The following is a 57,671-nucleotide window of genomic DNA, read 5'->3' on the forward strand; positions in this document are numbered from 1 at the left end:
GCCGCGAACGGGCGCGAGGCGCTGGAACGTGTCCAGGCCCATCCCCCCGACCTGATGATCCTGGACCTGGGCCTGCCCGACATGAACGGCAAAGAGGTGCTGGAACGGCTGCGCCTGCGCTTCGACCTGCCGGTGATCGTGCTGTCCGCCCATGACCAGGAGATGGAAAAGATCATGGCGCTGGACCTGGGCGCCGACGATTTCGTGGCCAAGCCCTTCGGCATCGGCGAATTGCTGGCCCGGCTGCGCGCCAGCCTGCGCCCCCGCCGCGCCACCCGCGCCCAGGTGATCCGGCAGGACGGGCTGGTGATCGACCTGGACGCGCATCAGGTCAGCCGCGACGGCGAGGCGCTGCGCCTGACGCCGAAGGAATTCGATCTTCTGGCCGCGCTGGCCGCCAATGCCGGGCGGGTGATGACGCATCGCAAGCTGCTGGGCCTGGTCTGGGGGCCGGCCCATGTCGATGACGTGCCCTATCTGCGGGTCTTCATCGGCCAGTTGCGCCAAAAGCTGGAACGCGACCCGGCAAGGCCCGCCCTGATCCTGACCGAGCCCGGCGTCGGCTATCGCTGGGGCCATAACTGAAGGGAAAGCCGAAATGCCGCATCATCTTCTGCCCGCCCATGCCCATCGCCGGATGCCCTGGAAGAACGGCAAGGGCGAGACCGTGCAGATCGCCGCCTGGCCCGAGGGCGCGGGCCTTGACGGCTTCGACTGGCGTATCAGCATGGCGGGCGTGACCGAGGATGGCGATTTCTCGATCTTTCCGGGCATCGACCGCTCGCTTGCCGTGCTGACGGGGCAGGGGATCGAGTTGCGGGTCCAGGGCATGGGCCTGCACCGGCTGACCTCGGACGGCCCGGCGCTGGCCTTTCCGGCGGACCGGCCCTGCCTTGCGCGGCTGGCGGACGGGCCGATCACCGATCTGAACCTGATGACCCGGCGCGGCCGGTTCCGCCACCGGCTGGTGCGCGCGGGCGAGGGGCTGGGCTTTGTCCCCGACTGGCTGCTGCTTCTGGCCACGCGGCCCGCGCGGCTGCATGTCGCGGGCGCGGTGCTGGATCTGGGGCCGCTGGACGCGGTGATCTGCGACGGTCCCGAGGCGGCGCTGGATCCGGGCGTGGTGCCCGGCGCCTGGCTTGCCGGGATCGCCGCCGCCTAGTTCTGCCGGTTGCTCAGGATCATGCCGCGCCCGGCGAAGATGCCGCCGACGCATTCCATCTCGAAGCGGGCGGTGTCTCGGCCGCGGATCTCTTCCAGCACCTCGTCGATCTCCTCGGGGCTGTCGCCCAGTTGTTCCAGCGCCTCGCGGCCGATGGCGAAGGCGCTTTCCAGCACCTCGCGCATCTGGAAGTCGGCCCCGGCCTTGACCAGTTCCAGCGCATGCTCGCGGTCGAAGGCGCGGGCCAGCACGGGCACCAGGGGAAACTCGGCCTTGGCCATCTGCACGATGTGGCTGGTCGCGTGCTTGTCGCCGGGAACGGCGATGATCAGGCTGGCATGTTCGGCGCCCGCCGCATGCAGCACGTCCAGCCGCGCGCCGTCGCCATACCAGACCTTGAAGCCGAACTCGTCGGCGTCGCGGATGGTCTGCGGGTCCAGCTCGATGATCGAAAGCGAATGCCCGCGCGCGATCAGCGGCTGGCTGATGATCTGGCCCATGCGGCCGAAGCCGATCATCAGCACGCGTGCGCGCAGGTCATGCGCCGGCTCGACCCCTTCCAGCGAGATCCGGGGCTGGGGCGTCAGGCGGTCGTGAAGGATGATCATCAAAGGCGTCAGCACCATCGAGACGATGACGATGGCGGTCAGGGTGGCGTTCTCGCTTGGCTCAAGAATGCCCGCCTGCGTCGCCGCCGCGTAAAGCACGAAGGCGAACTCTCCGCCCTGCGCCATCAGCGTGGCGCGTTCCAGCGCCTCGGCGGGCGTGGCGCGGAAAAGCCGGGCGACCAGATAGATCACCGCCATCTTCAAAAGTATATAGGCGGGCACGCAGATCGCGATCAGGCCCCAGTTCAGGGCGATGATCTGAAGGTCCAGCGCCATGCCGACCCCCAGGAAGAAAAGGCCCAGAAGCAGGCCCCGAAACGGTTCGATATCGGCTTCGAGCTGGTGGCGGAAGCTGGATTCCGACAGCAGGACGCCGGCCAGGAAGGCGCCCATCGCCATCGACAGCCCGCCCCATTGCATCAGCAGCGCCGCGCCCAGCACCACAAGCAGCGCGGCCGCCGTCATCACCTCGCGGCCGCCGAAGCGCGCCAGCAGGCGAAACATCGGGTTCAGCAGATAGCGCCCGGCCAGGACCAGCGCCAGGATGCAGCCCAGCCCGATCCCGATGGCGGCAAGCCGCTGCGCCGGGGTCACCTCGGATTCGCCGGGTGCCAGGAAGGCCACCAGCGCCAGCAGCGGCACGATGGCCAGATCCTCGAACAGAAGGATCGCGACGATGCGCCGCCCCTTGGGCAGCGAGATCGCGTTCCGCTCGGACAGCATCTGCATCACGATCGCGGTCGAGGTCAGCACGAAGCCCGTCCCCGCGATCAGGCTGGGCGCCAGCGCAAAGCCAAGCGCCATGCCCACCAGCATCAGCACGGCCATCGCCAGCGCCACCTGGATCAGTCCCAGGCCGAAGATCTCGCCCCGCATGGCCCAAAGCCGCGAGGGCTGCATTTCCAGCCCGATGATGAACAGGAACAGCACCACCCCAAGCTCGGCCACGCCGATCACGGATTGGGGGTCGTGAAACAGCCCCAGCCCATAGGGACCGATGGCCAGCCCCGCCGCCAGATAGCCCAGCACCGAACCAAGCCCAAGCTTGCGAAACAGCGGCACCGCGATCACGGCGGCGGCCAAAAGGACGACGACGGGGCCGATATTGGCGCCGTGATGGCCCGCCTCGGCGGCGTGACTGGCGGCTTCGGTGACGGCCATGCGGTGCTCCTTGCGCTGTCGGTCCCAGCTTAGCGCGGCCGGCGCGCAAGGAAAGCCCGATGCGGCGTGTGCGTCCTAGCGCCAGCCGAGCGCCGGGGCCACATGGGTCAGGATGCTCTCCAGCACATGCACGTTGTAATCGACGCCCAACTGGTTCGGCACCGTCAGCAGCAGGGTGTCGGCCTCGGCGATGGCCTCGTCGCCGCGCAGATCCTCGATCAGCCTGTCCGGCTCGGCGGCATAGCCGCGCCCGAAGATCGAGCGGGTGCTGTCGATCACGCCGATCTGGTCCTCTTCCTTGCCGCCGCGCCCGAAATACATCCGGTCCATGTCGTTCAGCAGCGGAAAGATCGAGCGGCTGACCGAGACGCGGGGCGCGCGCTCATGGCCGACCTCGGCCCAGGTCTCGCGGAAGGCGCGGATCTGCTCGGCCTGCTGGACATGGAAGGGCTTGCCGCTTTCATCCGTCTTCAGCGTCGAGCTTTGCAGGTTCATGCCCAGCGTCGCCGCCCATTGCGCGGTCGCGTTCGACGAGGCGCCCCACCAGATGCGGTTCCTCAGGCCCGGCGAATGCGGCTCAAGGCGCAGCAGGCCCGGCGGGTTCGGGAACATCGGGCGAGGGTTCGGCTGGGCGAAGCCATGGCCCTGAATGATGTTCAGGAACACCTCGGCATGGCGGCGGGCCATGTCGGCCTCGGTCTCGCCCTCGGCGGGCTGATAGCCGAAATGGCGCCAGCCGTCGATCACCTGCTCGGGCGAGCCGCGCGAGATGCCCAGTTGCAGCCGGCCGCCCGCGATCAGGTCGGCAGCGCCGGCATCCTCGGCCATGTAAAGCGGGTTTTCATAGCGCATGTCGATGACGCCGGTGCCGATCTCGATGCGGCTGGTGCGCGCGCCCACCGCCGCCAGCAGCGGAAACGGAGAGCCGAGCTGCCGGGCGAAATGGTGGACGCGGAAATAGGCGCCGTCCAGGCCAAGCTGTTCGGCGGCGACGGCCAGGTCGATGGATTGCAGCAGCGTTTCGCCGGCCGTGCGGGTCTGTGAGCCACGGTCCGAGGACCAATGGCCAAAGGAAAGAAAGCCAATCGTTTTCATGTTATTCCTTGGGGTTGTGCCCGGCTTCCGGGTGGTGCCGGCCTTGCCATGGCGGGTTCTTCAATGTGCCCGCCACATGGTCGACAAAGCGGCGCAGCTTGGCGGGCATGGGGGTGACGGGGGGCCAGACGGCCACGATGGGCAGCCGCCGGGACGGAAATTCGGTCAGCAGCCGCACCAGCCGGCCATCGGCCAGGGCGGGCGCGACGATGAAGTGCGGCAGCATCGCGATGCCCAGGCCATGGACCGCCATGTCGCGGATGGCCTCGCCATTGTTCAGCGACAGCCGCCCGTGAACGGGGGCCGAGATCCAGCGGTCGCGGTCCTGGAACTGCCATGCCTGGCTGTTCTGGACATGGCTGTAGCCGATGATCTGATGATCGCGCAGCGCGGCGGGGCTTTGCGGGTGGCCGTGCCGGGCAAGGTAATCGGGGCTGGCGCAGGTGATGCCTTCATCCTCGCACAGCTTGCGCTGCATCAGCGCCTTGTCGCGCAGCTTGCCGATGCGGATGCCGACATCGTAACCTTCGCGCGCCAGGTCGCGGGTGCGGTCGTCATAATCCACGTCGATCTCAAGCTCGGGATGCGCGACGGCGAAGCTGGCGATGATCGGGCCAAGGTGCAGCACGCCGAACGTCATCGGCGCCGAGATCGACAGCCTGCCGCGCAGGGGCGCGATCCCGTCCTTGTCCCAGGCGGCGGATTCCGCTGCGGCGACAAGCTCGGCCAGGGCGGGGCGCAGGCGCTCGGCCAGGCGCAGGGCCGCCTCGGTGGGCGTGATGCGCCCGGCATTGCGGCGAAACAGCGCCGCGCCCAGCGTGGTCTCAAGATCGGCGATACGCTTGCTGATCACGGATTTCGACAGGTTCAGCCGGGCCGCCGCAGCGGTCACGGCGCCAAGCTCCATCACGGTCAGAAAGGTTTCCAGGTGGGTCAGGTCATAGCGCATGCGAATGAAGATAGGCGTGCCGGGGTCGCCGCGCAAATGCCGGATCGTTCGATAGGCAAGAACACCATGTTTGCATTTGGCCCTTGGCAGAAGGGGGAGCAGGCCGTTTACTGGCGGCGACGAAAGGACGCGGGACCATGCAACTTACCGGACTTCACCACCTGACCGCGATCACCGCCCAGGCGCGCGAGAACAAGCAGTTCTATACCGGCACCATGGGGCTGCGTCTGGTCAAGAAAAGCGTGAACCAGGACGATACCCGCGCCTATCACCTGTTCTATGCCGACGCGTTGGCGACGCCCGGCACCGATCTTAGCTTTTTCGGCTGGCCGGCGGCACGGGAACGGCGGGGAACGAACTCGATCAGTTGCGCGGGGCTGCGCATCGGGCCAAACAGCTTCGACTATTGGGCGGCGCGGCTTTCCGGCCTGGGCCTGGATGTCGGCAATGTCGATGAGCTGGACGGCCGTGTCAGCCTGGCCTTCGAGGATGCCGAGGGCATGCGCTTTCGCATGGTCGAGGATTCCGATGAGGCGCCCGCCCATCCCTGGGAACATTCCCCCGTCCCGGCCGAGCATCAGATCCACGGTCTGGGTCCGGTCACACTTTCGGTGCCCCATCTGGGTCCGACCGAGCAGATGCTGACCGAGGTGATGAACATGCGCAAGGTCCGCGACTATCGCAGCCCCGACCACAATCAGGTCCATGTCTATGAGATGGGCGAGGGCGGGCCGGGGGCCGAGGTGCATGTCACCGTCCAGCCCGGCCTGTCGGTCGTGCGGCAGGGCGCGGGCGGCATCCATCATGTCGCCTTCCGCGTGCCCGACCGGCCCGCGATCCAGTCCTGGATGCGGCGCCTGACCCAGATGCGCGTGCGCAATTCGGGAGAGGTGGACCGACATTATTTCCGCTCGCTGTATTTCCGCGAGCCGGGCGGTTGCCTGTTCGAGATCGCGACCGACGATCCCGGCTTCGCCGTGGACGAGGATGTCGACAAACTGGGCCGGATCCTGTCCCTGCCCCCCGCCCTGGAAGGCGCTCGGGCCGAGATCGAGGCGCGGCTGAAGCCACTGGACTGACGCGCCCCGCCCCGTCCCGCCCCGCAGGCGTCTCCCCGGACGGCTCTGGTTCTAGCCGGCGGCCAGAGAGGGATGGTGCAGCGCCTCGATCTCGGCCGCGACCAGCTTTTGCAGGCGCCAGAGGTTGCGGTCGTGGATGCCGAAACCCTCAAGATGGCTGACGGTGTTGAACAGGTATTCCGCGCAAGAGCCGACCGGGCCGCAGGCGCGGGCCAGGATATGCGCGACCTCGTTCAGCGGCAGGCGGCTGAGGATGCGCGGCCCGGTGGGACCGGCCCAGAAGACCAGCACACGTCGCGGCCCGTCCTGGGTATGGACCTTGATCCAGCGCATCATGCGCCGGCTTTCGCGAAAATGGATCTCGCGCCGGATCATGCGGCTGATCTGATCCAGCCGGTCCTCGTCTCGGATGCGATAGATCACCCCGTCGCAGCGCCCGCCGCGTTCCAGCGCCAGCATCAGGCCCAACTGTTCGGGCGAGCCGCGCCAGCGGTGCATCTTGAGGCAGAATGAGCGGTGCCAGCCATAGGCGCTTGCCCGGCAATGGTCCAGGGCGTCGAAATCCGGCTTCCAGATCAGCGAGCCATAGGCAAAGACCCAAAGCGGGCCGTCGCCGCATTCCTCGGCATATTGGCGGGCGATGGCCTGGATTTCCTGCTGGGACATTTCGGTCCAGCCTGGCTCTGGGCCAAGATCCGGCTCGGGGCGCAGGGTCAGGGCCACATGGTCGGGCGTCAGCGACATCTGCCGAAGCGGCAGGCGGGCGGCGGAGGTCATGGCGGTCATTCGTCATTCCGGTCGTATGGGCCGTGCGCGAAGGGTGGCGACCCGGTTTGCCCAAGGGAACGCCAGGAACGGGCCGGGTTCAACCCCTTTCCCAAGGTGAAAAGCCGCGATCACCGCGCTGCCGCGAATTTGACCAGTCGGCGCTTGCCTGCGGCCAGGCCGCCGGGCAGGCTTGGCTGGAAGCCAGCCAGGAAACCGCATGCCCGATTCAAGACCCGCGACGCTGACCAACCCGGCGCTGGCCGTGGGCCTGAACGGCCTAAATGACTGGAGCACGGCCCAGCCCTTTCTGGACCATTTCAAGATGGCCAGGCCGTGGAGCGGGCGGCGGGGCGAGGATTTCGGCGTGGTGCCCTTTGCCGAATTGCAGGCGCGGGGCGCGGTGGATGCGCGGGGTTGGCTGCTGGCCGTGCCGGGCGATGTCGATGCCGTCAGCACCGTCCTGCTGACCGAGATCGACCCCCGCGCCGAGGATCTGGCGCGGCGCTACCGCATGACCTGGGCGGGGCAGGGCAGGATCCAGCTTCTGGGCGCCGAGATCGTCGAGCAGGGCCCGAACCGCATCCTGTTCGACTTTGCCCCCGATTTCGGCCGTTTTGCCGAGATCCGCGTGACCGAGGTGACGGACGGCCCGATCCGGGACATCCGGGTGGTCCAGTTGGACAATCTGGCGCGGCACAAGGCGGGGCATGTGTTCCGGCTGGAATGGCTGGACGCGATCCGCAACTATCGCCTGCTGCGCTTCATGGATTGGATGGGCACCAACGGCTCGGCCCAGGCGGTATGGTCGGATCGCCCGCGCGTCGAGGATGCCTTCTATGGCTGGCGCGGCGCTCCGGTCGAATTGATGGTGGATCTGGCCAATGAGATCGGCGCGGATGCCTGGTTCAACGTTCCGCATCTGGCGGATGAGGACTGGATCGCCCGCTTTGCCGCTTATGTGCGCGACCATCTGCGCCCCGGACTGCAAGCCTGGTTCGAATATTCCAACGAGATGTGGAACATGCAGTTCCCGCAGACCCAATGGGCGATCGAGCAGGCCCGCGCGCTGTGGCCCGGTCAGGGCGACGGGTTCATGCAGTTCTATGCCGGCCGCGCGGTCGCCATGGCGCGCGCGCTGGACCGGGTCTTCGCTTCCCGGCCCGGCGATCTGGTCAAGGTCCTGTCCAGCCAGACCCATTGGCTGGGCCTTGAGGGGGCGGTGCTGGACGCGTCCGACTGGCGGGCCGCGAACCCGCTTCTGCCCGCGCCGCCGGCCTTTTTCGATGCCTGGGCGGTCTCGGGCTATTTCGACGGCGGGCTGGACCTGCCCGAGAACGTGGCGCGGGTGCGGGCGCTTGCGGCGGAACTGGACCCGTTGCGGCTTCGCGGGCGGCTGCGCGATCAGGTGCTGCAAGGCGGCTGGCCGGAAAGCGGCCGCACCATCGCCAATCTGCGCCAGACCTGGGATTATCACGCCCAGGTCGCGCGCCGGCACGGGCTGCGGCTGGTCATGTATGAGGGCGGCACCCATATCGTCCCGCCCGCCGAGGTCCAGACCGATCCCGCCCTGTCCGCCCTGTGGGAGCGGTTCAACTATTCCGCCGAGATGGGGCAGATCTATGCCTCGGCCCTGGACGAATGGCGCGCGGCGGGCGGAGAGGGCTTCAACCTTTTCGTGGAATGCGCCAGCGTGGGGAATTACGGCTATTGGGGCCTTCAGCGTCATCTGGGCGACGAAAACCCACGCTGGGCCGCCGTCGATGCCTGGGCCAGCCGGCATGAGGGCATGGACGCGCGCGCGGAAGGGGTTTTCGTGGGACCGGCGGATCTGCGGGATGGGAAGGAAGCGGGGCCATAGCCGCGCCCCGGATTGGCCGACCGGGCAAGGGCGTCGCGCCCCTGCCCGGTCTGGTCGTCGTCAGGAAAAAACAACCGTTTAACCGAACACTGATCAACTGCCTTTCGACGTGCTCCTTATGCGCCTTTTCGCCCATAAGGTGAATATGTCCTTTTGGATACTATCCAATCAGCCAGGTCGGGACCTGCTTGCGCGCCGATTGCCGGGGCGCGGCCCCTGGCAGGAAGGCGCGCGCCCTGCCAAAGCGGACAATCGCTGCAAATCCCTGTTGCGAGGGACCCTTGCCCCGGCCTATCTGAACATCCATGAGACAGCCAGACGCCAGCCATCCTCTTCGCATCGGCACACGCGGTTCGCCGCTTGCGCTTGTCCAGGCATTCCAGACCCGCGACTGGCTGCGCCAGGCGCATGGCTTGCCGATGGAGGCGTTCGAGATCGTGGTGATCAAGACCACCGCCGACCGGGTGCAGAACAAGCTGCTGAAAGAGATCGGCGGCAAGGGTCTTTTCACCAAGGAGATCGAAGAGGCGCTGCTGGCCGACCGGATCGACATCGCCGTGCATTGCGTCAAGGACATGGCGGTGGCCGAGCCCGAGGGGCTGGTCTCGGACGTGTTCCTGCCGCGCGAGGATCCGCGTGACGTTCTGGTTGCGCCCAGGTTCCGCCGGCTTGAGGATCTGCCGGCGGGCGGCACCGTCGGCACGTCCAGCATGCGGCGCGGGGCGCAGTCGCTGCGCGCGCGCCCGGATCTGCGGTTGGTCAATTTCCGCGGCAATGTGCAGTCGCGGCTGTCCAAGCTGGAACAGGGGCTGGCGGACTGCACCTTCCTGGCGCTGGCGGGCCTGAACCGGCTGGAGATGCGCGATCACGGCTGGCGCGTCATCGAGCCCGAAGAGATGCTGCCCGCCATCGGTCAGGGCGCGCTGGCGATTCAGCGCCGGGCCGGGGATCGCTGGCTGCTGGACCTGCTGGCCCCCCTGCACGATCCCATCTGCGAGCGCGAGATGGCCTGCGAGCGGAAATTCCTGGCCACGCTGGAAGGTTCTTGCCAGACCCCCATCGCGGGCCTTGCCCGGCTGGCCGGGGACGAGATCTGGTTCCGGGGCGAGATCCTGCGCCCGAACGGCTCGGAATGCCTGACGGTCGAGGGGCGCTGCCCCGCAGGCCAGGCCGAGGCGCTGGGGGCCGCGATGGCGCGCGACCTTCTGGGCCGCGCGGCGCCGGATTTCTTCGAATGGAAGCGGCCCTGCGGCTGATCCCCGCGCGTGGCCTGCCGCCTGGTCAGGCCGGGCGGCGGCGAAGCAGGTTCAGCACCTTGCGGAAGCGGTTGACCTGCGGGGCATATGCCGCCTGGATCGCGGCGGCGCGGCTGGTGCGCCCCTCAAGCGGCCAGGGCCATTCGTAATAGGGGTCCGAAACGCCCCAGCCCTTGCCATAGCGGATCTTCAGGAATTCCTCGGGCTTGGCCGGGGCCGGATAGACATGGCCGTAAAGCGAGACCGTGCCCGTGGGCACCAGCACCGATTCCGCGACCGGGTGATATTGCGGATAACGCAGCATCACATGCAGCTTGCCCTTTTCCTGCCAGGACGGGAACAGGTCCAGCGTGCCGTTCTTGCCCCGGACGTGGAAATTGACGATCCGGTCGCCTAGATCGCTGACATAGCCCATGGCTTCAAGCGCATCGCTAAGCTGCTTGCGCTTGGCCAGCATCTCCTCGCGTGAGCGTGAGCCGTCGAAGTAAAGGATGTCGATGTCGTCGTCATGCGGGATGAAACCGCCATCGCGCACCGCGCCCAGCAGGCTGCCATAGCAGAGCATCGGCGTGACCCCGCATTTCAGCAGCGCGGGAAAGATGTCGTCCAGGGCCAGCAGGAAACGCTCGCGTTCGCGGATCAGCTTGGGTTCCTGGAAGGTGTGCTTGCAGGCGACGATGTTCACCTCGCGGCCCAGCCGGGCCGTGGCAAGGGCGTTGGCCTCGGCCACCACGCTTTCCAGCCGCTCGGGCGAAGACATGATCAGCGACAGCGGCTCAAGATCGGAGGTCTTGACCACCAGCCGCTTGCCGCCCAGGGCCAGCAGAAGCTGGGCCGAGACGGTGCGGTCGAACGCGGTCATCTCGGTGCTTTTCTGCAAGACCGGCAGCAGGTAAAGCAGGTGGCGGGGCGCCGCGTCGCATTCCCCGGCCCGGATGCGGTCCAGCAGGCGTTCGCGCAGCAGGGCGACGACGCGGCCGCGCTCGGCTGCGTCCATGCGCTTCGGCGGGGCGATGCCGCAGGCGTCGCAAAGGCCCTTGAACACGTCCAGAAGATCGCGCGGATCGTTGTTGCGCTGGCTTAGGATGATGCGGCCATTGGCGTAGGCGGTGACGCAGATATTGCGGCCGACGCGGCCGAAATGCTTGCCCCGGCTGGCCAGCCGCAGTTTCGAAAGCCGCACCCCCGGTTTCAGCACCAGAGTCAGCGTCGGACGGGCTTCGCGCCCCGACAGGATCGGCTTGCCGGTCAGCACCAGATCCTTGAGATCCTGTCCCTTGTGCCGGTCGTTCAGGCTGCTGGCCCGGACATCGGCCACCACCTGGCGCAGCGGAAGCTCTTTGCCGCCCATGCCGACCAGACGCAGGTTCGGAAAGACGAATTCCTGCTCGGATCCGGCATCCAGGTGAATGACCAGCCGCCCGACGGCGCCGTTCAACTCATAGACCTGATGCAGCGCGGGATGTTCGCCGAATGCGCCATGGCCGGGCAGGGCCAGATGGGCGGCGTCAAGCCAGTCTCGGTTCATCATGTCCCGTCCTTGCGCCATCAAGCTCATGCGATCAGGCTCATTCGGCGGCATCGGCCAGGCGGGTGCGGATCACCGTGCTGGAGATTCCCGGCGTCCGCGCCAGGTAGACCACTTCGCAAAACTCGTTCAATTCGTCGAACTTGCCCGCCCAGTCGTCGCCCATGCAGAACACGTCGGCCTGAAACAGCCGCACGTCCTGGGATTTCTGCGCCCAGGTGTTTTCGGGAATGACCAGATCGACATAGCGCAGGGCTTCCAGATCCTGCTTGCGTTCCTCGAAGCTGAAATAGGCTTGCTTGCCCTTGATCGCGTTGAATTCGTCGGTCGAAAGCGCGACGATCAGGTAGTCCCCCAAGGCGCGCGCCCGGCGCAAAAGCCGGATATGCCCGTGATGGAGCGTGTCGAAAGTTCCATAGGTAATGACGCGACGCAATGTCCTGGTCCCCTTGGCTGGCCCCTTGGAGTGTGAAGAAATCATGACACTCATGTTTCTTACTACCGGGGCGCGACGGGGCTTGTCCAGAAGGCTCGGGCGGAGGTGGCGAGGCATGCGGATGCGAAAAAACCGGCGCTCGGCTGGCGGGCGCCGGTTTTTCCCCGAAGTCCTGGGCTGGCGGCGTCAGATCTTGTCGCCCAGCTTGCCCTTGATGGTGCCCGCGATATCCTGCGCGGTGCCCTTGGCCTTCTGCATCTTGCCCTCGGCTTCCAGGCCGGGATTGTCCGTGGCCTTGCCGACGGCCTCCTTCACCGCCCCGGCGGTCTTGTTGCCGGCGGCTTTGATCTTGTCGGTGATTTCACCCATTTGTCGTCCTCCGTGACAGGTCGCTTGGATGGGAGGGGAACGCCCCGGATGTGCCGGGGTTTCCGGGGATCACGCGGACGTGCTTTCCCTTAAGCGTCGTGGCCCATGATCGAAGGCGTGTTATCCGCCGATTTCTCGCGCGCGCCCGATCCCGCATCGACGCTGACCACCACGGAAAGGCCAGGCTCCAGATATTCGGCCATCTCCTGGCCGGGGTCGATGCTGATCCGAACGGGCAGGCGCTGCGCGACCTTGGTGAAGTTTCCCGTGGCGTTCGACGAGGAAAGCAGGCTGAATTCCGAGGCCGTCGCCGGCGAGAATGCCTCGACCCGGCCGGTAAAGCTGCGGTGCTGCATCGCGTCCACGGTGAAGGTGGCGCGGTCGCCGACGCGGATGCCGTGAAGCTGGGTCTCCTTGAAGTTGGCGATTACCCAGACATCGCGCTCGACATGGCTGACAAGCGCGGTGCCGGCCGTCACATATTGGCCGACGCGGACGCCCAGTTGCCCCAGCCGTCCATCCGAGGGGGCATGGATCACCGTGTTCGACAGGTCGATCTGCGCCAGTTCCACCGCCGCGCGGGCCGAGGCGATGCTGGCGCGCTTGGCGGCAAGCCCGACCTCGGCGCCGTTGACGTTCTCGCGCGCGACCGCGATGGCGCTTTCGGCCTGGGTCGCTGCGGCCTCGGCCTGGCGCAGCGCCAGCTCGGTCTGGTCGGCCGAGCTTTGGGCCGTCACGCCGCGCGACTGCAACTCGCTGGCGCGGTTCCAGTTGGATTTCGCGGTGTCGCGCGCGGCCTCGGCCGAGCGGAGCGCGGCTTCGGTCGATTGCAGACTGGCCCTGGCGGAATGCACGCTTTGCTCTTGGATCTGCAAGGCGGCCTCGGCGCCTTCCAGCGCGGCCTGGGCCTGGGCGAGCTTCTGGCGATATTGCCGGTCGTCGATGCGGGCGATGATCTGGTCCTGGGTCACATGCTCGAAATCCTGGACCTCGACCGCCGAGATATAGCCCGAAAGCTGCGGCGCCAGCGTGGTCACGCGACCGCGGATATAGGCGTTCTCGGTCTCGGGAAGGCTTGGCTGGAACGGTGGCAGATGCCAGGCGAACAGCACGATCAGAAGACCGGCGATGCCCGCCAGCACGGCGATCAGCGTGGGAATGAGGTGGGATTTGGTCATGGTTGAGGCTCGGACAAGGGGGCGGTTTTCGGCGTGAACCAGCGCGCGGCCATCCAGTCGCGCAAAAGGTGCAGCAGCAAGGCGGCAAGGGCGGCGACCGCGACCAGGAAGGTTGCGAAATAGGCGTCGTTATAGGCCAGCACATAGGCTTGGTTCGAAGCCTCCTGCGCGATCATCGACATGGCCTGCAACTTGCGCTGCGCGGGATCGGCGATCTGCGAGGCGAGCGTCGCCGCGCGCAGGGTGATTTCCTGCGTCACCAGCGGGCTGAAGGTGGTAAGCTCTTCGCGCAGCACTTGCAGATGCAATGCCTGGCGGTGGTTGATCAGGGTCGAGAAGATCCCCGAGCCCAAGGCGCCCCCCAGGCTTTGTGTCGACAGGAACACGATGATGAAGCTGAGAAGATAGCTTGGCCCCCGCGCCAGGGCCGACAAAAGCCCGCGCAGCATGGCGGGCGCCATGAAGAATGATCCGGCAAAGGCGATCATCGCCTGGCTCAGCATCATCTGCTGGGGCCGGGTGTCGATGGTCGAATGGCTGTCCATCCAGGCCCCCGCCGCGATCAGCACCAGCGCGATGATGTGAAAATGCGGCACGCGCGTGGGCTTCATGAAGGGGATCAGCGCCAGCGCGCCCAGCACCGTCGCGGCCGAGATCACCGCGAAAAGCGGCACCAGCTGGTTCTGGGTGATGTTCAGGATCTGGAACATGCGCGGCGCGCCCGCGCTTTGCTCGGACAGGACCAGGCGGAACAGCAGCAGCGTGATCGTCAGATGCGCCATGGCCGGGCTGGCCAGCCAGCGGATGTCCAGAAGCGGCGTCTTGCGATGCAGCTCGATCACCACCACCAGCGTCAGCGCCAGGATGGAACCGGCCAGCACCCAGCCCAACCATGCTTCTTCGGTCCACCAGCGGATCGGACCCATGACGAAGGCGACGGTCAGCCCGCCGAAGCCCAGGAAGACCAGCAGCCAACTGATCAGGTCCATCGTCTGGATGGCCGGCACGCGCGGAGGCGAGCGCAGAGGCAGCAGATAGACCAGCCCCAGCGACACGGCGGCCAGCCCCAGCGTCATCAGGTGCAGTCCGTCCCAGCCCTGGTCCCCCATCAGCGCGGGCGAGATCACCCGCGCCAGCAGCGGCCCCAGCGAGACCATGCCCAGCACCACCGGCAGGCCCAGCCGCATCTTCCATTGCGGGGGCAGGGGTTCGAGCATGTAAAGGAAGGCCAGCGTCGAGAGCGGCGCCGAGGCCATGCCGGCGCAGAACTGCACCAGGATGGCCGAGCGCAGGTCCAGGATGGCGAAGGACAGGATCGCGACCGCCAGATAGATGACGATGGCGACCTCGGCAAAGCGGCGCAGCCCGAACTGGGCGCGGATCTTCATCAAGAGCAGCGGCAGCGAGGCGCGCGGCACCATGAAGGCCGCCATCAGCCAACTGGCCTGGGTCTGCGTCGCGCCGATGTCTCCGGCGATCTGGGGGATGTTGGTGCTGACGAAGCCCTGCGCCAGCCCCTGGGTCAGTGAGATGATCAGCGAGGCCGAGATATAGCCCAAGGCGCGCGACAGGCTCATCGGCTCGAAAGGGGGGGGCGCGGCGGGTGCCGGGGCAGGGGCCGCGTCGGTGCCGGGCTGGTTCATGGCGTGCGCATCCTTTCGGCGTTCAGCGTCATCTGCGCCAGAACGCGCCGGGCGGTGGCAAGATCCTCGGGCGCGACATCGGCGACCAGCGCGGTCTCGACCTCGCCGCGAAAGCGCAGCAGGGGGGCGATCCGGGCGATGTCGGTCAGGAAGACGGCATGTTTGCGCGCGTCGCCCGGCAATGGGTGGCGTTGGGCCAGGCCCTGGGCCTCAAGCGCGTCCAGCAGGCGTTTCAGGGTCGGCGTCTCGATCTGCATCGCGGCGGCCAGTTCCGACTGGCTGGCGCCGGGATTGCGGTTGATCGAGGTCAGCAGCCTGGCCCGCGCGAAGGTCAGCCCGACCCGCTTTGCCCGGACATCGAAGCTTGCGCGGATGGCACGGGTCAACGCCAGCAATTCGTCGAAAAGAGTCGTGGGCTGATTCGTCATGAGACAGGGTGAGCCATTAATGAACTTCGTTAGCAAGCTAACAAAAATACCCGGAAAGATCAAGCATACCCCAGGGTCGCAGCGATGCGCCTGGCGCATCGCTGGATTGCGCGGCGTCAATAGTCGCGCTCATAGAACAGTCCCAGCGAACTGTCCCCCTCGCTGTCGACCGAGCCGCGTGCGGTCAGGGCCTTGGACACATCAAGGTTCAGGTTCAGTTCGGTCTTGCCGGCATTGTCGACCTGGACATCCGTATAGACGTTCTCGGACAGGTATTTCCCCGCCCGGACCGAGACATTGCCCTGATCGTCCGTGGTCAGGTCCAGATCGTCAAGGCCGGTCGAGGCGCGCAGCCGCCCGATGATCCCGTCGCCGCCGTGCCCGGCCAGCGTCGCCACCGCGTTTGCCAGCTGGGCGGCCTGAAGCGCCGAGATATTGTCCAGCCCGCGCCCGAACAGAAGCTGGGACAGCACTTCCTCTTCGGGCATTTCGGGCGAGGATTCGAAGGTGATGTCCGGGTCGCGGGCCTCGCCGTCGATGATGATGCGGGTGGTGGTGCTGTCCTGTTCGGTCTGGGCGACCAGCCGTATCACCGGGATCAGGCTGCCCTGCAACTCGACCAGCCCCTCGGTCAGATCGAAGCGTTTGCCCAGCAGATCGACCCGGCCCCGGATCAGTTCGAAATTCCCGACCGGAATCGGCTGGCGTGCGGTGCCTGTCAGGCGGATCTCGCCGCCGAATTCGGCATCGACGCCGCGCCCGCGCAGATAGACCTCATCGGGGGCCGAGATGGTCAGGTCAAAGCGGGGCGGGTTGTCTCCGGGAGTCGCCGGGGGCGAGGTCATGCCGGCGGCGGTTGCATCGGCGCTAGGGAATTCCAGAAGTCCGGCCTTGGCCCGCGTCTGCCGCTGCGGCGGGCGCTCGGAAAGGTGCTTGATGTCTGGGATGGCCTTGGCACCCCCCAGGCCGGTCGAGGGGATGCGTAGTTCCGTATGGCCCAGATTGATCCGGCCCGCGACCAGCGGCCCGCCGATCTGGGGGCCGGTTACGGTGATCGTCCCGTTGGCGCGCGTCTCGTAAAGGTTCGGATCGCGCAGCACCACGTCGATCAGGCGCACGGTCAGGTCCAGCGGCCGGTTTCCGGTCAGGGTGATGGGGCCGTTCACGGTGACGCGGCCGCCATTCTCGACCGTGCCGTCGATGTTCACGCCAAGGTGGGGACCGTCGAATTCGACAGTGGCGTCCAGCGCGCCGATGGCCAGGCCAAAGCGCGGCTCGGCCAGACGGCCGCGCGACAGGTTCAGCCTGCCGCTCAGCGCGTCCAGCCCCGGCGCGCCGTTCATGCGCAGGTCGAAGCTTAGCGGTCCCTCGATCGAGCGGGTGCGCAGGAAGGGGTTGGCGGCGGCGGCGTTCGAACTGCCCTCGACCCGCAGGTCCATCCGCTCCATTCCCGTCGCGACATTGCCGGTGATCCGCGCCTGGGTATCGCCGGGCGCGGTGGCGGTCAGGTTCATGTCATAGACCTGGCCGGTATTGTGGATGCGTCCCCGCACCTGCGCCGGACCCGAGAAGCCCGGCACCAGCGCCGCCAGATCGTTCAGCCGCGCGTCCAGGTTCAGCCCCTCGGTCGGGCTGCCGTCGCCCGAGATGCGGAAGTTGCCGTTTCCGGCCTGCAAGCGGCTGACCGTCAGGCTGCCATCGGCGCGCTGGGTCGCGGCCAGATCCACGGCGGTATCGCCCGCCAGGATCGCGTCGGCCTTGGGGTTGCCGATGGCCAGGCCGCGGGCATTGCCCTTGGCGGTGATGCCGCGCCCGCCGCCCGGCTGGTCGGCGACCTGCGCATCGGCTTGCAGCGCGCCGCGAAAGCCCCGGCCCAGAAAGCGCAGGTCGTCGGCGCGCAGGGTGGCGCGAAGATCGGTCGCACCCTGGCCCAGCTTGCCCTGCGCATCCAGGTTCAGGCGCGGATTCTCGATCCGCGCGGTCTGGATGGTGAAGACGCCCTCTCGTTCCAGCCCCTGCACGGCCAGCCGGGTGGCCCCGGCCAGCGCGCCGTCGATCTGGGCCTGGCCGAAATTCAGATCCTGGCCGGTGCCGGTCACGTCCAGCACCCGCGCGCCCGAGCCGTCGTCCTTGAAGCTGCCCCGCGCGTCCAGCGCACCGCGCCAGCCCCGGCCGAAGCTGGCCAGCGAGGCGATCCGCACCTGCCCGGCCATGTCCGTGGCCGTGCCGATCCGGCCCTGCGCGGTCGCCTGCATCTGCTGGTTGTCCAGGTTGAAGCTTTCGATGGTGAACTCGCCCGCCTCTTCGTGCGCCAGCAGCTTCAGGTTCGTGATCCCGGTCAGCGCGCCGTCCACGTCCTGCTGGCCCAGCCGCAGATCGGTCCCGCGCCCGGTCAGTTCCAACCGCCGGGTGGCGCCGCGCTTGCTGGCCGCGCCTTGCAGGGTGACGCCGCCCGACATGCCCCGGCCCAGGACCGAAAGGTCCGGCATCGAGACCGAGAGCCGCCCGTCCAGCGCCTCGATCGAGAAGGTCCCCGCCCCCTCGGCATCCAGTTGCGGGTTCTTCAGGTCAAAGGTCTGCAATTCATAGGTGCCGTTCTTTTCCAGCAACGAGATGATCAGGTCGGTCCGGCCCTTGAAGGCGCCGTCGATCTCGGGGCGGTCCAGCACCAGGTTGTCGGCCTGGCCGTTCAGCGATAGTTGCCGCGCGCCCTTGGGTCCGGTCAGCTTGGCCTCGGTCTGGACCGCGCCGGAATAGCGCGGATCGGCGACGGACAGGTCGGGCATGGAAATCTGGGCGGTCAGGTCGCTGCTGGCGGTGCTGATGAAGCCCTGCGCCTGCGCCGTCAGATTCCGGGCATTGACCTGAAGCCTGCGCACCTGGATGCCGCGGGTGTCGCGCCGCGCGCCAAGGTCGATGGTCGAGGCGCCCGCCAGCATGCGGTCTGCATGCGCTTCGCCCACGCGGATGTCGGTGCCCTTGATCTGGGTGTCCAGATCGAAGCCCTTGCTCAGCAGGGTATAGCTGCCCTTGATCGCGGCCTCGGCGCTGCCGCCAAGCTCGCGTCCCGCCAGGGCCGAGAAATTGGCCAGGTGGCGGTGCTGGGCGTTCACGTCTCCGGTCAGGGTGATGCCGCTGCTAAGGCCCGAGACGGCCATCTCGCCCTGCACGCCATAGCCGTCGCCATTGATGTTCATGCCCCAGAACTTCAGCGCGTTGCCGGGGGTGAAGGCGAAGTTCAGGCCGCCGTTCAGGATCTGGCCCAGGGCCTTGGCCTGGCCGGGATCGGCGGGCTTCAGGTCGTCCATGCCGAAGGCGACCCAGCCGCGCACCTCTTGCAGCGCCTGATCCGGGGTCAGCACCACGCGTCCGCGCCCGTCCAGCCGCAGCTCGGACATGCTGAGCCGGGGGTGTTCGATGTCGCCGACCCGGCCCGTCAGTTCCCAGCCCGAGCCCTGGCTGATGTCATAGACCAGCCGCAGGCTGCCCGAGGTCACCGTCAGCGGCTGATCGCCGAAGGGCAGCGCCACGGGAAGCTGCGTCGCGCCCGCGTCCGAGCCCAGAAGCAGCGTCAGGTTCGCGCTTTCCGGCGCCCCCTTGGCGGTGGTCGCGACCGAGCCGGAAAGGTCCAGGCCGCCGGTCACGACCTTCAGTTCCGGCACCAGCAGCCTGCCGTCGGCGCCGCGCCAGCCATCGGCGCGGATATAGGACTTGCCCGCGAAGAATTGCTGGTTGCGCGGCGAGGTCAGGCTGGAGATGTCGCCGTCCAGGGCCGCGCGGAAGGCGGTGCCCTGCGCGCCGTCCCGTGCCTCGGCCTTGACCGAGACGGTGCCGGTCACGCGCGGCTCGTCATCGGTGGCAAGCTTGATATTCGCCGTGTAATCCGAAAGCGGCCCGGTGCCGTTGATCTGCGCCTGGATCGCGGGGCGGCCGTTCATCTTGACGATATTGGTGAACAGCCCGTTCCGATCCTCGTCCAGCGTCAGGTTCAGCGCCAGCACGCGGGTCTCGTTGGAAAAGCTCGTGTCAAGCTGGAAGGCGCCGCGCGGCCCGTCGACCCGGTTGATGACCAGCTTGGTCGCGCCCTCGCCGTTGGCGAGGTTCATCGCGCCCTCGACGGCCAGCACCGCCTCCTGGCCCAGCACGGGCTGGCCCAGTTCGACCCGGCCGACCGAGATCTTGTCGATATTGACCGAGACCGGCAGTTGCGGCAGCGAGAATTCCCGCGCCTCGGGCTGGGGCAGGGCGGGATCGCCGCCGCCTCCGGGAAGGCGGGGCAGGACGACCTTTTCGGCCGAAAGCTCGTCGATCTGGACGCGGCGGGACAGAAGCGCGCTGCGGCTCCAGCTCATGGCGCCGTTCTCAAGGGTGATCCAGACGCCCTGATCGTCGGCGATGGTCATCCGGGTGAAGGTCGCGCGCGAGGATAGCGCGCCCTGAAAGCCGTCGATGGTGACCTGCCGGCCCGCGCCGGACAGCTTTTCCTGCAAGAGCCGGGTGATGAAACCCTTGTCGTCGGGGGCCTCGCGGGCGATGTCGACGATGCTTGCCTCTTGCGCCTGGGCCGGGTCGGGGGTCGCGACAGGAGCCAGGATGGGCAGCATCGCCGCAAGCCAGGCGGCGGCCAGAAGTCGGGTGATCAGCTTTTGCGGTATCATCAGAATGCCTGCCCCAGTCCGATATAGACCTGAATACCGGAATCGTCGTCATCGCCCCCGCCCACCGGCGCGGCGATGTCGAAGCGCAAGGGGCCGATCGGCGTCGCGTAGCGGATGCCCGCGCCCGCGCCGGCCTGCCAGCCGTTGCCACCCGAAAAGGCGCTGTCCTCCCAGACGCGGCCGGCATCGGCGAAAAGCGCCAGGCCGATCTTTTCGCGGACCTGGATGCGGGTCTCGGCGGTCAGGGTGACGATGGACATGCCGCCGGTCTTGACGGTCCCGTCCGACCCCTCGATCACCTCGACGCCCAGGGATTGATAGGAGTGCCCGCGCACCGTGCCGCCGCCGCCGGACCAGAAAAGATAGTCGCGGGGCGTCTTTTCGATTTCGGCCCCCAGGACGGTGCCCATCCGGGCGCGGCCCGCCAGCGTGAAGCGGTCGTCAGTGCCGAAACTGTAATAGCCGCGCCCTTCGGCGATGGCCTGGGCGCCGTTGTCGGTCTCGTCCTGCAAGCCCAGGAAGGGGGTCAGGCTGCCGTAAATCCAGTAGCCGTGCTTGGCGTCGGTCTGGTTGTCGCGCTTGTCCCAGGTGACCGAGGCGGGCAGGGCGAGCAGCCGGAAATTGGTGCGCCCGGAATCGTCATCGACCCTTAGCGCGCGGTATTGCAGCCCGATATCGGCGGTAAGCTGGTCGTTGGGGATATAGGTGAAGCCGATCCCGACGGTGCCGGATTTCAGGTCGTAATCCTCTTCCTGCTCGCTTTCCGCCTCGGCCAGGACATAGCCCGTGGTGTCGGCGTTCAGCGTGGCCGGGCGGTCGATGCGCGCACTCAGGTTATAGTCGCGCCCGGTATCGCCCCCGATATCCGAGACACCCGCATCCAGCCGCAGCCTTTCGCCTCCGCGAAGCAGGTTGCGGTTGATCCAGTAGCCGGAAAGGGAAAGCCCCTCGCTGGTCGAATATTCGACGCCCGCCCCCAGGCGGCGCAGCTTCTGTTCGGCGACCAGCAGGTCCACGTCCAGGGTGTTGTCGGGGTTGAGGTAATCCGCCTCGGTCAGCGTGATCGCCGAAAACACGCCCGAGCGGCGCAACCGCTTGCGCACATCCTCCAGCTTCTCGGGATCGAAGGTCTGGCCGGTGGGAAAGCCCGCGATCTTGTGCAGCCGCCGCGGGTCCATGCGTTTTTCGCCGCGAATGGTCAATTCGCCGAAGCGGACCGAGGGGCCGGGGCGGATGGCGATGCGGCTGTCGATGGTGTTGGCGGCGTGATCGGCCACGATCTGGGTGCCGGCGACATCGGCCTTGGCGTGGCCGACATGGCGCCAGCCGTCAACGGCCGAGGTGGCGGCGGTCTTCATGTCGCCGGTGCGCGCGATCTCGCCCTTGCGGTAGTCCTTGGGCAGGTCGGTTCCCGGCGCGACCGGCGCCACCTCGGCGCGGCTGTAGCGGAAGCGCGGTCCCGGATCGACGGTGACCGTGACGTTCTTGATCAGTTTCGGCGCGTCCAGCGGTGCGATGCTGGCCGCCTCGACCCCGTCCAGGGTGATGTTGATGAGGACGGTGTAATAGCCCTCGTCGTAAAGCACGCCCAGGATACGGGCGTAATCGCTGCGCGCCGCGGCCAGAAGATCCTGCCCGGTCACGCGCCCCTCGTCCTGTGCGCTGACCAGAAGCGAGGTGTCGCGGATGGGCGACAGCAGATCGTCCTGATCCCGCGAGATGTGGAAATCCAGGTTGATGGGCGAGGTCTCGTTGCCCTTGCGCCCGCCGAACAGCCCCGAGAAAGGCGACGAGGCCGAAGAACCCGATCCCGACCCGCCCGAACCGGAGGAACCCGACCCAGAGGATTGCGCCAGCACCATGCCCGTCCCGGTTCCCAGCATGATCGCGACGGCGGTGCCCGCCTTCAAGAGTCGTTTCATCTTGGCCGCCCTGCTCTTGGCTTGTTTTGCCCAGTCTTGCAGGCATCCGCCCTGAAATCCAGCACTTGCCGGGAAAAGCCCGGCGGTTGGTCAGCCGATGGCGGCCAGACAGCCATGCAAGGCGGCCATGTCGTCGCGGATCACGCCGACCGGAACGGATTGCGGGATCTGTCCCATCAGCGGGTCCGAGTGATAGGCCGCCCGAAAGATTTCAAGGCGCTGGGTCACGCTGCGCGCCACGCTTCCGGCCAGGAACATGCCATCCTTGGGCATGAATCGCAGCGCCAGTTCGCGGCAGATCAGGCCAAAGAGGCGTGCATAGAGGTCACAGCTTGCCACCGCCTCGGGCTCGCCTGCCTCGGCGGCCTGGACCACGGTTTCGGCGCGTGCGGGGGGGGTGCCGGTCCGCAGCGCATGCAGGTTGGCAAGGCCGCGCCCGGCGAAAAGCTCCTCGACCGAATCAAGCTGGGCGGCCTTCTCGCCCAGGATCTGGGCCAGGGGCGCGGCGATCGAGACCGGCAGGCGGGTATGGCCTTCCTCGGCTTCCAGGCAGGCGATGCCGCCGCCCGGCAGCACCTTGACCGCGCAGACATTGAAGCCGGTCCCGGCATTGACCACCAGGCGCTGGCCGTTGCTGCCCTCGGGCAGGGGCTGGCCCAGGACGAAGCCCGCCGCATCCCCGCTAAGCGCCGGGGTGGCATAGCCAAGCGCGATCAGGTCGTTGATCAGCCGTGCCCGCCCCGCGCCGGTCAGCGCCAGAAGCCGGTCCTCGCTGAAATCCCAGTCGCGGTTCGTCAGCCGCGCCCGCCCCTGCGAGACGGGACCGGCGACCGCGACGCAGACCGCCTCGATCTTCGGCGTGCCCTCGCGTTCTAGAAACAGCCTGATCACCTCGTCGAAGCTTGCGTGATCGTCCCCTCGGAACCGGGTGATGCTGCCGGTATAGATCCCATCGGTCCTGGCCAAGGCCAGCCGTGCGTTGGTGCCCCCGACATCCGCCAGCAAGATTGCCACGCTTTGCCCCTCCTCATCTGGTGCAGCCCTCATGTCGCGCGGCAGGTTATGATACCGCTCGCAATCGCGCCAGCCGTGAATCTTACAGGAACGCCCTGGCCGGGGGTGCCGCGATTTGCGCCCCGGCCCGGCAAGTGCTAAGCCCCGGCCAAAATCAGACATGCCGAGGCCATCATGGACCATATCATCAAGGACATCGCGCTGGCCGATTACGGCCGCAAGGAACTGGACATCGCCGAGACCGAGATGCCCGGCCTGATGGCGCTGCGCGCCGAATATGGCGAAGCGAAGCCCCTGAAGGGCGCGCGCATCGCGGGATCGCTGCACATGACCGTGCAGACCGCCGCCCTGATCGAGACGCTGACGGCGCTGGGGGCCGAGGTCCGCTGGGCCTCGTGCAACATCTTCTCGACCCAGGACCATGCGGCGGCGGCGATCGCCAAGGCCGGCATCCCGGTCTTTGCCATCAAGGGCGAGACGCTGCCGGAATACTGGTCCTATACGGACCGCATCTTCCAGTTCGCGGAAGGCACCGCGAACATGATCCTGGACGATGGCGGCGACGCGACCATGTATGTCCTTCTGGGCGCGCGCGTCGAGGCGGGCGAAACCGACCTGATTGGGGTGCCCACCAGCGAAGAGGAAGAGGCGCTTTTCGCCCAGATCCGCATGCGACTGGCGGCCTCGCCCGGCTGGTTCACGGCGCAGCGTGACGCGATCAAGGGCGTGTCCGAGGAAACCACCACGGGCGTCCATCGCCTTTACGATCTGCACAAGAAGGGGCTGCTGCCCTTTCCGGCGATCAACGTGAACGACAGCGTCACCAAGTCGAAATTCGACAACAAATACGGCTGCAAGGAATCGCTGGTGGACGGCATCCGCCGCGCCACCGACGTGATGATGGCAGGCAAGGTCGCGGTGGTCTGCGGCTATGGCGACGTGGGCAAGGGCTCGGCCGCGTCGCTGCGCGGTGCCGGCGCGCGGGTGAAGGTGACCGAGGTGGACCCGATCTGCGCCCTGCAAGCGGCCATGGACGGGTTCGAGGTGGTGCTGCTGGAAGATGTGGTGGACAGCGCCGACATCTTCGTCACCACCACCGGCAACAAGGACGTGATCCGCATCGAGCATATGCGTGCGATGAAGGACATGGCCATCGTCGGCAATATCGGCCATTTCGACAACGAGATCCAGGTCGCCGCCCTGCGCAACCACAAATGGACCAATGTCAAGGAGCAGGTCGACCTGATCGAGATGCCCTCGGGCAGCCGCATCATCCTTCTGTCCGAAGGGCGGCTGCTGAATCTGGGCAATGCCACCGGCCATCCCAGTTTCGTCATGTCGGCCAGCTTCACCAACCAGGTGCTGGCCCAGATCGAGCTTTGGGTTCGCGGCGGCGAATACCGGCCTGGCGTCTATATCCTGCCCAAGCACCTGGACGAAAAGGTCGCGCGCCTTCACCTGGATCGGATCGGCGTCAAGCTGAGCAAGCTTTCCCCCGAACAGGCCGCCTATATCGGCGTGACCCCGGAAGGCCCGTTCAAGGCCGAGCATTACCGCTATTGACGGTTTTTGTTGCCATTTGACTCCAGCAGGTTAGGCTCCTCCCATCAATCAACGGGGGGAGTCCCATGAGCAAACGCGACGACCTGATTGCGAAATACGCGGCCGACCTGAAGGACAAGCTGGGCATCACGCCCGACATGGACCTGCTGACCAAGGTGGTGATCGGCTGCGGGCCGTCGATCTACAATGACGATGCCGAAACCGTGGCCAGCTCGGACAAGTCCGAGCTGGAGCGGGTCAAGCAGAACTACCTGATCAAGAAGCTGGGCCTGGCGGACGGTCCCGAACTGATGCAGGCGATCGAGGCCACGGTGCAGAAATACGGCAGCGCCAACCGCAACAAATATCGCGCGGTGTTTTACTACCTGCTTTGCACCCATTTCGGCAAGGAAGCCATCTACGCCTAAGCCCATGCCTCATTGATCAAAGCCAGAGGTTTCCGTCAGCGGCGATGCGGATGGCACCCCTTGAGCCTGGCGAAGGAGGTCTCGATCTCGTGGCACTGGCGCCGAACGCCTCGTGCAATGGGGCGCTGCCTTGGCCGCGAGCATGGGGCTTGCATTCTGCGATCATCCATCCGGCCTTGCGGGAGCGCCTTGCCGAGGCCACGCCTCATGGCACCGGCGCATCACCCCGAGAGGGCGTGTTCCCTTTCCTTTGGCGCCGGTCAGGAAAAGTGCATGCACACGAGATCGCCCGGCACAACCACGAGGCGCGCAGCAAGGGACAAGGTGCCCGTGGGCGCCGCTATGCCCGGATATTCTAGGACGGCCTGGCGGCATGGATCGTCTGCAAGCCGACCGCCGCGCAGACTATCCCACCCGTCTGGTCCACACGCCGGCATTCGTCCACGGAACGGCTCCTCCTTCTCTTTCTTGCCCAAATATCCCGGGGGGGCGCCTGACCCACCCCATCTAGGGGTGGGTCAGGCGCGGGGGCGGAGCCCCCATCCCCGCCGCCGTCAAGGCCCTGCGGGGATCATCGCCTTGATCGCCGCCGCGTGGCCATCCTTGCCTGCCCGCGCATCTGCGCAAAGCGCGATGGCCTCGGGGATCAGTGCCTCGGGCGTGGCCAGCCGGTCCACCAGGCCCCAGGCCAGCGCCTCCTCGGCGCCGATCTTCTGGCCGGCAAGCAGGATCACCCTGGCCCGCGACGGCCCGGCCAGCGCCGCCAGCCGCGCCGGATCGCTGGGCTGGGGCAGATAGCCCAGCCGCATCACGGGATAAAAGAACCGCGCCTCGGGCACGGCGATGCGCAGATCGCAGGCCAGCACCATGCCCATGGCGCCTCCGGCCACGGTGCCGTTCAGCGCCGCGACGGTCAGGCAGGGCATCCCGGAGACGGCGCCCGAAAGCCGTTCCCACAGCGGCGATGTCGCAAGCCCGGCCCGCGCGGCCTCAAGATCGGCCCCGGCGGAAAAGACCTTGCCTGCCCCGGTCAGGATCACCGCGCGCAGGTCCGGTCGCCCGCGCAGATCCAGGAAGGCCGCCTCAAGCTCCGCCAGCATCCCGGCGGTCAGCGAATTGGCCTTTTCGACGCGCGAGATCGTGATCCGGCCCAGGCCGTCCTCGAAATCGATCAAGATCATGCTATCACTCCTTGGACCTGCATTTCGGCTGTGGCAAAAGCCGGACAAATACTCTTTTAAAAGGCATTCGCCCTGGAAAGGTAATGAGATGTCCCTTCGACTGACAAGCTCCGCTCTGGCGCTGGCGGTGATGACCGCGCCCGCCTTTGCCGATGTCGCCCCCGAAGAGGTGTGGCAATCCTGGGTCGATTACTACCAGTCGCTAGGCTATACCGTGACCGAGGGCGGGCGCGACAAGGCAGGCGGCACGCTGACGCTCAACGACATCACCATCACCGGCTGGGCCGATTCCAGCAAGGTCGTGACCAAGGTGCCCCAGGTCCGGCTGAGCGATGCGGGCGACGGCAAGGTGAGATCGGTCTTCGCCGAGCGGATGACCATGGACATCTCGGGCACGGACGAGGATGGCGCGGAATTCTCGGTGCCCGTGGTGGTGGACATGCCGGGAAACAGCATGCTGACCAGCGGCGCGCCCCAGGACATGACGCATGACTTCGACTATCCGGTCATTGACGTGACGCTTAGCACGATCAGGACGAACGGGCAGGACCGGGCTATTCCGATAACTTTCAAGTTGGAGAACTCGGCCGGGCAGTTCCACGGCGCGCCCAGCAAATACGACTATCGGATGACCTCGGCGAAGCTGGCCTTCCAGGGCGAGGTCACCGACGAGAACGCGGACAAGGTGCGTTTCCAGGGCGATATGGCCGGGCTGGAAAGCCAAGGCACGATGATCGGGCCGGCCAGGGCCTCGAACCTCGATACCGATCTGGCTCGGGCTATGGAATCGGGCCATGACATCGAGGGCGCATTGCTGGCCCGTGCGCTGGAATCGGGCTTGGCCATCGAGGGCGCATTGAAGCTGGGCAGTCTGGCCGCGACCTTCGATTTCTCGGGCAAGGACGAGGATGGCCAGCCGACCAGCGGCGCAGGCAAATACGACGGCAAGGGCCTGGATGCCGGCTTCAGTATGTCGCGCGACGGGCTGGGCTATCGGGTCGGCTCGGATGCTGTCGCCTTCGAGATGACTTCACCGCAGCTTCCGATGCCGATCCGCTACGGCATCCAGAGCGCCAGCATGGACCTGCAACTGCCGATCAGCCGTAACGAGACGCCCCAGCCTTTCAAGCTGGCCTATTCGCTGGCCGGGCTGACCCTGGGCGACGAGATGTGGGCGATGTTCGACCCCGAGGCCAGGTTGCCGCGCGATCCGGCCTCGCTGGATCTGGACCTGACCGGGCTGATGAAGGTGACCGTGAATCTGCTCGATCCTCGTTCCCCAGCCTCGGATGACGAGCCGCCGGCGGACGCGACGGACGACGCCACCGCCGAGGGCATGGATCCCGACGCGCCGGCCGACGATGCCGAGGCCATGGCCGATGCCGAGGAGGCGATCTCCCCTCCCATGGCGCCGGTCGAGGTGACGATCAACCAGATCGCGCTGGATGCCCTGGGGGCAAAGGTCAGCGCGACGGGCAGTCTGAAGGCCCCCGAGGGCGGCGACATCAACACGCCCCTGGGCCAGGTTCATGCCGAATATGAAGGCGTGAACGGGCTGCTGGACAAGCTGGGCGCGATGGGCCTGATCCCGCAGGACCAGATGATGGGCGTGCGGATGATGCTGGCGATGTTCGCCAAGCCGGTCGATGGCAACCCCGACAAGCTGACGACAGATCTGGACTTCCGCGACGGCGGCCAGATCTTTGCCAATGGCCAGCAGATCAAATAGGGCCGGGGCATCGCGAAAGGGGTCTGCCGTCCGGCTGGCCCCGTTATTCTTTTATGGCCCGCTTTTTCCATGGGGCCGGATTTCTTCAAGGGGAATGCCATGACCGACGACGCCCGCCTGCGATCCCTGGGCGAAGAACTGCTGCGGGCGGCGCGCCACGCCGGGGCCGATCAGGCGGATGCGGTCGCGGTGCGGGCGGCCTCGGTTTCGGTCGATGTGCGGGCGGGCAAGCTGGAGCATGCCGAGCGTGCCGAGGGGATCGAGATCGGGCTGCGGGTGATCCTGGGCGGTCGGCAGGCTTGCGTCTCGGCCTCGGATCATTCGGCCCGCACCATCGAGGAAATGGCCGTTCGTGCCGTCGCCATGGCACGCGAGGCGCCGGTCGACGACACGCTGGGCCTGGCCGAGCCCGAGGAACTGACCCGCGCGACCGACAGCGCCGCGCTGGACCTGATGGACCCTTCGCCCGAGCCGACCCCCGAGGCGCTGCAAGAGGCCGCCTTGCGCGCCGAGGCGGCGGCCCTGGCGGTGCAGGGCGTTTCGACGGTCGAATCGGCCTCGGCGGCGCATGTGGCGCGGCGGATGTGGCTTGCGGCCTCGAACGGCTTTTCGGCGGGCTACGGCCGCAGCGGGCACAGCCTTTCGGCGGTGGCTATCACCGGGCAGGGTGCCGGGATGGAGCGCGACTGGGCCGGAGAGACGCGCATCCACCTGTCGGACATGCCCGCGCCGGAATGGATCGGCGAGCTTGCGGGCCGGCGCACGGTCGAGCGGCGCGGCGCCAGGAAGCCGCCCACCGGCGCCTTCCCCATCCTTTACGACGAGCGCGTGGCCGCCGGGCTGATCGGTCATCTGGTCGGCGCGGTGAACGGAGCCAGTATCGCGCGCGGCTCAAGCTGGCTGCGCGACGCTTTGGGCGAGGCGGTGCTGCCGCCGGGCTTCGATCTGTGGGAACTGCCGCATCTGCCGCGCATGAACGGTTCGCGCTTTTTCGATGCCGAGGGGCTGGCGACCTCTGATCGGGCCATCATCCGCGACGGGGTGTTGCAGGGCTGGACACTGGACCTGGCGACGGGGCGCAAGCTTGGGATGCGCTCGACCGCCAGCGCCATGCGCGGGGTGGGCGGCCCGCCCGCACCCGGCGTTTCGAACCTGGTGCTAAGCCAGGGGACGGCCAGCCGGTGGGACCTGATCCGCGACATGGGGCGGGGGCTTCTGGTCACGTCGATGCTGGGTGCCTCGATCAACGGCACGACCGGGGATTATTCGCGGGGCGCGGCGGGCTTCTGGATCGAGAACGGAGAGATCGCCCATCCGGTCAACGAATGCACCATCGCCGGTAATCTGCGCGGGATGCTGATGCGGATGACCGCCGCCGATGACGCCCAGGACTGGCGCGGCATGAAGGTGCCGAGCCTGCTGGTCGAGGGGATGACGGTTGCCGGCGCCTGACCTGGCATTGCTGGAACAGGCCGCTGTCGAAGCGGGAGAGATCGCGCTGCGCTATTGGCGCCAGGATCCGCGATCCTGGGACAAGGGCGGGGGCGCCGGTCCGGTCAGCGAGGCCGATCTGGCCGTGAACCGGCATCTGGAAAGCCTTCTGCGCGGCGCGAGGCCGGATTATGGCTGGCTTAGCGAGGAATCGCCCGATAGCCCCGAGCGCCTGGATGCCAGCCATTGCTTCATCGTCGATCCGATCGACGGCACCCGCGCCTTTCTGGACGGGCAGGCGGGGTTCTCGCATTCGCTGGCCGTCGCGACCGGGGACCGGATCACCGCCGCCGTGGTGCATCTGCCTGCAAGCCGCCTGACCTATTGCGCCCATGCGGATGGCCCGGCGCTGTTGAACGGCGCGCCCATCGCCGGGCGGGAACATGCCCTGGAAGGCGCGCAGGTGCTGGCCGGCAAGCCCAGCCTCGATCCGGCTTTCTGGCGCGGCGGTCCGCCGCCGTTCCGGCGCGAGTTCCGCTCGTCCCTGGCCTGGCGGCTTTGCCTGGTGGCCGAGGGGCGCTTCAACGCGGCGCTTTCCACCCGCGCGGCCTGGGAATGGGACATCGCGGCGGGCAGCCTGATCGCCGCGCGCGCGGGCTGCCTGGCCACGGAACTCTCGGGCCGGGCCTTGGGCTTCAATTCTCCGCGCGCCCTGGCCGATGGCCTGCTGGTCGCGCCGCCCCTGCTGCATGTGGAATTGCGGGCGGCGCTGAATCCGTTGCAGTCCACGGGCTTTCCCGGTCGAACTTGATGCTGCGGCTGCACGCGGCTATGGTTGCGCTGGAACAGATGACAGGGCCAGCATGCGCCGCATTCCCCCCGCGACCCGCGACCGGCTCGCCGATGAGATGACCTTTCACCCCGCCAATGCCGAGGGGCGCGTCCTGCGCGAGGCTTTGGGGCGTTTCGCCACAGGCGTCGCCGTGGTCACGACGCAGGGGCCGGGCGGTCCCATGGGGATGACCGCGAACAGCTTCACCAGCGTCTCGCTTGAGCCGCCGCTGGTGCTGTGGTGTCCGGCCAAGACTTCGGCCCGCCACGGGGTGTTCAGCGCGGCGCCGCATTGGGCGGTGCATGTCCTTGGCGCCGAGCAGGTCGATACCTGCCTGCGCTTCAGCCGGGGGGGCGCGCAATTCGACGGGCTGACGCATCTTTACTCGGAGGAAGGCACGCCGCTTATTCCGGGCGTCGCCGCGCGCTTCGACTGCCAGACCCATGCGGCGCATGACGCGGGCGATCATACGGTGATGATCGGGCGCGTGCTGCGCGTGACCGTGGCCGGACCGGGCGATCATCCTTTGGTCTTCGCCGCCGGGCGCTTCGGCGAGTTCATGCCCTCGGAAAGCTAGCTGCCCTCAAGCGGCGGCAGGGGCTGGGAAAACAGGTCGTCCATGCGCGGCACGGCGGGGGCGGTGGTGCGGATCGCGCTGCCCGGTCCGCCCAGAACGGCGATCTGGCGCGCCAGTTGCGCGATGGCCAGTGACTGCGCCCGCGCCACCTCGGCGGGTGCGGTATCCTGTATCGGGATCGAGATGTCGAAGCTGCGCGCCTGGTTCGTCCCGCCCGTGCCGCCATCGCCGACGAAATAGCGCCCGCTGAGGCGGTAGCTGCCATTCGCCTGCGCCAGCGCCTTTTCCACCCGCACCTCCAGCGTGCGGCGGGGCGGCTCGGACAGGGGCCATGGCTCGGCGATCACGGTGGCGCCCGACATGTCCGAGATCGTCCGCGCCAGTGTCAGGGTGAAGGCGCGCTGCGGATTGTCGGCCCAAAGCTCCTTGGTGTTCGAGCGCACGGCGCCGTCGGGGCTTTGCCAGCTGACCTCTCCGGCCGAGGCGTAATCGGGCAGGGACACGTCCTTCAACTCGGCCGTGCCCAGCCGGTTCGGCAGCCGCTCGCCCGAGACGGGCGGGTCGATCAGGTAGCGCGCGGTTTTTTCGCCGTTCGAGCAGCCGGCGAGCAGCGCCAGAAGGACCGTGGAAATCAGGATCTGACGCATCTTACCGTCCCAGGATGAAGGCTTGCGGATTGCGCTGGATGGTCTGGGCCAGACTGCCGAAGGCATTGGCGGCCCGACGCAACTCACGCATCAGGTTGATGGTTTCGTTGTTGAAGGCCGAGCGGTCGCCATAGGCGGCGATGACCCCGTCCGCGCGCGCGGCCAAGGCTTCCAGCCGCGCGGAAAGCTGCGGCAGGCGCTGCACCGAGGTCGAGAAACTGTCCGCCGCCGTCCTGGCCGAGGCCAGCGCCGCGTTCAGGCTGCCCGCCGCATTGCCGTCGCGCAGGTCGTTCAGAAGCCCGGATGCGGCTTCCAGCGTATCCGAGAGGTTTTTAGGCAGTTTCCCGGCATCCTCGGTTCCCAGAAGCGCGCGGACATCCTTGAGGATGCCTTCGGCTTCGGTCGAGATGGCGGCGAAATCCACCGCGCCGATCCTGGCGGCGGTCTGGTCGATCTGCTCGACCATCGAGGGCACGTCGGCTGCGGCCAGACGCACGGCCTCGGCTGCGGCCGCGGCCTCGTCGACCATCTTGCCGATCTGACCCGCAGCGCCCGACTGGCGCAGTTCGGCCGCGATCTGGCGGATCTCGCCGGCGGCGGCCTGGGCATCGTCCAGCGTGCCGCGCAGGGTGCCCGGAATGGCGCGCGTATCCTCGTTGCTGGCGATGGCCGTCACCGAATTCATCATGTCGGTAAAGGACTTGATCGCCTCTTCGATGGGCAGGTTGCCGACGCGGGCCAGAAAGCCCTGAGCCGAGTCGGTGAAATCCGAGACCCGCCCCGGCACCGAGGGGATGACCGGATAGGGTTGGGCGTCGCGGTCCAGTTCGGCCGCCTGCGCATCGGGCTGTTCGACCAGTTCGACCTGAAGCGAGGTGCCGAAGAATCCCGCGCTGGCGATGCGCGCGCGCAGGCCGTGCCGGACCTGCTCGGCGACGAAATCCAGTGCCTGCTCGGCGCTTGGATCGCCGCTCATGCCCAGCCGGTCGGGCGAAATCGCCAGGGTCAACTGCTGTTCGATCCGGTCGCCGGCCTTGGCCTGGACCACGCGCGAGGCGAGGCTTGTCACCCGGCCCACGGTCAAGCCCATGAACCGCACATCCGCGCCGGTCTCAAGCCCCTTGACCGATTCGTCCACCAGCATGGTCAGGCGGATGGCGTTGCGCTCATCGGTAAAGACATTCGCCTCGGCCGTGGCCTGGTCGCGTTGCAGCTTGAACACATGGCCGTTATCGACCGGCGCCCCGCCCGAGGTCAGCGTCGCGAACTCGGCCCCGCCTTGCAGAAGCGAGGCCAGCGAGTTCACGTTCAGCGAAAGCCCCTGCGTCCCAAGCGAGACCGAGAAGCCGGATGTGTCCCAGAAGGCCGTGTTCGTCGTCAGCAGCTTGTCATAGGGCGCGGCGATGAAAACATCCGTCAGCACGCCCTCGGAACCGTCGTCCAGGCGGACATTCTGCATCTGCCCGACCTGCACGCCGCGAAACAGCACCGGCGCGCCCTCGGTCATGCCGCGCGAGCGTTCGGCGGAAAGCACGATCAGCGTCCCATGCTCTCCGAAGCGGTTCAGGGGCGGGCGGTCCTGGCCCTGGAACTCGGTCTGTTCCTGATCGACCTTGTCATCCCAATACCCCTCGATGAACGAGCCGGTCAGCACCGTGTCCAGCCGCGAGATGCCCTGCGCCGTGACCTGCGGGCGCACGATCCAGAACTGCGAATCCTTGTCGATATAGGGCGCGATGTCCTTGTCCACGCGGATCTCGACCTTGACCTGTTGCAGGTCGTTCGTGAAGCGCACGGCCTCGACCTTGCCCACGGTGATCTCGCGGAATTTCAGCACCGTCTCGCCGGGGGTGATGCCGGTGGCGTCCTTGAATACGACCGAAATCAGCGTGCCCCGGCTGGCCAGCGCGTTCCAACCGACGCCCAGCGTCACGATCAGCGCGATGATCGGCACCAGCCAGACCAGCGACATCCCGGCCCGCGCGGTGCGGGCGGCGGGTTTGCGCTGGGGTTCGGCAGGTTTCAGGGCGCGGTCCCTGGCCTCGGGCGGTGTGTCGGTCATGTCTTCCGTTCAGTCCTTGCGGTTTCGCAGAGGCAATCCCCGCCAGATCAACCTTGGGTCGAAGCTTTGCGCGGAAAGCATGGTGAACGCAACGGACAACGCGAAACACACCGCCGCCGGTCCTGGATGGATCGAGGCGACGAAGCCCAGTTGCACCAGAGCCGACAGGATCGCCACGATGAACACGTCGATCATCGACCAGCGGCCGATGAACTCCACGACCTCGTATAGCACCAGCCGCTTATGCGCGGCCCTGACGGTGGCCGGCCGTCCCGCCACCAGCGCCAGCCAGGAAATGGCGATGAACTTGCCGACCGGCACCACGATCGAGGCGATGAAGACCACCGCCGCCACGCCCCAGTTGCCGTAATGGATCAGTTCCAGCACGCCGCCGAAGATGGTCGATTCGGTGTTTCCGGCCAGCCCCGCGAAGGTCGATGTCTTGAGCATCGGAAACAGGTTCGCCGGCACATAGAAGATCAGTCCCGCCAGCATCCAGGCCCATACCGCGGCAAGCGACCGGCGGTCCGGTGGCGCCAGGTCCGAGCGGCAGCGCGCGCAGACGGTCTCGGTCTGGGGCCAGACCCTGCCGCAAGAGCGGCAGCCGATCAGCCCGGCGCGGTGCGCGGTCAGGATCGGGGCTTCGTGGCTGGGCTGGTTCATCCGCCGCTTTCCACCATTTCGCGCCCGTCCGTGGTCACGCCCGCATCCTCGATCGCGTCCCAGATCGTGGTGGCGCTGGTAAAGGCGTTGCTGGCCGCATTGACCAGGATCAGCCCGCAAAAAGCCCAGAAGGCGGGGCCGAAGCTGACCGCGGCAAGGCCGGCCACCTTCACCAGCGCGATGGCCGTGCCGATGACGAAGATCTCGGCCATGGACCAGGGACGCAACTTCTCGGAGTAGCGAAAGGCGGTCACGGCCCGCGCATAGGGCGCCCGCCCGCGCGACAGCGGCAACAGCGTATAGACCAGCAGCAGCGCGCGCAGCACCGGCAGGCCCACGATCATGCCCAGAAGCGCAAGGGTCAGCGGCATCAGCGCGCCCTCGGAAAAGGCCATGGCGACCCCGAAAAGCGAGGTTTCATTGGCAAACCCCATGCGCGAGATTTCCAGGAAGGGAAAGAAGACCGCGCTCACCATCAAGACCAGCGAGGTGAAGGACAGCGCGATGATGCGGGTGAAGGCGCCCGCGCGCGGGCTGGCCAGAACCCCGTTGCAGCGCATGCAACGCGCGGTTTCCCCCGGCTCAAGCTCTTGCTCAAGATGCAGGGCATCGCAGCGCGGGCAGGCGATCAGCCCCGCGCCCGAGGTCAGATCATATGATCCCTGGCTTTGCATCCCCTTCAGAATAGGGCTTTGGCCCGGCCTTTCAAGGTCGGGGAAATACGCGGCATTTGATCTGTTAACGTGATATTAGCTGTCTTTGGCCTAAAGCTGGGAACGACCGAAGCGAAAGGGCGACTCATGGCGGCCAAGGGGGGCGGTGCCCCGATCATCATCAAGAAGGTGCAGGGCGGCGGCGAAGCGGGCCATCACGGCGGTGCCTGGAAGGTGGCCTATGCCGATTTCGTGACCGCGATGATGGCCTTTTTCCTGCTGATGTGGCTGTTGAACGCGACCACGGAAAAGCAGCGCAAGGGCTTGGCCGAATATTTCAACCCGACCATCCTGCAATCCACGACCGGGGGCGCCAGCGGTCCTTTCGGCGGCCAGACCCAGGACGCGGCGACCAATTCCGGCAGCGGCATGGGCGCCTCGCGCGATACGCGGGGCGGCGACGGGCGCGACGCCGCCTTTCAGGAGATGGCCCGCCACATCCAGAACCAGTTGACCGGCAGCGGCGCGGAATCGCTGCAAAAGCGCAATCTGCTGCGCCATGTCGTGACCCGGATGACCGATGAAGGACTGGTGATCGAACTGACGGACCTGACCGACGAGCCGCTTTTCTCCGAGGATACGGCGCAGCCCACCCCGATCCTGCAAGAGCTTTCCGCGATCCTGGCGGGGGTGCTGGGCCGGGTGAAGAACCAGCTTGCCATCGGTGGTCATGTCCGCAGCTATCCCGAGCTTTTGATCCATTCCCCGGTCTGGGCTTTGTCCGATGCCCGTGCGCACGCCCTGCGCAACCTGCTTGAGGGTGCGCGGCTGGACGGGCGCCGTGTGCAGCGCGTGACCGGCTTTGCCGACCGCCGCAACCGCTCGATCAATCCCATGGATCCCAGCAACAACCGGATCGAGGTCATTTTACTGCGCTAGCGCGGTTCCCGCCCGATTTTCAACCCCGAAGCCATTCACAGACAGGAAGCCAGTCATGTCGATCTCTTCTGCTCTCAGCGCCGGTGTATCCGGGTTGAACGCGCATTCCGCCCGGCTTGCGGGAATCTCCGACAATATCGCGAACTCCGCCACTTATGGCTATCGCCGCGTCGTGACCGAGTTCGAGGATATCGTCCTGAACGGCGGCGCCGGCTCTGGCGCCTATACGGCTGGCGGGGTCCGCGCCAGCGCCGGTCGGGCCGTGAACGAGCGTGGCAACCTGGTCGGGACCGAGAACGCGCTGGACATCTCCATTACCGGGCGCGGCATGCTGCCGATGATCGATTATACGCAATACAAGAACGGCGGCACGGGGACGACCTCATTGCTGATGACGCGCACGGGTGGGTTCGCGCCCGATGCCGAGGGGATCGTGCGTACCTCGTCGGGCCTGGTGCTGATGGGTTGGCCCGCGAACCGCGACGGGACGATCCCGACGGTCATGCGCGACAGTGCCAGCGGCTTGCAGCCCATCGTGGTAAGCGAAAACGACACCTATGCCGAGCCGACGACGCGGATCGGCGTCGGCTTCAACTTACCGTCCCAATCCACGCTGGGCGGATCGGAGGTGACCTCTTCCTCGACCTCGGTCGAGTATTTTGACAATCTGGGCAGTTCGCAATCATTGCGCATGACTTTCACCCCCACGGTTGGCGCGGATGGAAGCGGGCGGTCGAACAGCTGGACCATGGAGATCCACGATTCCGCCATTACCGACGATCCGGCGACGGCGGCGGATGAATCGCTGGTCGGTTCGTATACGCTGGATTTCGATGATGCGCCTGGCGGTCCGCTGGGCGCCGTCACTGCGCTGACGGGCGGAGCCTATGACCCGGCCACCGGCGATCTGACCGTCAACGCCGCCCATGGGCCGATCACAATCAACATCGGCACGCCGGGGGGCGAGGGGCTGACCCAGATCGCCGCCGATTTCGCTCCGACCAACGTGACGAAGAACGGGGCGGGGGCCGGCACGCTGGCCGCGCTTGAGATAGACGATAACGGCTATCTGCGCGCGACCTATGACAATGGCGCCAGCAGGGTGCTGTTCCAGGTTCCGGTCGTGGATGTGCCGAACCCCAACGGTCTGACGGCGCTGGACAATCAGACCTACAGGATTTCCAGCCAGTCGGGGGCCTTCTTCCTGTGGAATGCGGGGGATGGTCCGACCGGGGCGATCACCGGCTATGCCCGTGAAGGATCGACAACCGATGTGGCTGCCGAACTGACCGACCTGATCCAGACGCAGCGCGCCTATTCGTCCAATGCCAAGATCATTCAGACGGTGGACGAGATGCTTCAGGAAACCACCAATCTCAAACGCTAGGCCGCGTGCCGCCGAACCAGGAGCAAGGGCATGAGCCTCTCATCCGCGATATCGAACGCCCTTTCGGGCCTGACCGCCGCGACGCGCGGCACCGAATTGGTTTCGACCAATATCTCGAACAAATCCGTCGCGGGCTATGCCCGACGAGAGCTGGAATTATCTTCGCGGCTTTATTCCGGCAATGGCGGGGGCGTGGCCGTCGACGGTGTGCGCCGGACCGTCAGCGCGGGGCTGCTGGCCGACAACCGGCTGGCGCAGGCCAGCGCCAGCAACTCGGGCGGCATTGCCGACTTTCACGCCGCCATTGAGGAAGCCTATGGCACCGCCGATGATAGTGGGGCGCTTAGCGCGCAGCTTACCGCGCTGGATGCGGCGTTGAGCGCGGCCTCGGCACGGCCGGACAGCGATCTGCGCTTGGCGGCGGTGGTTGAGGCCGCTTCGGCCCTGACCGGACGGATCAACGACATCGCCGCGACCATCCAGGCCCAACGCCAGGCAGCAGACAAGAACATAGCCAGCGACATCGACAGCCTGAACACCGCCCTGGAGCGCGTGGCCAACCTGAACCGTCAGATCACCGTGTTGACCGCGCAGGGCGAGGACCCGTCCTCGCTGATCGATGCGCGGCAGGCCGCCATTGACGAGATCGCCGGCATCGTTCCCATCCAGGAGGTCCAGCGCGAGAATGGGCGGGTGGCGCTTTTCACCAAGGGCGGCGCCGCCTTACTGGATGGCCAGCAGCCGGCCCGGCTGGAATTTGCGCCCGCCGCCGCCATCACCCCCGACATGTCGCTGCAAAACGGTGCTCTGGCAAGCGTGGTGCTGAACGGCCGCACCTTGAGCACGGCGGAAATGAGCATGCTCTCTGGCGGTTCGCTTTCGGCCAATTTTGCCATCCGCGACGACCTGGCTCCGGGCTATCAGTCCCAGATCGATGCGCTGGCCCGCGAAATCTATGTTCGGTTTTCGGATAGCACCGTAGATCCGACCCTGGCGGCGGGTTTGCCGGGCATTTTCACCGACAGCCAGGCCGCCTTCCTGCCCGCGAACGAGTTGGGCCTGGCCAACCGCCTTTCGGTGAATGCCCTGGTCGATACCAGCCAGGGTGGTGCGTTGTGGCGGGTCCGGTCTGGGATCGGAGCGGCGGCTTCCGGCGATCTGGGCGACGGCTCGATCCTGCTGAGCATGAGCGCGGCGATGGAGGCAAGCCGGCCACCGGCTTCATCGGCCGTTTCGTCTGCGGGGCGCAGTCTGCTGGGGTTTGTCTCGGAATTGGCCTCGACGGCGGCTTCGCAGCGCATTTCCGCGCAAAGCCTTTCGACGCAAGAGCAAAGCCGCGCCGACACCCTGCACACGGCCCTGCTGGCTCAGGGCGTCGATACCGACACTGAAATGGAGGCGCTTTTGTCGCTTGAGCGATCTTATGCCGCGAATGCGAGGGTGCTGCAAACCGTCAACGACATGCTCGATCAGATCCTGAGGCTGACATGACCCGCTTCAATTCCGTAAGTGACCTTGCCCGTTCATATCAACTGCGCCTGTCGCAGGGGGGACTGAAGGCCAAGCTTGATACGCTGACCAAGGAAACGACCACCGGGGTCAAGGCGGATATTCCGCTGGCTCTGAAGGGCGATCTGGTTCGGATCAACCAGATCGAATCGCGGCTTTCGCTGCTGGGGACCTACAAGACCAACCTGGCGGAGGCGGAAAGCGTCTTCGCGGCCATGCAGAGCTCGACGCAAGAGATCCTGATGCAGGCGAATACCCTGGGGACGGTGCTGGTTTCGGACGCGCTGACCTCGGGCGACAATACGTTGAGCGTGCATCTGGACCGGGCGCCCAGCGAGTTGCGCAATGTGATCGGCGCGCTGAATGTCAGCGTGGCGGGCCGTTCGGTCTTTTCAGGCCAGCGCTACGAGCAGCCGGCCGTCGCCAGCTATGACGATCTGATGTCGCAGCTTGATGCGGCCGTGGGCGGCGCGACCGATGCCGCCACGATCGTCGCGGCGATCGAGGGGTATTTCGCGGCGCCCGCCGGTGGCGGCGGGTTCCTGGACCAAGGTTATCTTGGCAGCACGGCGGGGATGACGGGCTATGCGGCATCCTCGGGCAAGACGATCAGCACTGCGCTGACGGCGGCGTCGCCCGAATTTCGAGACGCGCTGAAGGGTTTCGCGATACTGGCCTATGCCGCCAGCGCCTCCGGCCTGGACAGTCAAACGACGCGAACCCTTGCCCAGAGTGCGGGCCAGGTGCTTGTGGGCGCAAAGGATCGGCTTTCCTCGGCCATGTCGCAGATTGGAATCAGCGAAGAGGCGACGGCAAGAGCCTTGACCGTGAATCAGGCGGAAAGCTCGGCTTTGACCGTCGCCAGGAACGGCCTGATCGAGGCGGATCCCTATGAGACAGCCGCCGCGCTGAAGGAGATCGAGGCAAATATCGAGACCCTCTATACGCTGACCGCGCGCCTGTCCAAGCTGAGTCTGACGGAATATCTGTGATGCGGATCATCATCGCCATTACCGGATTTTTGCTTTGGGCGGTCGCGGCCGGCGCTGCGCCGATCCGTATCAAGGATCTGGCCAATGTGGACGGGGTGCGCGGCAATGACCTGGTGGGCTACGGCCTTGTCGTCGGACTGAACGGCTCAGGCGACAGCCTGCGCAATGCCCCCTTCACCGAGGAAATCATGGCCGGGCTGCTGGAGCGGCTTGGGGTCAACGTGACAGATGACGCCTTTCGGCCCAAGAACGTCGCGGCTGTGATCGTGACGGCGACGCTGCCGCCCTTTGCGCGGGCAGGCTCGCAGATCGACGTGAACGTGGCGGCGATCGGCGATGCGAAAAGCCTGCTGGGCGGGACGCTGGTGATGACCCCCCTGAATGCCGCCGATGGCGAGATTTACGCCGTGGCGCAGGGTTCTGTTCTGGCGGCGGGGGTCGAGGCAAGCGGGGCGGCGGCCTCGGTCGTTCAGGGCGTGCCCACGACGGGCACCATCCCTTCGGGCGGCCGGGTCGAGCGTGAGGTCGCTTTCGATTTTTCGCAGATGACGCAGTTGCGGCTGGCCCTGCGCAATCCCGACTTCACGACCGCCGCCCGCGTCGAGGCGGCGATCAATCGCAAGCTGGGCCGCGGACTGGCGAACCTGATCGATTCGGGGACGATCTCGATCGATTCGACGGTGCTGGGCCGGGTCAACCCCGCCCGCCTGATCGGCCAGATCGAGAATATCACCGTTGAGCCGGAAACTGCCGCGCGTGTTGTGATCGACCACAAATCCGGCACCATCGTCATGGGAGAGGATGTCCGTATTTCCCGTGTGGCTGTCTCGCAAGGCAACCTGACGCTGCGTGTGCGCGAGGCGCCGGTGGTATCTCAGCCCAACCCGTTTTCGCCTGGTGAGACGGTCGTGGTGCCACGCACCCAGGCCGAGATCACGCAGGAGCCAGGCATCGGATTTGCTGAGACCGGGGACGAATCGTCTTTGTCGCAGGTGGTGGCGGGGCTGAACTCATTGGGTGTGCGCCCTAGGGATATGATCGATATTCTGAAGGCGGTGCATGCGGCGGGTGCGCTTCATGCCGAGCTGATCGTCAACTGATGGTTGCCCGGAAGGGGCTTGGGGCGGAGTGGTCGATTCTGTGTGCTGAGCGAATATTGTAGATGCACTGTCCCAAGGAATCGTTAGATACGGCATCGCGTCCGGTCGGGTCCATGGCTAAGGCCGCGCGAAGGGGGCGAACCAAAGGCATGCCCTCCGGGGTTGCTCTACGGTCAGTCCTGCCGCCCGAAGGTCATACGAAAGCGTAGGGCTTCGGAAAGATGCGGCAGGCGTACCTGCGCCGATCCGTCCAGGTCGGCGATGGTCCGTGCCACGCGCAGGATGCGGTGATAACCCCGTGGTGTCAGGCCAAAATGGTCCGAGGCCCGGCTGAAAAGCCGGCGGCATTCGCCGTCGAGGGGCGCGATCTCCTCAAGCAGGCGCCCGCCCGCATCGGCGTTTACGCGCAACTTGGGATGATCGGCAAAGCGCCGCTCCTGGATCCGTCGCGCCGTAGTAACGCGGGCAGCGATCTGAGCCGAGCTTTCGCCTTGACCGGGAAGCTGCATTTCCTCAAGCGTGATTTGCGGCACCTCAAGACGCAGGTCGAAACGATCCATCACCGGCCCCGACACGCGCCCCATGTAGTCGGCGCCGCAAATCGGCGCCCGCGCGCAGGCCCGCGCCGGATCGGCCAGATGACCGCAGCGACAGGGATTGGCTGCGGCGATCAGCAGGAAGCGGGCGGGATAGCAGACATGGGCGCGGGCGCGCGAGACGTGCACTTCTCCGGTCTCCATCGGTTCGCGCAGGGCTTCGATCACGCCGCGCTCGAACTCGGGCAGTTCGTCCAGGAAAAGGACGCCATTATGGGCAAGGCTGACCTGACCCGGCCCGGCATTGCGCCCGCCTCCGACCATTGCCGGGCCGGAGGCATTGTGATGCGGCTGGCAAAATGGCGCCCGCCGCGAGATACCCCCCTGACGCAGCAGCCCCGCGACCTAATGGATGACCGAGGTTTCCAGCGCCTCCTGGGGGGTCAGCGGAGGCAGCAATCCGGGTAGGCGCCGTGCCAGCATGGTCTTGGTGGCGCCGGAAGGGCCGACCAGCAGCAGGTGGTGGCGGCCGGCTGCGGCGATCTCGATGGCGCGGCGGGCCTGCTCCTGTCCCTTGACATCGGCCATGTCCTCGGGGTTGTCCGGGCTTTCAACCTGGCCCGGCCTGGCTCGTTGCAGGGGTGCGCGGTCGGTCAGATGATCGACGGCCTCGCGCAGGTTGGCGGGGGCGAAGACCGATACCGAATCGACCCAGGCTGCCTCTGTCCCGCAAGAGCGAGGGACGATCAGCGCCCGGTCCTCTTCGGCGGCGGCCATCGCGGCCGGAAGCGTGCCGGCCACCGGGGAAAGCCTGCCATCAAGGGCCAACTCGCCCAGGGCGACGACCTGGCCCAAGGCGTCGGCGGAAAGGATATCCAGCGCCGCAAGGATGGCCAGCGCGATGGGCAGGTCGAAATGCGAACCTTCCTTGGGCAGGTCGGCGGGCGACAGGTTGACCGTAATCCTGCGCGAGGGCAGTGCGATGGACATGGCCCCGAAGGCCGCGCGAACCCGCTCGCGCGCCTCGGTGACCGATTTGTCGGGCAGGCCGACGATGGAAAAGCCCGGAAGTCCTGGTGCGACCGAGCATTGCACCTCGACCAGACGCGCCTCGACGCCTTCGAAAGCTACGGTGAAAGCGGTCGCGGTCATTTCGGATCCCGGCAAGGAAAGCTCAGGGAAAGGGTTAATCGGTCGAACTTAAGGAAAGGTTAACTGAGCCATTGAACCGCCGCGTGTTTCCCGGAGAGTAGAGCACTCAAAGGATGAGCCCTATGACGAAGCCGAGATTCACCCCCCGCCTATCGCGCCGAACTTCGAGAACGCGGTGTTCGGCTACTCCGAGAGAACCGGGCCGACGATGCCAGCGCCACCCCCGCCTACAAGGCGATTGCGCCGCAGCTTGGCGGTTCGTCCGATAGCCTGCGCGTCTGGCGCCAGCAGGCCGAACGTGGCGCCGGGCAGCGCGGCGGCCTGACGAGCGCCGAGAAGGATCGGATAATGATCGCGTTCCCCGACGATCATCGTGGCGTCCTTGCTGTCGGGCCGATCCGCCGGGTTCTGGGGATCGCGCCATCGACGCCCTACAGCTTCAAGGCCGTGGAGTTGATCCCGATCAGCCATCGGACCAGGCAGGATCGGCCGGACATGACCGCGATCAAACAGCCCTTCGATGGCAACCGGGGCCGATATGGGGCGCGCAAGGCCTGGCATCAACTGCGTCGCGAAAGGCAGGACATCGCCCGCCGCACGGTGGAAAGGCTGATGAGTTCCATGGGATTACAAGGTGTTGCCTGCGGCAGGAAGGTCATCACGTCCAACCCCGATGCGGCGCAGCCTTGCCCGGATGACAAGGTGAACCGGGCCTTTGCGGCCGATATGCCGAGCCAGCCATGGGTCAGCGATTTCACCTGACCTGGCAGGGCATGGTTTACGCGGCCTTCGTGATCGAGGTCTTCGCCCGCAAGACCGCCGGCTGGCGCGTCCCGACCGCGATGACGACCGGCCCTCGCCATGATTGCCTGAAGCAGTGGCGCAATCATGGCTCGATCCTCGATGCCCTGAACCAGGCGATTTGCCGGAGGGCACCATCCGAGGCGGAGAAGCGGATCCATCCCAGCGACCGGGCCAGTCAATATCTGTCGATCCGATACACCGAGCGACTGGCCGAGGCAGGCATCGTGCCTCGGTCGGCAGGGTCGGGGGGGGGTATGACAACGCGCTGGCCGAAAGCATCATCGGTCTGTTCAAAACCGAGGTGATCAAGTGCCTTGGGCCTTGGAGGTCCGTCGGGCAGGTCGAATGGGAAACCCTGAAGTGGGTCGACTGGCATAACGAGACGCGCCTGCACAGCGCCATCGGCTACGTCACGCAGAACGACGTGAGGCCCTCCACACAAGCTGGAACACGGCCGAAAAAGCAGCCTAATCCGTGAACCACAAGCTCTCCGGTGAATCCGGGGAGGTTCGCAATGGCAGCCTTCCAGTCCAAAGAAAGGATCGCACCATTAAATCGTGGGATCAAACACGCGACCCCGACTGGCGGTGCTGGCGTTGTCGGTGGACTGGCCCATGGGCGTCGCCCGTGCGTCGGGAAACCGTGTGGCGACCATCGCCAGCTCCTGCTGTGTGGGTGATGGCGACCGCGCCCGGCTGGTCCTGGACGGCGAGGATCCCGGTAGTCCAGCGATCCTGGAAGAACTCGCGCCTCCGGTCGAGGCCAGGAAGGGCGTGTGGCCCGCATGGCAAGGGCAGGCGGGCCGGCGCCCGGCTGTGGACCAAAGGGGGACGTGGGAAGCCGCGTCAGTTTCCGAACAGCGCGATCAACCCGTCGGCCAGGGCGCCACGCCATACCAGATCGTCGTGGCCGCCGGCATATTCCGCCCATGCGACCTCATAGCCGCGCAGCCGCAGCACGTCGCGAAGCTGTTGCGAGCTTTCCAGGATGCCGGCGGTTCTGGCGCGTCCGGTCTCGAACAGCCCGGCGCTGAGGAAGAAGCGGATCGGCAGCTTGTCACGGGCGGCATAGGCGCTGGCGACATAGGGCAGGCCCCGCGAGGACACGTCCTCGGGTGCCCACCAGAACGAGCCGGACATGGAAAGCGCATTCCCGAACGTCTCGGGCCGCGCCAGCGCCACGGTCGCCGCAGCAAGCCCGCCATAGCTGGCCCCCGCCAGGACCGTGCGCGCCGGATCGGGCCGGATGCCGGTCCGGGCCGCGACCAAGGGCAGAAGCTCATCGGCCAGGGCCTTGGCGAAGACCGGATTGCCCGGCAGTTCCCGCCCCCGCGTGCGGCTGTCGATCGAGGGGATCAGCACCGCCACCACCGGCGGCAGGCGCCCTTGGCGGGTCAGCGTGTCCAGCACGCGCGGCGTATCCATCCGGTCCAACGCCCGCTCTCCGTCGAAGATCAGCGCCAGAACGATCCGAGGGTCGGCGGGGTCGAGGCCCTGCGGGAAAGCCAGGGTGATCTGGCGGCTGTTGCCAAGAAGCGCGCTGTCGAACGTAAATTGGTCAAACCGCGGATCGACATTGGCGGCGGGCGGCGTGCCGGGCTGATCGGGGGCATGCTTCAGGGTCAGTGTGGAATACTGGGCAAAGCGGTCCGGGGCGCCTGCGGGCCAGGGATGGCGATTCAGCGGGTCCACCTGGGCCGTGGCGAGGATCGCCACGCGCCGCGCACGGGCATCGCCGGGAATGTCGGGCACATCCGGCGCCAGCTTGTAGGACAGCCGCAGCCCGTCCGGCATCTGGAAGCTTTTGAACCAGATATCGGTGCCGGGCAGCCTCTCCAGCCATTCGTGATCGTTCGAGGGGGCGCCGAACAGGCGCACGTTCCTGTCTGCGCCGCGCCACAGGAAGGTGACGATGGCCTGGCCGTTGCCCGCATTCTCGACAAGGGGAGTGCCTTGCGCTTCGATCTCGCGCCAGAAGGTGGCCGGGTCGCCGCCCGCCGCCAGCGCGGCGATGCGCGGGCTGAGATAGTCCGGCGCGGGCGGGTGCTGGGCCTCGGGGGGCACCAGCCGATCCAGCGCCACCGCGATCCGCGCCCCGCCGGGGGTCGAGAGTTGCAGCAGCGTCACCCCTGCCTCGGCCATGGCCGAGAAGTCGATGCCGCCCCGCTCGCCATCGGCGATGCGGCGCAGATGGCGGCCTTGTGCGTCCAGAAGATCGGCCTTGACGGGCGTGACGCCCGCCTCGATCCGGCCGGCCAGATAGCTGCCCGCAGGCGCCTGGATCGTCAGGCGCAGGGGCGCGCCCCGAGGCAGGTCCACCGGCTTGGCCGGGCCGGGAAGCAGCGCCTCTTGCGCCAGTCCCGGCCCGGCCAGAAGGGCCAGGAAAAGTCCCAGTCTTACCAAGTGTAGTCGATCGAAAGCTGCGCCTGACGCTCGGCTCCGACCCAGCAGGCATAGGCGCTGGCGCAAGAGGCGGTGTAGAACTCATCCGTCAGGTTGGTGACGTTGAGCCGCGCCGTGACGCCCTCATAGCGCCGATCCAGTGCGCCGAAATCATAGCCGACCGCGGCATCCACCAGGGTCACGCCGGGCACGGTGAAGGCATTGCTGCGTGCCCAGCTTTTGCCGATATAGCGCAGGCCAAGCGCCGCATCCCAGCCATTGCCGAATTCATACTTGCCCCAGATCGAAGCCTGATGACGCGGCACACGGTCGTTATGGGTGCCGATCTCGTCCGCGTCGGTCGATTTGGACACTTTCGAGTCGTTGTAGGAATAGCCCGCGATCAGCGAGAAGGCGTCGGTGACCTGGCCCTGCGCCTCGATTTCGAAGCCACGGGACTGGATTTCGCCCACCTGACGATAGGTCGCGGTGGCATCGTCGTATTTCAGGATATTGGTCTGGCGCAGGTCATAGGCCGCGACCGTCACCAGCAGCGACTGATCGGAATTGGCCCATTTCACGCCGACCTCAAGCTGCTCGCCCTCGGTCGGGTCGAAGGCGTCCTGGCCGCTGGCGGGCGTCTGCGTCACCGGCTCGAACGAGGTCGAATAGCTGATATAGGGCGCAAATCCGTTCGCCATCTCGTAGAGCAGGCCGATCCGGCCGGTCAGCGCCTCGCTGTCATAGGATTCGCGCGTGTCGGTCAGCAGATCCAGGGAATCGTTCTTGGCCCAGTCGTAGCGCAGCCCCGCTTGGACGTGCAGGGCGCCGAACTTCGCCTGGTCCTGCACATAGATCCCGGTCTGGCGCAGGCGCGAGATGCCGTCGGACTGGCCGCGCGGCGTGCCGCTGACGACGACATTACCGTAATCGGGATCGGTCCAGTCGATGGAATTGGCCGTGGCGCCATAGCTCGAACTGCTGTCGGTGCGCTTGTATTGCAGATCGATGCCGCCCAGCAGGACATGTTCGCCGCCTGCCGCGTTCAGGCGGTATTCGACCTGATTGTCCAGCAGCGCCTGCTTGGTCTTGTAATAGCTTTCGGTGACGGTGCGGCTGATCGTGCGTTCGTCATCGGCCAAGGCCCCCCAGACCAGGGTGCGCTGGTCCCAGTCGCCGACCGAATAACGTGCTTTCTGGCGCAGGGTCAGCGCGTCGCTGATCTTGTGCTCGACGGTCCAGCCGAAGCCTTTCTGGGTGCGTTCCGATTTCTCGAAGTCCGCGTCCCCGACCAGGAAATCGGCGGGGATATAGCCGTAAGAGGTTGAGGTCAGCGTTCCCAGCGCCTCGCGGAAGTTGCGATAGCCGGCATCGGGTTCGCGCTGATACAGGGCATAAGCCGTCACGGTGGTGGCATCCGTCGGCGCCCACCGCAACGAGGGCAGCAGCGTCAGCCGCCGGGTTTCCAGCCCCTCTTCCTGCGTGTCGGCCTTTTCGGCCAGCCCGACCAGGCGCCAGGACAAGGTGTCGCTCAGCCGCCGGGCGATATCCAGGCGCAGACCGGCCCGCGCATTGGTGCCGACATCGACGCCCAACTGGCTATGGTCGGTGCCGTCGGCCTTTTTCAGCTCCATGTCGATCAGCCCGCCGGGGTTGGCCTGACCGTAAAGCAGCGAGGCCGGGCCTTTGACCGTGGCCACGGATGACAGGATCCAGGGGTCGATCTGCTGGCCCGAGCCGTCGATGGCCAGACCGTCCAGATAGCGCGACACATAGCCGAAGCCGCGGATATAGGTCTCATCCGAGATGTTCGAGGTGCCGCGATATTCCGAGGCGACGCCCGGCGTATAGCGCAGCGCCTGCGCGACCGAGGTGACGCCCTGGTCGCGCATCTGCTGATCCGTGACCACCGAGACCGAGGCCGGCGTTTCCTGAAGCGGGGTGCTGGTCTTGGTGCCGGAGGTGGTGCTGCGGGCGGCATAGCCCTGCGCCTCGGCCGAGATCGTCACCTGATCAAGCACGACGCTGCTTTCTTGCGCCTGCGCCCCGGCCGAGAGCAGGGCGAAGAGCATCGTCGACGTGCTTAGCACGGCACGCGCGGGCACGCGGGGTGAAATTCGGGGAATCATGGTCCAACTCCGTAAGCTAGGCGGACTGGCTATTTGGATATTGGCACCGCGTTGATTTCGGCCCCTACGCTTTGCGGGCCTTTATGTCCACGCTCCTGAATCGTGCTTTTCGCGGCCTCTGGCATCCGTGCAACACCGCTGGATCGACGGCATGTCTGGGCGTTTGTTTTCCAACGTCTTGGCGCCGGCCGGGCGCGGCATGTCTTGAAGCGCCTGAGCCTTGTTCCCTCCCTCCCCCCACGCCATGTCGGCATTTCCGCCCGCGCGGCACCGCGAACGCGTTTCGCCAAGGGTGCGAAACCTTTTGGCTATGCAATTTTTTGGCGTTTGATGCTTGACCGAAATCACGGCATCAAGAACTGTGCTTACGCGCAAGAATTGAGCATTGCGCATACAGCGCGGAAGCCGCTGTCATGGAGGAGGGGACATGAGGAAATTATGCTACGCCTTTGCGGCATTCACCTTGATGCCGGGCCTGGTCTCGGCGCAGGCGATCTATCCGCTGGACCGGGCCACGATCCTTTCGGGATCGAAATTCGACTTCAAGGTGGAACTGCCCGGCATCGCCAAGCCCGAGGATGTCACGGTCACGATCAACGGCAAGCCCTATGACACGGTGCTGGGCGGGACGGCCGAATTCATCGAGAACGAGGATGGCAGCAATGGCTCGTCCCTGCTGTTGCGCGACGTAAGCATCACCGCACCCGGCGATTATACCGTCGAGGCCAGGCTGGGCGATACCGGCAAGACGGTCGGCTGGGAGGTTTTCTCGACGCCCGACACGGCCGTGGCCAAGAATGTCATCTTCTTCCTGGGCGACGGCATGACCGTGGCGCATCGCACCGCCGCGCGCATTCTCTCCAAGGGCAATACCGAGGGCAAGGCCAATGGCCGCCTGGCGATCGACGACCTGCAATACATGGCCTTCATCGGCACATCCAGCCAGGACTCGATCCATAATGACAGTGCCAATACCATGGCCGCCTACATGACCGGCCACAAGTCGGTGGTGAACGCGCTTGGCGTCTATGGCAGCCGGGCGGAAAGCAATTTCGACCATCCGAAGGTCGAGACCATGGGCGAGGCGATCCGCCGCCACACCAAGAAATCGCTGGGCATCGTGACCAATACCGAGGTCCAGGACGCGACGCCGGCGGCGCTGGTGTCCCATACCGTTTCGCGCGACGACAAGCCCGAGATCACCGAGATGCACCTGGCCGTCGGGCCGGACCTGCTGTTCGGCGGCGGTTCGGCCTATTTCCTGCCGCAATCGACGCCTGGCTCCAAGCGCAAGGACGACAAGGACATGATCGCCGCGTTCAAGGACGCGGGCTATGCCCTGGCCACCAGCGCCACCGAATTGCAGCAGGCCGCAGCCGATCACAAGCCGGGCGGCAAGGTGCTGGGCCTGTTCAACACCGGCAACCTGGACACCACGCTGGACATCCGGCAGCTCAAGAAAGGCACGGTCGAGAAGTTCCCCGACCAGCCGCTGGTCGCCGACATGACCCGCGCGGCGCTGGACATCCTGTCCAAGGACGAGGACGGCTTCTTCCTGATGGTCGAGGACGGCCATACCGACAAGATGACCCATGCGCTGGATTGGGAGCGGGCGATCTATGACATGATCGCGCTGGACCAGGCCATCGGCGTGGCACGTGAATTCCAGGAAAAGAACCCCGACACGCTGATCGTCTTCGTCGGCGATCACACGCATGGCCTGTCGATCACCGGCACCGTCGATGACGACAAGCCCGGCGACGAGATGCGCGAGAAGGTCGGCACCTATCAGCATGCGGGCTTTACCAACTATACCGACGAGGATGGCGACGGCTTCCCCGACCGGATGGATGTCTCGAAGCGGCTGATGATGTTCCTGGGTAATTTCCCGGACTATTACGAAACCTTCCGGCCCAAGCTGGACGGTCCCTTCGTGCCCGCCGTGGCCGATGCGAATGGCAAGTTCATCGCGAACGAGATCTACAAGGACGTTCCCGGCGCCGTGCTGCGCGTGGGCAACATCCCCACCAGCATCAATGCCGGCACCCATTCCATCGACGATGAGGTGCTGCAAGCCTCGGGTCCGGGGGCCGAGAAGTTCCGCGGCTATATGGAGAATTCGGACGTGTATCGCGTGCTGGCCGAGGCGCTGGCGCTGGCGCCGCAGGCCAAATGAGCCTATTCTGTCCCGGCCCCGATGGGGCCGGGATATCCATCAGGGGGGGATGAGGTATGACCGCCAAAAAAGACAGTTTTCTGGCTTTTGATGAGCTTTTCGCCAGGATCGGCGTGCTGGGACATGAGTTCTCGGCCCGGCTTGCCGAACTGAGCGGGCAAGAGGTGACGATGCGCGGCCATCTGGCCCCGGTCCGTCACCATGGCGATGCGCATGATGCCGGCCATGACGATGACGGAGTGCTGGTGCTGACACAGGACCCGGTGGCGCCCTGTTCGGATTGCGGCGGCGGCCATGACTGGCCCGACAGCGCCGTCTTCGTCTTTCCCGCCCATTCCGCCGCCTTCACGCAAGGGCTGGTCAGCGTGCGCGGCATTCTGGAACATGGTCCGCTGCGGGTCGGGGATGTGAACAGCCTGGTCCGGCTGCGCGATGCCCGCTGGTCCGAGTAGCCCGGCCATGCTGTCTCGCCGCCGCCTGCTCGCGCTTGGCCTTGGGTTTTGCGCCGCCCGCCCGGCCTTCGCGGCTTTGCCCGAACTGACCTTCGACGAGCTTTACGGCAAGGTCGGCGTGCTGGGGCTGGAATTCTCGCAAAAGGTGCTGGAACTGGAAGGCCAGCAGATCCGCATCACCGGCTTCATGGCGCCGCCGCTGAAGGCCGAGGCGGATTTCTTTGTCCTGGGCAAGGTGCCGATGTCGATCTGCCCGTTCTGTTCGTCCGATGCCGACTGGCCCGACGACATCGTGGTGATCTATCTGAAGGGCAAGCGCACGTTCGAACGCAGCACCGGCATGATCACGGTCGTCGGCCGGCTGGAGCATGGCTCCTGGACCGATCCCGAGACCGGCTTCGTCAGTCTGTTGCGCCTGCGCGACGCCACATTCGGCAACGCCTGATGCTGGAACTTGTGCTGGACGGTCTGCGCCTGCGTTATCCCGACCTTGCCGAACCGGCGCTGGATCTGCCCCGGCTGCGGGTCGCGGCGGGAAGCTCGCTTGCGGTGACCGGCCCGTCGGGCGCGGGCAAAAGCACCTTCATCAATGCCATCACCGGGCTGGAACGCCCGACCGAGGGCTGCGTGCTGTGGCAAGGGCAGGACATCGCCCGACTTTCGGAATCTGGCCGCGACCGCTGGCGCGCGCGCCATGTCGGGCTGGTGATGCAGGATTTCCACCTGTTCCCCGGCCTCAGCGCCGTCGAGAACGTGCTGCTGCCGGCGCGCTTTCGCCATCTGCGCCTGCCTTCGCAACTGCGCGAGCGTGCCGTGGCTCTGCTGGAACGGGTCGGCCTGACGCCGGGCGCGCGCGGGATCGAGACCTTCTCGCGCGGCGAGATGCAGCGCGTGGCGATTGCCCGCGCCCTGCTTTCCGGCCCCGGCGTCATCGTCGCCGACGAGCCGACGGCCAGCCTGGATCCTGGCAGCGGCGCGGCGGTCTGTGCGCTGCTGGTGGCGCTGGCGCAAGAGCATCGCGCAACGCTGATCGTCGTCACCCATGACCAGGCGCTTTCGGGGCGCTTGCAGCGCCGCATCACGCTTGGCGGCGGGCGGCTGGTCGCCGACACCCAGGGGGAATCCGCATGATCCGTTTCGTCCTGGCCGATCTGCGGCGGCTTTGGGCCGGCGTGCTGGTCGTCGTCCTGATCATCGGCTGCGCGACCGGCCTCGGCATGGCCGTCCGCATCGAAGAGCGCGCCCTGCGCCTGGGCAGCGCGCGGGCCGCCGACCGTTTCGACGTGGTGATCGGCGCGCCGGGCAGCGAGACGCAGCTGGTGCTGTCCTCGATCTTCCTGCAACCCTCGCCGTTGACGCTGCTGCCGGGCGAGGTGCTGAAGCGCCTGTCCGAGGATCCCCGCGTGGAATTCGCCGCGCCGGTGGGATTCGGCGATTCCTATTTCGACCATCAGATCGTCGGTACCACCGCTGAATTCATCGCCAAATCCGGTTTCGGCCTGGCGGAGGGGACGAATTTCGGCGGGATTGGGGATGCGGTGATCGGCGCCCGCGTGGCCCTGGCCATCGGCGACAAGATCACGCCCATGCACGGCCTGCCCGGACAGGCGGCCGACGAACATCACGACATCTCTTATCGGATCACCGGGCGCATGGCGCCCAGTTCGACGCCCTGGGACCGCGCGATCCTGGTGCCGATCGAAGGCGTCTGGCGCGCCCATGGCCTGGGCGGTGGCCATGACGGGGGGCATGACGGGGGGCATGACCACGATCACGCCGCCCATGATCACGCCACCCATGATCATGACGACGAAGGCCATGACGACGAAGGCCATGACCAGGCGCATGACGGGCATGAGCATGGGCCGGACCATCTCGGCCCGCCCTGGCCCAGGGATATCCCCGGCGTTCCTGCCATTCTGGTCAAGCCCAAGACCATCGCCAACGCCTATCAGATCCGGGGCGACTACCGGACCGAGTCGACCCTGGCCGTCTTTCCCGCCGAGGTGCTGACCCGGCTTTATTCGACGCTGGGCGATGCGCGGCTGGCGCTGAGCGTGATCGCGTTGGGCACCCAGGCGCTGGCGGCGGCGGCGGTCATCCTGGTCACCATGGCGCATGTGTCGCAGCGCAAGCGCCAGATCGGCGCGCTGCGGGCCTTCGGCGCCCCGCGCCTGGCCCTGTTCGGCATCGTCTGGAGCGAGATTTTGCTGGTGATCGGCGCGGGCGTTGGGTTGGGCGTGGGGCTGGGCTATCTGGCCGCCCGCATCATGTCGACGCTATTCGCGCGGCAAAGCGGCATGGGGCTGCCGGTGACGCTGGAAGGCTCGGACCTGGGATTTGCCAGCCTGCTGCTGGCCCTTGCCGCGCTGATCGCGGTCCTGCCCGCGATCTATGCCTATCGGCAATCTCCCGCCGCCGCGCTGCGCGGTTGATCCGGCGACTGTCCCAGGATTGGCATATCTTATTGTTTTGTAATTGTAATATTCGGAAGATGCCTGACGCATGCGCCCGTGTCGGAAAAAACCCGAAAAGCGGGGCAGAGATCATGGGAAGTTCCATAAATCCAGGATGGCGGGACCGTGCCGCCAAGGCCGGCGCGCTTGCCATTTGCGTCGGCATCACGGCCATGCCGCGGCTTGCCTCGGTGCAGCAGGCGGCAAGCGACGAGACCCGATAGGCTGCGCCGCCTCGGGCGGCGTGACCGAAGATACCGACCTCCCATGCCGTCGGCGATGCGGCGCTGGCGACCGGGCTTCGGCACATATTTGACAATGATTGGATGGCCGACGCGGCCTATGCCAGCTATGCCGAGGTGTTCGAGCCGCAAAGCAACCGGGATGTCTCAGTAAGGTATCTTGATACCGTATGGAACCCGTATCTTGGCGCGGCCGTGCTGAGGGTGAAGAACCCCGATGGGCGGCGATCATGCCCTGGAAATGTCCCTGCGTTCGGTCAAGCCGTTTACCGCCGATCAGCCGGCGGCGCGCTGGGATCAATGGACGGTGGGCGGCGGCCGGCGCTGCGTTCATGGAAGACGAAGCCCAGGAAGTTCAGCAATACCTGCGCCGCCAGGATCGCGGTCGAGCCGCTATGATCATAGTCGGGCGCGACCTCGACCAGGTCGATGCCCACGACCTCGTGGCGGCGGGCAAGTTCCTGAAGCATCTCCAGCACCTCGTAATATAGAAACCCGCCATGGCTGGGCGTCCCGGTTCCCGGCGCGATCGAGGGGCAGAAGCCGTCGATATCCAGCGTCACATAGACCCGAGCGCCCTTGGGGATCCGTCCGATCACGGCCTTCGGCCCCAGCGCCCGCGCCTGCCGCACCGACAGGATGTCCGAGCCCATGGCCCGCGCCGCCTCATAGCCGTCCTTCGCCGTCGAGCTGACATTGCGGATGCCCACCTGGGTCAGCCCGGTGACATAGGGTTTTTCCGCCGCGCGGCGCAGCGGGCTGCCATGGCCGGTGCGGACGCCGTGACGTTCATCCACGAAATCCAGATGCGCGTCGATCTGAAGGATATGGATATCGCCTCGGCCCTCGAATGCCTCGATGCAGGGGATGTTGACCGAATGGTCGCCCCCGATCACCACCGGAAAGGCGCCGGCATCCAGGATCGCCGTCACGCCCGTCCTGATATTGGCGTGGCTTTTCGCGGTGTCGGTATGAACGATGTCCGCATCGCCGATATCGACGATGCGCACGTTGCCGCCCAGATAGGTGCAGTCGTCCTCGTGGTCATAGGCGCCGGCATGGCCGAAGCTGAACAGGGTCGATGCCTCGCGCACCGCGCGCGGCCCGAAGCGGGCGCCGGCGCGGAACTGGGTGCCAAAGTCGAAGGGCGCGCCCAGCACCGCGACATCCGCCTTGATCCGCGACCAGTCGGCGACATAGGGCCGCTTGCCGAAGGTCGAGATGCCAACGAAGGGCAGGTTCAGACGCCCGGTTTCGTAGTCGTGCGCGGAAGGGGTGTCGGACATGCCGTGGCTCCGTCGGAAAGGGATGGGATGGTTCTATGCCAGCCTGTCCCCCAGCGGAACCGCCCATGTCGCCGCAATCCTTGGCCGCAAGGCCGATGCGTGATAGCACCGTTCCAGCGCGGCCCATCCCGGACAGGCGGTTTTCGGACAGGCGGATGACACGGATATTCCTTGAAAGCAGCCATGCCTATCCGGGATGCCGCGCAAGATTGCCCGACAAACTGCCGCCGGACGAGGCCGACATTACGGTAAGCTTCTCTGACGGAACGGACGTGCCGGCCCGGCTGTTTCCCTCGGCCGAAGGCCCACGGGTCGAGATCGCCCGCTATCGCACCGCCGCGGGAAGCGTGATTCCCCGCAAGACCTGGCTTCTGGGACGGGACGACGCGGGGTGGAAAGTGCGGGCAAGGGTGGATTGCGCCTAGATGGCGCGTTCATCCCGGCGCTCCCCGCCATGGCGGGGGCGGCGGGGTTTCTTGCAGTCGGGGGCTATGAAGCGGAAGCGATTGATACGGCTTAAGATGCGCTCGGCCAAGCGGTGCTGCTGATGCGGCGTTCGGTCGGAAACGCCCATTTCGCGCCGGACATCACCGAAGCGAGAGGGGGCTCCGCCGGAGCACCCTTTCAAAAGCCCTTAAGCGTTGAACAGGAAATGCAGCACGTCGCCGTCCTTGACGATATAGGTCTTGCCTTCGACGCGGAACTTGCCGGCCTCGCGCGCGCCGGCCTCGCCCTTATAGGTGACGTAATCGTCATATGCGACCGTCTCGGCGCGGATGAAACCGCGTTCGAAATCGCCATGGATCACGCCCGCCGCCGCCGGCGCCGGCGTGCCTTGGTGGATGGTCCAGGCGCGGGCTTCCTTGGGGCCGACGGTGAAATAGGTCTCCAGGCCCAGCAGGGCATAGCCCGCACGGATCAGGCGGTCCAGCCCGGCCTCGGAAAGGCCCATCTCGCCCAGGAACATTTCGGCTTCGTCGGCGGGAAGCTGGCTGATCTCTTCCTCGATCCTGGCCGAGATCACCACATGGCCTGCGCCCTGGGCACGGGCCATCTCGGCTACGCGCTGGGACTGGCTGTTGCCGGTGGCGGCCTTGTCCTCTTCGACATTGCACACGAAAAGCACGGGCTTGGCGGTCAGCAGTTGCAGCATGCCCCACGCCTTCCGGTCCTCGTCATCGACCGGCACCGTGCGGGCGGGCTTGCCGTCCCCAAGCGCGGCCTGGGCGGCCTTCAGAAGACGTTCCTGGGCCACGGCCTCTTTGTCGCCGCCCTTCAGCTTGCGGGCGATACCCGCCAGTCGCCGCTCGATCGATTCCAGATCGGCGATCATCAACTCGGTCTCGATGGTCTCGGCATCGGCGATGGGATCGACGCGGCCCTCGACATGGGTAACGTCGCCATCCTCGAAGCAGCGCAGGACATGGGCGATGGCATCGACCTCGCGGATATTGGCCAGGAACTGGTTGCCCAAGCCCTCGCCCTTGCTGGCGCCCTTCACCAGGCCGGCGATGTCGACGAAGGTGATGCGGGTCGGGATGATCTGCTTGCTGCCCGCGATCTCGGCCAGCTTGTCCAGGCGAGGGTCGGGCACGGCGACCTCTCCCACGTTCGGCTCGATGGTGCAGAAGGGAAAATTCGCGGCCTGCGCGGCGGCGGTTTTCGTCAGCGCGTTGAACAGCGTCGATTTGCCCACGTTCGGCAGGCCGACGATCCCCATGCGAAAGCCCATGATGCACCCCTTTGCCCCGGTTTTCGCGCTTATTATGGGTCGGTGACGCGCAAGTCCAGTGCCAGGCCGTTGATCTTGGCCCAAGCGCGGGCTAGGGCTTGGCGGAATATCTGGGGGCAGGGCCATGAGCAGAATTGACGACACTTTCGCGCGGCTGTCGGAAACCGGCGGCAAGGCTTTCGTCGCCTATATGATGGGCTGTGACCCCGATTACGACACATCGCTGGCGATCATGCGCGGATTGCCGGGCGCGGGCGTGGACATCATCGAACTGGGCATGCCCTTTACCGACCCGATGGCCGACGGCCCGACCATCCAGGCGGCGGGCCAGCGCGCCCTGGCCTCCGGCGGCACCGTGACCCGCGTGCTTGAGATGGTGCGCGCCTTCCGCGAAGGCGATGCCGCCACCCCCATCGTGCTGATGGGCTATTACAACCCGATCTATGCCCGCGAGGGCGGCGTGGACCGCTTCCTGGCCGAGGCATCGCAGGCGGGCGTGGACGGGCTGATCGTCGTAGACCTGCCGCCCGAAGAAGACGCCGAACTTTGCCTGCCCGCGCAGGCGGCCGGTCTGAACTTCATCCGCCTGGCGACCCCCACCACCGATGATCGCCGCCTGCCGGCCGTGGCGAAAAACACCAGCGGCTTCGTCTATTACGTCAGCGTCACGGGCATCACCGGCGGCCCCGCCGCCAATGCCGCCGAGGTCGCCCCCGAGGTCGCCCGCATCCGCGCCGCCGCGAAGCTGCCGGTGGTGGTGGGCTTCGGCATTTCCACCCCCGAGGCCGCGCAGGCGGTGGCCGGCGTCGCGGACGGCTGCGTCGTCGGCAGCGCCATCGTCAAGCTGATCGGCGAAAGCCGCCCGGTGCCCGAGGTGCTGGGTTTCGTGGCCTCTCTGGCCCAGGGCGCGCATCGCGGGTAGGATCCCGGCGTCCCGGCTGTGCCTGGAAAGGGCAAGCTCTGAAACCGCCCTTGGGCGGCGGGCGAGCGTCGCGGCGTGCCACCTCTCAAAAGGAAGATGCCGGTCTCAGGAAAGGGGCCGCGCGAAAGCGCCAAGGATGATGCGCCTTTTCCTGGTTGCGATGCTTTTCGGCGCCGCCTTGGTCTTGCCCCCGGCGCTGCCCGCACAGGATGCTGGTCAGCAAATATTGCGACCGCACGCCACTTTATCTGCGGTCGCAGATATTTGTCCGACACGGCGTCGATCTTGCCCGGTCCACGCTTGTCGGATGGGTCGACGGAGCCTGCCGGTGGTCGCCCTTTCGTGGCCGGGCGGCGGCGATCTGGCGGATGCGATCGGCCACGCTCTTTCGCGATGGGAGGGGCTGGCGCGATGCGCGTCGGGAATATGGCCCGCCCAAGACCCTTCATGGCGGATGGAAGCGGTGGGGCGCCAAGGGCGTATTCGCCAGAGCGACGCATGACCTGCCGTCCGGGGCCAGTGTCGCAAAGGCGGCGATGACCGACGCGGCATGTCAGAAGGCGCATCGCATCTCGGCAATGGCCGGCATGCATCCCGGCTCAACGTTTCTGTTTCCAGA

General features: G+C 66.5%; 46 protein-coding genes and 2 pseudogenes (2 of these 48 cut by a window edge). 25 read left to right on the forward strand and 23 right to left on the reverse strand.

Annotated features, from left to right (window positions below; all coding sequences use genetic code 11):
* Together QM682_RS00525 and QM682_RS00530 are read left to right on the forward strand one after the other, a co-directional pair.
* Positions 1–585, forward strand: the 3' portion of a protein-coding gene (locus tag QM682_RS00525) for a response regulator (protein WP_415125999.1). Its footprint begins 99 nt before the window's first position; only the last 585 of its 684 coding nucleotides appear in the window; its start codon lies beyond the left edge, outside the window; its stop codon occupies positions 583–585.
* Positions 586–598: 13 nt separating this feature from the next.
* Positions 599–1,162: a HutD family protein gene (locus tag QM682_RS00530; RefSeq protein ID WP_415126001.1), complete on the forward strand. Its 564-nt coding sequence runs from the start codon at positions 599–601 to the stop codon at positions 1,160–1,162.
* On the opposite strand, the gene QM682_RS00535 is transcribed toward QM682_RS00530, so the two are convergent.
* The 3 genes from QM682_RS00535 to QM682_RS00545 all read right to left on the reverse strand — a co-directional run bounded on the left by QM682_RS00535 (position 1,159) and on the right by QM682_RS00545 (position 5,011).
* On the reverse strand, positions 1,159–2,931 hold the full coding sequence (locus QM682_RS00535; protein WP_415126003.1) for a monovalent cation:proton antiporter-2 (CPA2) family protein: 1,773 nt from the start codon (positions 2,929–2,931) through the stop codon (positions 1,159–1,161). The two genes, QM682_RS00530 and QM682_RS00535, sit on opposite strands and share 4 nt — an antisense overlap.
* A 75-nt stretch (positions 2,932–3,006) precedes the next feature.
* The gene (locus tag QM682_RS00540; protein WP_415126005.1) at positions 3,007–4,026 is read right to left on the reverse strand and encodes an LLM class flavin-dependent oxidoreductase; all 1,020 of its coding nucleotides are present in this window, start codon (positions 4,024–4,026) and stop codon (positions 3,007–3,009) included.
* A gap of 1 nt (position 4,027) precedes the next feature.
* Positions 4,028–5,011: a LysR family transcriptional regulator gene (locus QM682_RS00545; RefSeq protein WP_415126007.1), complete on the reverse strand. Its 984-nt coding sequence runs from the start codon at positions 5,009–5,011 to the stop codon at positions 4,028–4,030.
* Positions 5,012–5,112: 101 nt separating this feature from the next.
* On the opposite strand from QM682_RS00545, the gene QM682_RS00550 reads away from it, so the two are divergent.
* Complete coding sequence (locus QM682_RS00550) at positions 5,113–6,054, forward strand: ring-cleaving dioxygenase (RefSeq protein WP_415126009.1); 942 nt, start codon at positions 5,113–5,115, stop codon at positions 6,052–6,054.
* Positions 6,055–6,105: 51 nt separating this feature from the next.
* On the opposite strand, the gene QM682_RS00555 is transcribed toward QM682_RS00550, so the two are convergent.
* The gene (locus QM682_RS00555; protein ID WP_415126011.1) at positions 6,106–6,840 is read right to left on the reverse strand and encodes a gamma-glutamylcyclotransferase; all 735 of its coding nucleotides are present in this window, start codon (positions 6,838–6,840) and stop codon (positions 6,106–6,108) included.
* A 199-nt stretch (positions 6,841–7,039) separates the two neighbouring features.
* Between QM682_RS00555 and QM682_RS00560 the strand changes: the two genes are divergently transcribed.
* Entirely contained in the window at positions 7,040–8,680 is a 1,641-nt protein-coding gene (locus QM682_RS00560) for a hypothetical protein (protein WP_415126013.1), read from the forward strand.
* A 305-nt stretch (positions 8,681–8,985) separates the two neighbouring features.
* Complete coding sequence (hemC, locus tag QM682_RS00565; protein ID WP_415126015.1) at positions 8,986–9,936, forward strand: hydroxymethylbilane synthase; 951 nt, start codon at positions 8,986–8,988, stop codon at positions 9,934–9,936.
* A 25-nt stretch (positions 9,937–9,961) separates the two neighbouring features.
* On the opposite strand, the gene QM682_RS00570 is transcribed toward hemC, so the two are convergent.
* The 9 genes from QM682_RS00570 to QM682_RS00610 all read right to left on the reverse strand — a co-directional run bounded on the left by QM682_RS00570 (position 9,962) and on the right by QM682_RS00610 (position 23,112).
* Positions 9,962–11,464 (reverse strand): LicD family protein, encoded by a 1,503-nt coding sequence (locus QM682_RS00570; RefSeq protein WP_415126017.1) that lies wholly within the window; start codon positions 11,462–11,464, stop codon positions 9,962–9,964.
* 40 nt (positions 11,465–11,504) lie between these two features.
* Positions 11,505–11,900, reverse strand: a complete 396-nt coding sequence (gene tagD / locus QM682_RS00575) for a glycerol-3-phosphate cytidylyltransferase (RefSeq protein ID WP_415126019.1) — start codon at positions 11,898–11,900, stop codon at positions 11,505–11,507.
* Between the two features lie 186 nt (positions 11,901–12,086).
* Positions 12,087–12,269 (reverse strand): CsbD family protein, encoded by a 183-nt coding sequence (locus QM682_RS00580; RefSeq protein ID WP_415126021.1) that lies wholly within the window; start codon positions 12,267–12,269, stop codon positions 12,087–12,089.
* Positions 12,270–12,358: 89 nt separating this feature from the next.
* A complete protein-coding gene (locus tag QM682_RS00585) occupies positions 12,359–13,447 on the reverse strand; it encodes an HlyD family secretion protein (protein WP_415126023.1) in 1,089 nt (362 codons plus the stop codon).
* A complete protein-coding gene (locus tag QM682_RS00590) occupies positions 13,444–15,090 on the reverse strand; it encodes an MFS transporter (RefSeq protein WP_415126025.1) in 1,647 nt (548 codons plus the stop codon). The genes QM682_RS00585 and QM682_RS00590 overlap by 4 nt, the downstream gene beginning before the upstream one ends.
* Positions 15,087–15,518 (reverse strand): MarR family winged helix-turn-helix transcriptional regulator, encoded by a 432-nt coding sequence (locus QM682_RS00595; protein WP_415126027.1) that lies wholly within the window; start codon positions 15,516–15,518, stop codon positions 15,087–15,089. The genes QM682_RS00590 and QM682_RS00595 overlap by 4 nt, the downstream gene beginning before the upstream one ends.
* 116 nt (positions 15,519–15,634) lie before the next feature.
* The gene (locus tag QM682_RS00600) at positions 15,635–20,176 is read right to left on the reverse strand and encodes a translocation/assembly module TamB domain-containing protein (RefSeq protein ID WP_415126029.1); all 4,542 of its coding nucleotides are present in this window, start codon (positions 20,174–20,176) and stop codon (positions 15,635–15,637) included.
* Positions 20,176–22,098, reverse strand: coding sequence for an autotransporter assembly complex protein TamA (locus QM682_RS00605; protein WP_415126031.1), 1,923 nt, complete (start codon positions 22,096–22,098; stop codon positions 20,176–20,178). Before QM682_RS00605 ends, QM682_RS00600 begins: the two co-directional genes overlap by 1 nt.
* Before the next feature lie 90 nt (positions 22,099–22,188).
* Positions 22,189–23,112, reverse strand: a complete 924-nt coding sequence (locus QM682_RS00610) for a glucokinase (protein ID WP_415126033.1) — start codon at positions 23,110–23,112, stop codon at positions 22,189–22,191.
* Positions 23,113–23,283: 171 nt separating this feature from the next.
* Here QM682_RS00610 and ahcY point away from each other — a divergent pair, with 171 nt between their 5' ends.
* Both ahcY and QM682_RS00620 read left to right on the forward strand, forming a co-directional pair.
* On the forward strand, positions 23,284–24,675 hold the full coding sequence (gene ahcY, locus QM682_RS00615) for an adenosylhomocysteinase (protein WP_415126525.1): 1,392 nt from the start codon (positions 23,284–23,286) through the stop codon (positions 24,673–24,675).
* Positions 24,676–24,740: 65 nt separating this feature from the next.
* A complete protein-coding gene (locus QM682_RS00620; RefSeq protein WP_415126035.1) occupies positions 24,741–25,082 on the forward strand; it encodes a DUF2853 family protein in 342 nt (113 codons plus the stop codon).
* A gap of 554 nt (positions 25,083–25,636) precedes the next feature.
* Here the strand turns inward: QM682_RS00620 and QM682_RS00625 are convergent.
* Positions 25,637–26,263, reverse strand: coding sequence for an enoyl-CoA hydratase/isomerase family protein (locus QM682_RS00625; RefSeq protein WP_415126037.1), 627 nt, complete (start codon positions 26,261–26,263; stop codon positions 25,637–25,639).
* Between the two features lie 88 nt (positions 26,264–26,351).
* Here QM682_RS00625 and QM682_RS00630 point away from each other — a divergent pair, with 88 nt between their 5' ends.
* From QM682_RS00630 to QM682_RS00645, 4 genes are all read left to right on the forward strand, one after another.
* Positions 26,352–27,992, forward strand: a complete 1,641-nt coding sequence (locus tag QM682_RS00630) for a DUF2125 domain-containing protein (protein WP_415126040.1) — start codon at positions 26,352–26,354, stop codon at positions 27,990–27,992.
* Between the two features lie 99 nt (positions 27,993–28,091).
* Positions 28,092–29,444 (forward strand): TldD/PmbA family protein, encoded by a 1,353-nt coding sequence (locus QM682_RS00635; RefSeq protein ID WP_415126044.1) that lies wholly within the window; start codon positions 28,092–28,094, stop codon positions 29,442–29,444.
* Positions 29,431–30,234, forward strand: coding sequence for an inositol monophosphatase family protein (locus QM682_RS00640; RefSeq protein ID WP_415126046.1), 804 nt, complete (start codon positions 29,431–29,433; stop codon positions 30,232–30,234). Before QM682_RS00635 ends, QM682_RS00640 begins: the two co-directional genes overlap by 14 nt.
* 52 nt (positions 30,235–30,286) lie before the next feature.
* Positions 30,287–30,832 (forward strand): flavin reductase family protein, encoded by a 546-nt coding sequence (locus tag QM682_RS00645; protein ID WP_415126048.1) that lies wholly within the window; start codon positions 30,287–30,289, stop codon positions 30,830–30,832.
* On the opposite strand, the gene QM682_RS00650 is transcribed toward QM682_RS00645, so the two are convergent.
* From QM682_RS00650 to QM682_RS00665, 4 genes are read right to left on the reverse strand one after another with little or no spacing between them, the layout of a single operon-like run.
* Positions 30,829–31,479 carry a membrane integrity-associated transporter subunit PqiC gene (locus QM682_RS00650; protein WP_415126050.1) on the reverse strand — a complete coding sequence of 217 codons (651 nt, stop codon included), beginning with the start codon at positions 31,477–31,479 and terminating at the stop codon, positions 30,829–30,831. The genes QM682_RS00645 and QM682_RS00650 overlap by 4 nt on opposite strands.
* A 1-nt stretch (position 31,480) precedes the next feature.
* Complete coding sequence (locus QM682_RS00655; protein ID WP_415126052.1) at positions 31,481–33,541, reverse strand: intermembrane transport protein PqiB; 2,061 nt, start codon at positions 33,539–33,541, stop codon at positions 31,481–31,483.
* A 9-nt stretch (positions 33,542–33,550) separates the two neighbouring features.
* Positions 33,551–34,204, reverse strand: coding sequence for a paraquat-inducible protein A (locus QM682_RS00660; RefSeq protein ID WP_415126054.1), 654 nt, complete (start codon positions 34,202–34,204; stop codon positions 33,551–33,553).
* Entirely contained in the window at positions 34,201–34,878 is a 678-nt protein-coding gene (locus tag QM682_RS00665; protein WP_415126056.1) for a paraquat-inducible protein A, read from the reverse strand. Before QM682_RS00665 ends, QM682_RS00660 begins: the two co-directional genes overlap by 4 nt.
* Positions 34,879–35,004: 126 nt before the next feature.
* Here QM682_RS00665 and QM682_RS00670 point away from each other — a divergent pair, with 126 nt between their 5' ends.
* The 5 genes from QM682_RS00670 to QM682_RS00690 are packed head-to-tail and all read left to right on the forward strand — an operon-like array spanning position 35,005 to position 40,784.
* On the forward strand, positions 35,005–35,796 hold the full coding sequence (locus QM682_RS00670; protein WP_415126058.1) for a flagellar motor protein MotB: 792 nt from the start codon (positions 35,005–35,007) through the stop codon (positions 35,794–35,796).
* Between the two features lie 55 nt (positions 35,797–35,851).
* Positions 35,852–37,183 carry a flagellar hook protein FlgE gene (locus QM682_RS00675; protein ID WP_415126060.1) on the forward strand — a complete coding sequence of 444 codons (1,332 nt, stop codon included), beginning with the start codon at positions 35,852–35,854 and terminating at the stop codon, positions 37,181–37,183.
* A gap of 30 nt (positions 37,184–37,213) precedes the next feature.
* On the forward strand, positions 37,214–38,674 hold the full coding sequence (gene flgK / locus QM682_RS00680) for a flagellar hook-associated protein FlgK (protein WP_415126062.1): 1,461 nt from the start codon (positions 37,214–37,216) through the stop codon (positions 38,672–38,674).
* Positions 38,671–39,684, forward strand: a complete 1,014-nt coding sequence (locus QM682_RS00685) for a flagellar hook protein (protein ID WP_415126064.1) — start codon at positions 38,671–38,673, stop codon at positions 39,682–39,684. Before flgK ends, QM682_RS00685 begins: the two co-directional genes overlap by 4 nt.
* A complete protein-coding gene (locus QM682_RS00690; protein WP_415126066.1) occupies positions 39,684–40,784 on the forward strand; it encodes a flagellar basal body P-ring protein FlgI in 1,101 nt (366 codons plus the stop codon). The genes QM682_RS00685 and QM682_RS00690 overlap by 1 nt, the downstream gene beginning before the upstream one ends.
* Before the next feature lie 173 nt (positions 40,785–40,957).
* Here the strand turns inward: QM682_RS00690 and QM682_RS00695 are convergent.
* A pseudogene (locus QM682_RS00695) lies at positions 40,958–42,472 on the reverse strand (YifB family Mg chelatase-like AAA ATPase).
* Between the two features lie 126 nt (positions 42,473–42,598).
* Between QM682_RS00695 and QM682_RS00700 the strand changes: the two are divergent.
* A pseudogene (locus QM682_RS00700) lies at positions 42,599–43,754 on the forward strand (IS3 family transposase); the annotation flags it as partial.
* 367 nt (positions 43,755–44,121) lie between these two features.
* Here QM682_RS00700 and fes read toward each other — a convergent pair.
* Complete coding sequence (gene fes, locus QM682_RS00705; protein WP_415126068.1) at positions 44,122–45,678, reverse strand: enterochelin esterase; 1,557 nt, start codon at positions 45,676–45,678, stop codon at positions 44,122–44,124.
* Positions 45,672–47,729 (reverse strand): TonB-dependent siderophore receptor, encoded by a 2,058-nt coding sequence (locus QM682_RS00710; protein WP_415126070.1) that lies wholly within the window; start codon positions 47,727–47,729, stop codon positions 45,672–45,674. The genes fes and QM682_RS00710 overlap by 7 nt, the downstream gene beginning before the upstream one ends.
* Positions 47,730–48,213: 484 nt before the next feature.
* Here QM682_RS00710 and QM682_RS00715 point away from each other — a divergent pair, with 484 nt between their 5' ends.
* Genes QM682_RS00715 through QM682_RS00735 form a run of 5 tightly spaced genes read left to right on the forward strand, consistent with a single transcriptional unit; the run spans position 48,214 to position 52,849 of the window.
* Positions 48,214–49,962: an alkaline phosphatase gene (locus QM682_RS00715; protein WP_415126072.1), complete on the forward strand. Its 1,749-nt coding sequence runs from the start codon at positions 48,214–48,216 to the stop codon at positions 49,960–49,962.
* A gap of 56 nt (positions 49,963–50,018) precedes the next feature.
* On the forward strand, positions 50,019–50,414 hold the full coding sequence (locus tag QM682_RS00720; protein ID WP_415126074.1) for a hypothetical protein: 396 nt from the start codon (positions 50,019–50,021) through the stop codon (positions 50,412–50,414).
* 7 nt (positions 50,415–50,421) lie between these two features.
* Positions 50,422–50,859: a hypothetical protein gene (locus tag QM682_RS00725; RefSeq protein WP_415126076.1), complete on the forward strand. Its 438-nt coding sequence runs from the start codon at positions 50,422–50,424 to the stop codon at positions 50,857–50,859.
* Positions 50,859–51,545, forward strand: coding sequence for an ABC transporter ATP-binding protein (locus QM682_RS00730; protein WP_415126078.1), 687 nt, complete (start codon positions 50,859–50,861; stop codon positions 51,543–51,545). Before QM682_RS00725 ends, QM682_RS00730 begins: the two co-directional genes overlap by 1 nt.
* The gene (locus QM682_RS00735) at positions 51,542–52,849 is read left to right on the forward strand and encodes an ABC transporter permease (RefSeq protein WP_415126080.1); all 1,308 of its coding nucleotides are present in this window, start codon (positions 51,542–51,544) and stop codon (positions 52,847–52,849) included. The genes QM682_RS00730 and QM682_RS00735 overlap by 4 nt, the downstream gene beginning before the upstream one ends.
* Before the next feature lie 529 nt (positions 52,850–53,378).
* Here the strand turns inward: QM682_RS00735 and speB are convergent.
* The gene (speB, locus tag QM682_RS00740) at positions 53,379–54,398 is read right to left on the reverse strand and encodes an agmatinase (RefSeq protein WP_415126082.1); all 1,020 of its coding nucleotides are present in this window, start codon (positions 54,396–54,398) and stop codon (positions 53,379–53,381) included.
* A 155-nt stretch (positions 54,399–54,553) separates the two neighbouring features.
* Here speB and QM682_RS00745 point away from each other — a divergent pair, with 155 nt between their 5' ends.
* A complete protein-coding gene (locus tag QM682_RS00745; RefSeq protein ID WP_415126084.1) occupies positions 54,554–54,823 on the forward strand; it encodes a hypothetical protein in 270 nt (89 codons plus the stop codon).
* A 209-nt stretch (positions 54,824–55,032) separates the two neighbouring features.
* On the opposite strand, the gene ychF is transcribed toward QM682_RS00745, so the two are convergent.
* Entirely contained in the window at positions 55,033–56,130 is a 1,098-nt protein-coding gene (gene ychF, locus QM682_RS00750; RefSeq protein ID WP_415126086.1) for a redox-regulated ATPase YchF, read from the reverse strand.
* A gap of 124 nt (positions 56,131–56,254) precedes the next feature.
* Between ychF and trpA the strand changes: the two genes are divergently transcribed.
* Together trpA and QM682_RS00760 are read left to right on the forward strand one after the other, a co-directional pair.
* The gene (trpA, locus tag QM682_RS00755; protein ID WP_415126088.1) at positions 56,255–57,052 is read left to right on the forward strand and encodes a tryptophan synthase subunit alpha; all 798 of its coding nucleotides are present in this window, start codon (positions 56,255–56,257) and stop codon (positions 57,050–57,052) included.
* A gap of 209 nt (positions 57,053–57,261) precedes the next feature.
* Positions 57,262–57,671, forward strand: the 5' portion of a protein-coding gene (locus QM682_RS00760; RefSeq protein WP_415126090.1) for an IS66 family transposase. 49 nt of this gene lie beyond the right edge of the window; the window shows 410 of its 459 coding nt (coding positions 1–410); it begins with the start codon at positions 57,262–57,264; its stop codon lies off the right edge, out of view.

The organism is Paracoccus sp. (in: a-proteobacteria), from assembly GCF_047605025.1.
Lineage (GTDB): Bacteria > Pseudomonadota > Alphaproteobacteria > Rhodobacterales > Rhodobacteraceae > Paracoccus.

What these genes read in the sequence shown, in the direction of transcription:
- QM682_RS00530 (WP_415126001.1), top strand. Translation starts at nt 599, where the DNA reads ATGCCGCATCATCTTCTGCCCGCCCATGCCCATCGCCGGATGCCCTGG.
- QM682_RS00535 (WP_415126003.1), bottom strand. Translation starts at nt 2,931, where the DNA reads ATGGCCGTCACCGAAGCCGCCAGTCACGCCGCCGAGGCGGGCCATCAC.
- QM682_RS00540 (WP_415126005.1), bottom strand. Translation starts at nt 4,026, where the DNA reads ATGAAAACGATTGGCTTTCTTTCCTTTGGCCATTGGTCCTCGGACCGT.
- QM682_RS00550 (WP_415126009.1), top strand. Translation starts at nt 5,113, where the DNA reads ATGCAACTTACCGGACTTCACCACCTGACCGCGATCACCGCCCAGGCG.
- QM682_RS00555 (WP_415126011.1), bottom strand. Translation starts at nt 6,840, where the DNA reads ATGACCGCCATGACCTCCGCCGCCCGCCTGCCGCTTCGGCAGATGTCG.
- QM682_RS00560 (WP_415126013.1), top strand. Translation starts at nt 7,040, where the DNA reads ATGCCCGATTCAAGACCCGCGACGCTGACCAACCCGGCGCTGGCCGTG.
- hemC (WP_415126015.1), top strand. Translation starts at nt 8,986, where the DNA reads ATGAGACAGCCAGACGCCAGCCATCCTCTTCGCATCGGCACACGCGGT.
- QM682_RS00570 (WP_415126017.1), bottom strand. Translation starts at nt 11,464, where the DNA reads ATGAACCGAGACTGGCTTGACGCCGCCCATCTGGCCCTGCCCGGCCAT.
- QM682_RS00580 (WP_415126021.1), bottom strand. Translation starts at nt 12,269, where the DNA reads ATGGGTGAAATCACCGACAAGATCAAAGCCGCCGGCAACAAGACCGCC.
- QM682_RS00585 (WP_415126023.1), bottom strand. Translation starts at nt 13,447, where the DNA reads ATGACCAAATCCCACCTCATTCCCACGCTGATCGCCGTGCTGGCGGGC.
- QM682_RS00590 (WP_415126025.1), bottom strand. Translation starts at nt 15,090, where the DNA reads ATGAACCAGCCCGGCACCGACGCGGCCCCTGCCCCGGCACCCGCCGCG.
- QM682_RS00595 (WP_415126027.1), bottom strand. Translation starts at nt 15,518, where the DNA reads ATGACGAATCAGCCCACGACTCTTTTCGACGAATTGCTGGCGTTGACC.
- QM682_RS00600 (WP_415126029.1), bottom strand. Translation starts at nt 20,176, where the DNA reads ATGATACCGCAAAAGCTGATCACCCGACTTCTGGCCGCCGCCTGGCTT.
- QM682_RS00605 (WP_415126031.1), bottom strand. Translation starts at nt 22,098, where the DNA reads ATGAAACGACTCTTGAAGGCGGGCACCGCCGTCGCGATCATGCTGGGA.
- QM682_RS00620 (WP_415126035.1), top strand. Translation starts at nt 24,741, where the DNA reads ATGAGCAAACGCGACGACCTGATTGCGAAATACGCGGCCGACCTGAAG.
- QM682_RS00625 (WP_415126037.1), bottom strand. Translation starts at nt 26,263, where the DNA reads ATGATCTTGATCGATTTCGAGGACGGCCTGGGCCGGATCACGATCTCG.
- QM682_RS00630 (WP_415126040.1), top strand. Translation starts at nt 26,352, where the DNA reads ATGTCCCTTCGACTGACAAGCTCCGCTCTGGCGCTGGCGGTGATGACC.
- QM682_RS00635 (WP_415126044.1), top strand. Translation starts at nt 28,092, where the DNA reads ATGACCGACGACGCCCGCCTGCGATCCCTGGGCGAAGAACTGCTGCGG.
- QM682_RS00645 (WP_415126048.1), top strand. Translation starts at nt 30,287, where the DNA reads ATGCGCCGCATTCCCCCCGCGACCCGCGACCGGCTCGCCGATGAGATG.
- QM682_RS00650 (WP_415126050.1), bottom strand. Translation starts at nt 31,479, where the DNA reads ATGCGTCAGATCCTGATTTCCACGGTCCTTCTGGCGCTGCTCGCCGGC.
- QM682_RS00655 (WP_415126052.1), bottom strand. Translation starts at nt 33,541, where the DNA reads ATGACCGACACACCGCCCGAGGCCAGGGACCGCGCCCTGAAACCTGCC.
- QM682_RS00660 (WP_415126054.1), bottom strand. Translation starts at nt 34,204, where the DNA reads ATGAACCAGCCCAGCCACGAAGCCCCGATCCTGACCGCGCACCGCGCC.
- QM682_RS00665 (WP_415126056.1), bottom strand. Translation starts at nt 34,878, where the DNA reads ATGCAAAGCCAGGGATCATATGATCTGACCTCGGGCGCGGGGCTGATC.
- QM682_RS00670 (WP_415126058.1), top strand. Translation starts at nt 35,005, where the DNA reads ATGGCGGCCAAGGGGGGCGGTGCCCCGATCATCATCAAGAAGGTGCAG.
- QM682_RS00675 (WP_415126060.1), top strand. Translation starts at nt 35,852, where the DNA reads ATGTCGATCTCTTCTGCTCTCAGCGCCGGTGTATCCGGGTTGAACGCG.
- flgK (WP_415126062.1), top strand. Translation starts at nt 37,214, where the DNA reads ATGAGCCTCTCATCCGCGATATCGAACGCCCTTTCGGGCCTGACCGCC.
- QM682_RS00685 (WP_415126064.1), top strand. Translation starts at nt 38,671, where the DNA reads ATGACCCGCTTCAATTCCGTAAGTGACCTTGCCCGTTCATATCAACTG.
- QM682_RS00690 (WP_415126066.1), top strand. Translation starts at nt 39,684, where the DNA reads ATGCGGATCATCATCGCCATTACCGGATTTTTGCTTTGGGCGGTCGCG.
- QM682_RS00710 (WP_415126070.1), bottom strand. Translation starts at nt 47,729, where the DNA reads ATGCTCTTCGCCCTGCTCTCGGCCGGGGCGCAGGCGCAAGAAAGCAGC.
- QM682_RS00715 (WP_415126072.1), top strand. Translation starts at nt 48,214, where the DNA reads ATGAGGAAATTATGCTACGCCTTTGCGGCATTCACCTTGATGCCGGGC.
- QM682_RS00720 (WP_415126074.1), top strand. Translation starts at nt 50,019, where the DNA reads ATGACCGCCAAAAAAGACAGTTTTCTGGCTTTTGATGAGCTTTTCGCC.
- QM682_RS00725 (WP_415126076.1), top strand. Translation starts at nt 50,422, where the DNA reads ATGCTGTCTCGCCGCCGCCTGCTCGCGCTTGGCCTTGGGTTTTGCGCC.
- QM682_RS00730 (WP_415126078.1), top strand. Translation starts at nt 50,859, where the DNA reads ATGCTGGAACTTGTGCTGGACGGTCTGCGCCTGCGTTATCCCGACCTT.
- QM682_RS00735 (WP_415126080.1), top strand. Translation starts at nt 51,542, where the DNA reads ATGATCCGTTTCGTCCTGGCCGATCTGCGGCGGCTTTGGGCCGGCGTG.
- speB (WP_415126082.1), bottom strand. Translation starts at nt 54,398, where the DNA reads ATGTCCGACACCCCTTCCGCGCACGACTACGAAACCGGGCGTCTGAAC.
- QM682_RS00745 (WP_415126084.1), top strand. Translation starts at nt 54,554, where the DNA reads ATGACACGGATATTCCTTGAAAGCAGCCATGCCTATCCGGGATGCCGC.
- ychF (WP_415126086.1), bottom strand. Translation starts at nt 56,130, where the DNA reads ATGGGCTTTCGCATGGGGATCGTCGGCCTGCCGAACGTGGGCAAATCG.
- trpA (WP_415126088.1), top strand. Translation starts at nt 56,255, where the DNA reads ATGAGCAGAATTGACGACACTTTCGCGCGGCTGTCGGAAACCGGCGGC.